This window comes from Legionella jamestowniensis (assembly GCF_001467745.1).
In the GTDB taxonomy this organism is placed as follows: Bacteria; Pseudomonadota; Gammaproteobacteria; order Legionellales; family Legionellaceae; genus Tatlockia; species Tatlockia jamestowniensis.
Genome location: NZ_LNYG01000013.1, coordinates 569,634 through 617,898 on the forward strand (window position 1 = coordinate 569,634; position 48,265 = coordinate 617,898).

Sequence of the window (48,265 nt, forward strand, 5' to 3'; positions counted from 1 at the left end):
TATTTTTATTTCAAATAATTTTTGGTCACTCTGCTTTTTGCAGACGCACCTTAGCGATTCTACGCTTGCCAACCTGAATAATATGGGTTTGACCAACAGGAAGAGTCATAAACGGATCTGTTACTCTTTCACCATCAAGCTTAACAGCACCTTGACCAGTTAATCTTATAGACTCTGATGTGCTTTTTGTCAAATCAAGTTGTTTAAGAAGTTGCGCGATTCCTACTGCCTCCGTACATATAATAGTTTGTTCCTCAATGTCTTCCGGAATTTCCCCTTTTTGAAAGCGCTCAATGAAAGCCATATGTGCCTTTTCAGCTTCCGTTTTATCGTGAAAACGTATAATCAATTCTTTAGCCAGTTCTATTTTGACATCTCTTGGATTTAATCCTTCTTCAACCGATTTCTTAATCGCCGCAATTTCATCGGTAGCCTTAAAGCTTAATAAATCGAGATATCGCCACATCAATTCATCAGAAATAGACATTATTTTTCCAAACATCATTTCTGCGGGTTCACTAATACCAATGTAATTATTTAAAGATTTGGACATTTTTTTAATGCCATCTAATCCTTCAATTAATGGGGTCATCATAATTACTTGAGGCTCTTGCCCATAATGCTTTTGTAATTCTCGGCCCATCAGCAAATTAAATTTTTGATCAGTACCCCCTAACTCCACATCAGCTTTTAAAAATACCGAATCATAGCCTTGTATAAGCGGATAAAGGAATTCATGGATGGCAATAGGTTGTCCTGACATGTAACGTTTATTAAAATCATCCCTTTCAAGCATTCTGGCAACAGTATGTGTCGCAGCCAAACGGATAAGATCCGCTGCATCCATACGACCTAACCACTCTGAATTAAACATAACGGTTGTTTTTTCTGGATCAAGAATTTTAAACACTTGTTGCTGATAAGTTTTCGCATTTTCAAGCACCGCGTCTTCACTAAGTGGCATGCGAGTTATATTTTTTCCAGTTGGGTCTCCAATTCTGGCTGTAAAATCACCAATTAAAAAAATAACCTTATGACCATATAACTGAAATTGGCGCAACTTATTTAAAAGCACTGTATGTCCTAAATGCAAATCAGGTGCCGTAGGGTCAAAGCCAGCCTTTATAATTAATGGCTGTGATTTCAATAATTTCTTTTCAAATTCCTGTTCAGGAAGAATTTCTTCACAACCTCGTTTTAATTCAGTGTATACTGCAAGTTTATTCATCATGACAACAAAACCTTACTTTTATGATTGACCTAACATCCTACAGCGGGTATCTTAGCCCGGTTATTCTATTCTCGCTAGAGGATAGTACTAGGATAAAATTAGAAGCGTTAAGCTTTTTAGTGGTAATGACTAGTTGCGGCTGATTCATCAATCTAAAAGATTGGGTTGAAGTACCTTAACTAAGGGGTCAGAACCAGAAGATGACTGTAATAAGTTTACTGTAGCATTTTAATAACAGCATTCTCCAGGATGACAATAGTAAAGGCGAAACATGGATCAACAACCCAATGTCTCATCACAAAATGCGAATAAGCCCTCTAAATTGATGGCACTGCTTGCTTTGGTAATTGCATTTGCATTGCCTTTCGTCTTGGTTAAGTTATTTCCACATAAGCATCGAGCACATTATTCTGATTCTCCTAAATCCCTGGCAGACATAGAAGACAAGCCAATCCCCCCTATACCTCCTTCTCCTGTACCCCAGGAAGAAAGAAATCCATCGTCCTCCGCTGGAGATACGATGCTGACAGTTATTAATAAAGTTTCAGGGGCTGTGCCTAAAAAAGTTACCAGGATTGAGAAAAAAAAGCCGATACCCGCTGAACCCTCTGCTAAACCACCCGTTACAACTGCCAATACCCAGCCTTCAGACAGAATTATCCAAACTAATGGCTGGAAAATTATTAAAGCGCAGCGGGGGGACTCCTTAGCAGTAATTTTTAAGCGTGTAGGTTTAAGTTCGCAAACACTGCAAACCATTATACATGATAATCCACGCACTAAAGCGTTTTCACAAATAAAACCAGATCAACAAGTAGAGTTCCTTATTCAGAAACAAATTCTAGAAAAAATGATTATGCCTGTTTCGAGTACACAAAACTTGGAAGTTTATCGAGAAGGGCATCATTATAAGAGCAAACTTAATTTTAAAAAAATGGATAGCCGTAATCGTATTGTTACAGCAACGGTGCGCGGATCATTGGCTAGTACTGCTAAACGATACAATATTCCCTATAAGCTCGTGCAGCAAATGACAGAAATATTCACTTGGGATATTAATTTCGCTAAAGAAATACGAGCAGGGGATCAATTTACCATTATTTATCAAGGGCTTTATGTTGGCAATAAACTGGTGGATGCGGGTGAGATATTAGCGGTTAGCTACCGCAATCGCGGAAGAACTTTCCAAGCAGTACGGCACACAGATAGAAGTGGCCATACCGATTACTACTCTCCCCAAGGGGCAAGTTTGAAAAAAGCCTTTGACAGGTACCCTCTTCGCTTTAGCCATATAAGTTCGACCTTTAGTTTATCTCGCTATCATCCTATCCTTCATTATCGTAGGGCACATAAGGGAGTTGATCTAGCGGCCCCTATTGGTACACCAATACGTGCAACCGGGGATGGACGCATTGAAATAATTGGCCGTCAAAGCGGTTATGGAAATATGATTAAAATTAGTCATAACAAAACTTACAGTACTATATATGGTCATATGCTGAAGTTTCAGAAAGGTATATCTCGTGGTACTTATGTTAAGCGAGGACAAGTCATCGGCTATGTTGGACAAACTGGCTTGGCCTCAGGACCACATTGTCATTACGAATTTCATATTAATCGACAACCAAGAAATCCAACTACAGTTGACTTACCACGCGGGTTTCCCATTTCTGGCAGGGAAATGGCAAGCTTTAGAGCTAAATCTGCTCCATTATTGGCACAATTAAAATCCGCTGAAACTGAGCAGCTTGCAAAACGTTAAAAAGCCATTGAAAAATTAAGTCGTCATACCATTAAGCAAATAAATAGCGACATACAACAACGCTTGCGATAATTCCCGCTAAATCAGCCAACAGTCCTGCAGGGATAGCATGTCTAGTTCGTTTTATCCCAACAGCCCCAAAATAAACAGCAATGACATAGAAAGTCGTTTCCGTACTTCCCATCATAGTAGCAGCCATCTTGGATACTAAAGCATCCCCGCCGTTTTGGTGGATGACTTCAGCCATGATACCCGTTGAAGCACTTCCGGAAAAAGGTCGAATAAATGCTAAAGGGAGCAATTCAGTAGGCATGCCTAAGGCTGATAGGATTGGGCCAAAAAAATGACTGAGAAGTTCAAAAAAACCTGAAGCTCGCAACATTCCTATTGCTACTAACATTGCAATTAAGTAAGGAACAATACTGATAACTATTTCAAATCCTTGTTTGGCACCTGTTGTAAACGCATCAAAAACATTAATTTTTTTAATGGCTCCGTATAAAGGGATACCTGCAATAAACGCAAGAAATAGTGAATTGGAAATGTGATTCGCAATATTACTCATTAATGATCTGCCCCTTTGAGCGATAGACTGGTAGTTTTGCTAATTGCTTAACTGCCACAATAGCTACTATCGTTGAAATCATTGTGGCTGCCAATGCGCTAACTATAATACTACTGGGTTGGGTGCTGCCATTCGCTGCAAGAAAAGCAATGGCAGTTGCAGGAATTAATTGTACGCTAGAGGTGTTTATTGCTAAAAAAGTACACATTGCATCACTAGCCTCGTGCGCATTTTTGTTGAGCTTTTCCAATTCTCTCATTGCTTGCAATCCAAATGGCGTTGCCGCATTCGCCAATCCCAACATATTGGCTGCAATGTTCAAAATTATTGCACCCATCGCCGGATGTTCAACAGGGACGTCAGGGAATAAAGGGCGCATTACAGGTTTTAGAAGTCTGGCGAAGCGATTTACTAAACCTGATTCCGAAGCAATACCCATAATGCCTAACCATAAGGTCATAACACCGGCCAAACCTAATGCTATTTCAAATCCCATTTTTGCAGAATCGGTAACAGAATGCACGACTTGGTCAAGGCGTCCTTGAACTACACCGACGATTACAGAAAGAAGAATCATTGATAACCATATGGCATTCAGCATTGTTGTACTCCCACTCCAGTCAGGTTAAAATGTGTCCTTTTTGTTAAATAGGAACTCTATGGACTCTTTTTTATTGGGTATAAAATTATTCCAGAGAATATCATTTTTTGTCTGTCTTATAGTGTTTTCTTTTAAAACGCCTGCGGCGGTTCATCCTAAACAGGAAGAAGCGAATAAAACCCTCAGCGAACTATATCACAATTTGAACAATTTACCGAAATCGGATATGGCAGCTCGTTTGGAGGCTATCAGTTCACAGTTTTTAGGTAAAGAATATCTTCTTGGTGCTCTGGGTGAGGGGATAAAAGGGCGCTTTGACCAAGCCCCGCGCTATCGAACAGATGCATTTGATTGCGATACCTATGTAACTACGGTGTTGGCAATTGCATTAGCCAATGATACCAATAATTTTAAACAGTGCCTATGTCGAATTCGCTATGAAAATGGTCATGTGGCCTATATAAGTCGCAATCATTTTACCTCTTTAGATTGGAATCTAAATAATCAACGTCAAGGGTTTGTCAAAGATATAACCAACACCTTTAAAGATGCCAATAACCAGCCTGTCGCACAAATGGCAAAAGCAGTGATTGATAAGCCTTCCTGGTATCAACATCTCACCACCAAGAATATTAGATTAAATTCGCAAAATAGCGAAAACGAACAGCTCAGGCGTTTGACGGATTTAAAAAACAGAGGCAGTACCCTTCCTAAAATTAACTCTGAGTTACCCTATATCCCACTAACTGCTTTATTTGATGCGCAAGGCTCAGCCAATCAATATTTATTTTCGCAAATCCCCAATGCAGCAATTATTGAAATTGTTCGCCCTAACTGGAATCTCAAAGAGGCTATTGGGACCCATTTAAATGTATCTCATTTAGGCTTTGCCTTTTGGAAAAATGGCACGCTTTATTTTAGAGAAGCCTCAACAGTTCATGGGCGAGTTATTGACGTGCCGTTAATTGACTATTTAAAAGAAGCGTTAAGCAGTCCGACCATTAAGGGAATTAACGTACAAGTCGTCGTCCCTCAAAATCCTTTTTCCAATGGCTGCACCTCAACAAATAATCTATAAGCCAGTATAATTGCTGGCTAAATGATGCAGTATGTACCAATAGCAATCGTTCTATTGTAAGGTAATTTATAAAACTCAATATTTAAATTGGCTGAATAATTACGGGTAAGAAAAGCAAACAGCTTTTCTTGCCAGTAAAACATTAAAGTTCGGTAAGATTTAGAAGCCATTACATTCGGGATTTCTACCAGGTAAGTCGCATTATCAACATTAAGCTCAAAGGACAATAATTTCTGTTTATTAAGCTGCATTAAGGCATCAGGGATAGAAATGGTGTCCATAAAACCATAGTGTAATGTTAACTGGCAAATTCTGGGCGCTAATTGATTGCACTCAAAGCGATGCTTCACACTAACATAAGGTTTATTCTGAACTTTGTAGTTAACAATAAGTATATTCTCTGGAACCGCTAAACTCAGCTTTAAAAAATGAAGAAAGCTGCCACCACTTTGATCATAGGTGTCCGTGATAAAAATACCTGTGACTCCAGGTAACTGATTAAGCGCTTTGTACCTTAGTTGCTTAAGGATTTTTGTAATGTCATCTTTTTGCATATAAAAATTCTTTTGCAAATGTTGCATGCCATTATTCCAGGTGAACATGACCACCGCCACCACAAAGGCAAATAAAACAGGCACCCAACCGCCTGTTAAAAATTTATGAGAATTAGCCCCCAGGAATGCTAAATCAATAAAAATAAAAATACTGAATATGGTAATTACCCACCCCCACGACCAATGCCAAACTTTCCTTGCGGCATAAGCCACCATTGCACTCACCAACAACATATCAAGGTTTACTGCAATACCGTAAGCATGGGCCATACCGCTAGAGTTCTTAAAAGTAAAAATAAGAATTAATGTCCCTATCAGCAAAAAGAAATTTACTTGAGGAATATAAATCTGCCCTGCATGCTCTTTAGAGGTTTGAATAATTGGTAACCTGGGGTAAAGTCCCAATAATACAGCTTGTCTAGTAATAGAAAACGTGGCTGAAATGACGGCCTGAGAAGCAATGACCGTAGCTGCGGTAGAAAGTATTAACAAGGGAATGAAAAACCAATCGGGTGCTAGCATATAGAAGGGATTTTCTATAGCTTCTGGATGAAGTAACAAATTAGCGCCCTGGCCGAAATAGTTGAGAAGCAACCCCGGCAAAGCGATAAAATACCAACTATAACGAATAGCATTTTTGCCAAAATGTCCAATATCAGCATAGAGCGCCTCGCCCCCCGTTATCGCCAGAAACACTCCTCCTAATAAAAAATAACCCTTCCATCCATTGGTCGTAAAAAAATGCCAGGCATAGGAGGGATCAACTGCTTGAAGTACGATGGGATTACGGATTATTTGTACCAATCCCAAAATACCAATGGTGGTAAACCACAACAGAATGATAGGGCCAAATGCTGCACCAATTTTTCCTGTTCCTTTAGACTGCAACACAAACAAAAAGATTAAAATAGTGCTTGCTAAAGGGATAATTAAATTATCAAATTTCGATGAGACTACCTTTAAACCCTCAATCGCCGAGGTAACTGAGATGGCTGGCGTCAGCATGCCATCACCCATAATCAAACCAGCACCAAAAATAGCGAGCAAATAAAATAAGTGTTCATGCTTTGTTTTTTTCTGCTTCAACAGAGCAAATAAAGCCAGAATTCCACCCTCTCCCTCATTATCAGCACGAAAAACAAAAATCAAATACTTTATCGAAATGACAAGCACTAAGGACCAAAAGATTAACGAAAGTATCCCCAACACATCGACAATGTTAATGGGCAGGCCACTTAGCGTTTCACGTACCGCATAGAGAGGACTGGTACCAATATCACCATAAACCACTCCTAATGCGCCAAGAGCCAGAGGAAATGAAAACCTTTTATTCGTCATATTAAACAATTATTTTTTACTTTTGATCCTCACTATAACAAACTATTGTTATTTCGTAGAGTTAAAACAATTTTCTAACGCATTTTGAGCTCAAATTAAAATCTAAGTTGCCGATTGCGAAATGAAAAGGGATCCTTAATAATGAAAAAAGTTATCAATCTAAGGAGTGGGAATGTTACACAAGCACGCTATGAAGTTTTTAGTCTTCATTAGCTTAATTTCATTTGTTTTAAGTAGTTGCTACAGGTATAACCCTCCTTATAACAATTTTAAACCGTATCGACGCGCTTATGTTACAACTCCCCCCGGTGTTATTGCTGGTACGGCAGCAATGGCGGCAGCCGGCGGTCCTGTTTTAGCGGGAACAGCGGTTGGTGCAGCAATGGGAGCAGGAATAGGGGCGCATAAAGATAGTAAACGAGAACTCATTAGACAAATTCAGCGTCATGAGATTCAGTACATTCAATATGGCGACACAGTCACATTTGTCGTCCCCACTGATCGCTATTTTTTATTTAATAGTCCTAGGCTAAATGAGCTTTGTTTCCCAGGGCTGGCTCTCCTTATCAAACTATTAAAAACATTTCCACCTTGCTGCCCTATCTACATCGCAGGTTTCACGAACGATGTTGGTTCGCGTTATCATAAAAATAAGTTGACACAAGCCCAAGCTGAGGCCATGCTGACATTTTTATGGGCTAATGACATTCCAGCTCAACGTTTAAATGCAGAAGGATATGGTGATAAACATCCTGTTTCGGATAACAAACTTGTCCATGGAAGTGCGCAAAATAGGCGTCTGGAAATTCAGGTGTTTTATAGTTGCGCAGCGCAAGCATCCCAACCTGTACCTTATGTAGGCTATATCAAGTAATTTATTGCTTTAACTGGTAGGTGTTTATGAAATCCAGATTTATTGGTGGCATTCTTTTAATTGTCGGTACGTCTATTGGTGGAGGAATGCTTGCATTACCTGTCGCAAATGCAGCTACTGGTTTTTGGCAATCATCACTTTTTTTATTGATTTGCTGGGCTGCTATGACCTTAGGTGCTTTATTTATTTTGGAAGCCAATCTTTATTTGCCCCCAGGTAAACACATGGTTTCGATGGCCGCTTCAACCCTTGGTGGACCGGGGCTTCTTATTGCTTGGCTAAGTTATCTTTTTTTACTTTATACGCTGTTGTCTGCCTACATTTCGGGGGGAGCAGACGTCTTTGGCAGTCTATTTACAGAGATTGGTCTGTCAATGAGTGAATGGCAAGACAGTTTAATATTTACAATGCTTTTTGGTCTTGTCGTTTACGGTGGCATTCGCCGTGTAGATTTACTAAATCGCGCCTTGATGTTTGGTAAGTTGGCCGCCTATCTCATTTTGATTGTATTAATAGCTCCCCATATCAATATTGCTAACATTCAAGGTGGCGATTACCGCTATATTACAGGAACTGTAATGATTCTTATTACTTCTTTTGGCTTTGCAATCATCGTCCCCAATCTGCGTGACTATTTTAATGATGATATTCAAGTGCTAAAAAAAGTAGTGATAATCGGATCTCTTATCCCACTGTTTTGTTATTTGGCATGGGATGCAGTAATAATGGGCAGTTTACCAACAGCGGGGCCAAATGGTTTGGCCGCACTCATGCAAGATCCGCATACAACCAGCACCTTGGCAAAGAATCTTTCAAATACTGTGAACAATACAGTAATTAGCTCACTGTTTAATTTCTTTACCTCCATTTGCATGCTGACCGCTTTTTTAGGGGTGTCACTATGTTTAATAAGCTTTTTAGCGGATGGTTTAAATATGGTGCAACAAGGCCGTCAAGGTCTTGGATTATTTATGATGACCTTCCTCCCGCCACTTCTCATTGTGGTTTATTATCCAGGGGCTTATATTCATGCGTTAAATTATGCTGGTATTTTTTGTGTTATTTTATTACTTCTATTACCTGCTTTAATGACAGTCAGCGGTAGAAAGAAATTCTCTCCCCGATACATCGTACCTGGGGGTAAATTTTCACAGTGGCTAGTGATTATTTTTTCGATCGCTTTACTTATTAATGCAGGTTGGCAATTGATTATCTAACTGTGTATGCTAGGAATTAGTTGAAAAGTATTGACATACAACAGAACATTAATTTATCATATTGATTGATTTTTTTACAAAATGGATGTAGCCGTGCCTAACTCAAAATTCATCGGTGGTATTTTATTAATTGTTGGGACCTCAATTGGCGGCGGGATGCTAGCATTGCCTGTGTCAACAGCAGAAGTAGGATTTACCAACTCCGTTTTTTTTCTGATGATGTGTTGGCTTATTATGACCGTGGGGGCTTTGTTAATTCTTGAAGTGAACTTACGTTTACCTTCAGGCAGCAATATGGTATCCATGGCAAAATCAACACTTGGCATGCCAGGACAAGTCATTGCCTGGATTACTTATCTTTTCCTTCTCTATACACTGCTAGCAGCTTATATTTCAGGAGGTAGTGATGTACTGGGAAGTATTTTGGTGAAAGCCCATATTGAATTGCCCAGTTGGCTTACTTCTTTTGTTTTTACTGCCCTCTTTAGTTGCGTTGTTTATGCTGGAATTCGTGCGGTGGATTATGTCAATCGTGGATTAATGTTCGGTAAACTCGGCGTTTATGTTTTATTAGTGATTATTATTAGTCCCCATGTCAACTTAACTACTTTAAATGGCGGTTCGTTAAAAGCAATCACCGGCAGTTTGATGATTTTGGTGACCTCCTTTGGCTTTGCTTCTATTGTACCTAGCTTGCGTGAGTATTTTAATGATGATGTTAAAGCTTTGCGCAAAGTTATTTTATTCGGTTCATTAATCCCTTTAACTTGCTACATTTTGTGGGACGCAGTCATTATGGGGGTTGTAGCGCGGGAAGGAAGTAATGGCCTAATGGCTTTAATGACCAATGAGCACGCCACAAGTGGTTTAACAAATGCTTTATCCAATGCAGTAAATAGTGAATGGATAACCGGGTTTTTTGGTTTTTTTACCTCAATTTGTATGGTAACGGCTTTTTTAGGGGTTTCCATCGGCTTGTTTGATTTTCTGGCAGATGGCTTGGCTTTAAAAAAATCAGGCCTTCAGGGCAAATGGACTTTGGCACTCACCTTCTTACCCCCCTTGGCCGTGGTCTTGGTCAATCCAGGTATATATCTTCACGCTTTAAGTTATGCCGGAATATGCTGTGTTATATTACTGCTATTATTACCTGCAATTATGACCTGGCGGGCACGTACAGTTGATCCTGAAGGTGGTATCCGGTTAGTTCCTGGCGGTAATATCAGTTTAGCACTAATCGCATTAATTGCCGTGGGTTTGCTAACGCTTGCCCTCTAGCACAGTTGTCAATGCAGATAACTGCATTGACTTGCGTTCATTTAAGCTAGCTCTTGCCATTTAAAATGAGCCATCATTTTTTTAGCAAAATTACCGTCTAACAAATGTTCGAAAGCAAAAGGATCCATCCAATAAGTCTGGAGAATTAATAAGGATTTATAACCTAACTCCAAATTGTTCGCTATTAACTGCTCACATATTTTTATAAATTTCTTGTCAGGACTTCGAGGAGATTGAGGCGCTATAGAACGCTCCTCCAGCATTTTTGCAAACATTTCGTTGAAATACTGCTGTACTAATCGCGGTACTGGTGAATTCCCATCAAAAATACGATGATCTGCACTTATTGATACAGGAAGCATATCTTGTGGTTCAAAAATTTGCGCTTCCTTATTCCAAACCGGCTTGCGCTCAATCTCAAGAATTGTATATTTCATCGCCTCATTATTGCGAAGCGGGGATTTTGTTCCTGTATAACCATAAAAACCAATATTGCTTAATGAAACCACCGCATTACCAGGGGTAGGATAGGCATAAAAACCATTACGATAATCGTAAAGTGCTTTATCGATGGTATTTTTTAAAAAAGGATGTTCTTTTTCCAACTCTTCCCGCTTTTTAAAACAATAAACCATCATCTGCAGAATTTTTCTAATATTTAAGGAAAGTTGTTGATTTGTCATCGTATGGCAGTTTTCAAAAACAATCGTTCCCATATGATCATCACAATCCGGTAATCTTACTATCAATCCGACATAGGCTTCTTTGCTTTGATACATCTTCCCATGACTTAAAAAAGAGCGCCATGAAACATTTTTATCCAAACCTTTACTAATAGTTTGCAGCATGAGTGTCGTTAGTGTTTCCGGGGGGAATTTCTTATTAAAAAAATCAAGACAACTTACATTAATACTGAACTCTCCCACCATGGTTGGATCACTTGGGTTTTCCCACTGGGTCATGAAAACTTTTCGAATAGGTGTCATCTCGACTTCATAACAATTTTGGGTGTAATTCTGAATTTTTGGGAAAATTTCTTCCCACATCTTCATTAGAAAAACCCAATCCTCGCTTGGCTCGATATTAATTTTGGCAAGCTGTTCTAAATGCTTGTCATGTAAATTACGAAGAAATTCAAGAACACCCTCCACACCTAAGAGCGTGGAAATAGAAAACATATATTTATATTGTAAAAAGATGTTGGTAATTAGTTGCTTTTCCAGAAATTCAAGCTTGCGCCGTACAAGCGCCATATCAGGTAAACCAATATCTTTGTATAGATCCGCCTCACAAACATGACGGTGTTCATCTTCAAGGATAGTTGAAAATACCTCCGGGGCAATATCTGCTTTATACAGACTTTTAAAAATCTCCTCAATCCATCCTTCACCAATTAAATTTAACAAAACCACGGCAATCTTGGGACAATCTTCATTGCGAATAAAATTGCACAAAATTTCTATCTCGTCATTGTAAGCAGGTGGTAGAGCATGAGGGGCACACAGTAAATAAACTATTTTGGTAAAGACAATGCCATGAAAAATTTCATCAAGCAATTGGGTTCGCATACGTTGTCGATGCTCTGCTAAAGACATTTTGGCTTCAAATTTTAGCGGAACCTGAATGGCTAAAACCTCTAATTGAGCCAGCATCGAAAACGCATAAATATAAAGGATTTTGTCGTGTTTTAATTCAAAGGGCAGACCATTCTTAAATAGCTTGTCTATACGACGTTTTATCAGCGCTTTTTCCTCTGCGGTAATCTGATTCCAACCCTCTAAAATCCATTGCTCAGAGCCCCAGGTAGGTCTAAGTAAATCATTAAGATCATCCACGCTACTAAATCCAACGTCTATTTTACTGTGTGTGCATCATAACCAGAGCAACCAGAGAGCGTCAACCTTAAATAATAATAGCCACAAAATCTATTTTACATCTGTTCATTTTGCAAATATTGGGTAATACTGCTGTCGTAATAATAAATGCTGCTTCTATGAATAAAACAAAACCTTTTTTGAAATGGGCAGGTAATAAATACCGCTGTATTGAAAAAATCCTTGGCTCCCTACCTCCTGCCAAGCGTCTTATAGAACCTTTTACCGGTTCCGGAGCTGTCTTTATTAACACAGACTATCCGTGTTATTTACTCGCGGAAGAAAACAAAGATTTAGTCATGCTGTACCAGTTTCTTCAACAAGAGGGTACTTCTTTCATAGACTATTGTGCTCAATTTTTTTCCAGCACTAATAATTGTGAAGATAAATACTATTCTTTTCGTGAAGAGTTTAATCGAAGTAATGACTTACGCTATAAAGCAGCTCTCTTTCTTTATTTAAACAGACACGGTTACAATGGACTGTGTCGCTACAATAATCAGGGAATTTATAATGTCCCTTTTGGTCGCTATGTTAAACCCTACTTTCCACGTCATGAAATGCAGCTTTTTTTTCAAAAATGCAATAAAGCAAAATTTTGTATAGGTGATTTCCGACAAACGTTTAAGCAAGCGGAAGCCGGGGATCTAATTTATTGCGACCCGCCTTATACTCCACTGTCTTCCAGCGCTAATTTTGCATCTTATACAAATAAAAAATTCAAAGAAGAAGATCATATCGATTTGGCACGGTTAGCCATGGAAAGTGCAGCACGCGGCATTACTGTAATCATCTCTAATCATGACACGGAATTTACCCGACATCATTATAGCCATAGTAAAATTATTTCATTCCCAGTAAGCCGCTTTATCAGTTGTAATCCCTTAAAACGACAACCGGCACAAGAGCTTGTAGCTATATTCAGTTAAGAAATAAGGTCGTTGATATATCCACATGGTATTTACGAAGAGATATTATATGACGTCAATATTCCCTACAAATAAGGTTCGGCTGAAAACCAAAACAAGTCTTTTAAATCTTTAAAAACTATCCCTACCCCTGTAAATCTTTGCTTCATGAATACGTCTTAATTGCTCAATTTTGTTGTAGAACAGAAAATTAGAGTTATTGAGTGACTTGTATAATTTTTCAGAAGATAGTGAGTTTAGAAAAATTTATCTAAGATACAATAAATCAACTATATCTGATATTCAGGATTATCAGACTTTAAAAAATCGTCTGGCGCGTGGATTCAACTCGCTAAAGTTCATAAAACTAATCACTTTTTAAATCCTACCCAATTCCATCTTTTATAGTAAGGTATCCCACATTTTGGAATTTCTTGTTTTATAATATTTAAAATGAATTTATGAGACGTTGTGGTTTTAGTCCTATCGCAATTGAAGAATTGAAAGGACATTGAAATTTTTAAAATTGCATCTATAATCCAGCACTTACTCTCAAGAAGTATCCAAAATAAGCCATGTTATCTATTTGGGAAAATAATTATGAGAATGTTTAAAGAAAAACCGATAACCCAAGAAGAGAACCCGATGACTCTAAAAAAAAGAGTCGAATTTTTAAATAATGTTATTTCTGTATTATCTCGTGATCCCTCAATGCGAGACGAAGAGAAGCAAAAGATCTTAGTTGGTTCATTGTTGTATACAGATTTAACTAAAGAGGTTGGCCTGACTAAAAATGACATAATAGAAATAATAGCAAAGCCTTAATGAATTTCTCTTATCGTCCTATGCTTGGTTTCAGAAGTAATCAGACTTAATGAGTGAATTTTAACCTTCCCTATCAGACAATTTCATTATTGGAAATTTAGTGATTTACCTGAATATTTGGTAGTCTCCATACCTATTACTAGATTAATTACGAGAAAATGCATGAATTTTAAAGCCCCTAGGATTTACTTTATTAATTCAACTTATTTTTAGCAAGTATTGTTCTTGGATTTCTTTTAGATCCAATAATGGGCATTTGGTTGGCCAAATTCTACTTTTTTATTATTGGTTCATTTTTTATATATCGATTCTTTAGAGAGTTCTATAAAACATAATTGTTATATAGAAAATTTTTATTTTATCTACAAAGTCTGAATCTAAAGGAGTGGGCTAAATTGATTATTAATTGATCATGGCTTATCCTATATGGCCTACTTTATATCAATATTTGCTATGATCAAGATAATTATACTAATTTTTGCTTTTTTTTATAACTTTACTCTTCATGCATCAGACAATGTTACTTGTCCATCCAATCTAACTTGTGATAATGATACACATACTTGCGATATGCCATCAGGATGGGTTTTAGATACACGTTCAGCCTTTGAGGATTTCTCTTATCAAAATACTATTTTAGCCAAAGTTATTAGCTACAAAACTGCTGATAAACAACCAACTATTGACCTAAGATGCTACTATTCTTACGGCGAATATTCAGTAATCTCTATTTACACATATGTAAAAGCATTAACAGGTGTTAACTGGGAATTTTCCAGTAGTGGTAAGAAAGCTGAATGTTCAGATTTAACAGATTCATCAACCTGCGCTGGTATTAACCAATTGAATAATACGATTGCTCATAAAACTCATTTACAAGAAATGTATGATGCTATAGCCTTAACAGAGTCATCCTCTTGCAATAATGCTTGCAAAAAAATGACTATCAAAGTCCGCGGAAATTCAGCTCACTTTTACTGTTTGCATAAACAAGATGCGCCATCGGGATGGGGCTGGGTAGAAGATGGAAATTCACAGCAAGCACTACCATTATGTGAATGTCATCCTGTGAGTCGTCCGGAAAAAAGATATTATGTGTATTGCGCATAAAATAAAAATTTGGTCATATCAACATTGGAAATTTAATAAAATTCAGGTTTTTTAGACCTTTATTCCCATGTCTATAAGCTTCTTATTGAACCTTTCAGTATATGGGATTAACCCTATTAATTTCACTTTTAAGCCATTACCTGTCTTCACTTATCAAATCTGGTTTTAGAATTAATCAGACTTTTGGTTATTTCCTTATTTCAAGTTTTTATAATTATCCTCTTAAATTTTTAATACTTAGCTCTTGTGGCAAAATTGGTCCTTCGTCTTTTATCAAACCATAAGTAGTTGGCCTAAAGAGAGCATTTAGAATGATATCTTGATTTTCTTTTACACAGCTACTTTCTGGCTCTTTCATCATTGCAAGATAGGTCTTTAACATTGCAATTCGCTCATGAGCATCTTGCGACATATGCATGTTGGCTATATAGATTTTTGAAAATAACCGAATCAGCCATAAGCTGACAAAGGAAATTAATAACAGCTTAGACATGATCCAAAGCGGAGTATAGGTATTTGGCAAAAATGGAATTTGAATAGAAGCTTCACTATTGAATAAATTAGAAAATTGAAAAAACAGTAAAATAAAACCAATAGTTGTAAAAACGGTTAAGCCTCCAAATAGCCACATGTTTCTTTTATGAGCTTTTTGCTTGTCTTTCCAATAGATTACGGGCGCTTCAAGTGAAAGCTTAGTTCTGTATATTTTCTCTAATTCTTTGGCTTGCTGTTTTGAACTTTCAATAACCTCTTTGAAAGCATCGATTTGAGTTGCTATCTCCTTTTCAATGTCCTCTTTACGTTGATGCAAACTCTTAATTATTTCTTGGTGGTCCTCTATGATCTCTTCAAATTGAATTTTATAACTTTTAAGAAATGTATCTATTATCCCTTTAGAAGCTTTTATTGTGCTTTTTGAGCCTCGTAAATAGTTCTGTGCCATTAAAAAGCCATCAAATACTTTCTTATTGAAAAGTGCAACTTTTAAATCGGCCAAATATGCAAATACAGCCACGGCTTCATCAGTAGAATTATCTTCCTTAGTTTGGTGAATAAAATTAATGTCTCCTTCTGTAAGATCTAATATTTTTGAGGACTTCTTTAATGTGTTGAAAGCATTGGATAGACTACTAGAATGGCTAATACCAAAACTTGGGTTGCCTAATGCTAAGTTTACATTAGATACAAATTGCTGAAAGGAAGAGTCATTCAAGATCATTTTAGCTTCGCTGCCATCTAGAAATGAAAATTTTTTTCTAAAAATATTTAACCATTCTCTCAGCTCTTCTTTGCTGTAAAATACTAAATCATTGAATTGAAAAAAAGCTGTCTTCACGTGTGAATCCTATATAACTTTAGGAGAAAGAAAAATAATAGAGTGAGGCGCAGAACTCTCGTATTAACTGAAAGATAAATTTTTCGTTTGATAAGTTTTTACTTCAACCATCATATGTATTCCATCCTGTTCTAAGGAATCTTGTAATGCCAATGCTATAAAATGCTCTGGAGAATAACCCAGAGTTTCTGCAAATTGCTTTGCCTTTTTTGCGCTGACAATTTTCCTATCGTGCTCTAAATCACATAAATACTGTTTAGAAACACCTAACCGTTGAGCAAAATTAATTTGATTTTCGTTTTCTCCTTGACGAATAGCACGAATGGCTTTTCCTAAAGACATGCGCCCTACTAACTTTTCTAGATGCTCTTTTGCATTAGTATTCATGCTTGTTTACCTCGATTACAGAAATTATTACTATGTCATTTTGCTCGTTTTCAACATAAATTGCTCTATAAGCTTTATTTAATCTTATTGAGCGTTGGCCTTGTCTATCCCCTTTTAAGGGTTCGTCATGAAAACCAGGTATGGTTCTAATCTTTTGAATTCCCATGCGCTCTACTGAGTCCACCCAAAGTAATAACTTCTCTTTAATATATACAGGAATTTTTATTAAATCCTTCTGTGCATTTATTGTTAATTCAATTTGACAAGGCTTCAATTTTGGTAATCTGTTTATCTTCTGTCTTAACAATACACCAAATTAGTGTACTATTATATAAATAAAACTCAAAAACAACAATTGGCTATGCTGACAAAAAATTTTCGCGAATTTAATCGACTATAGATGTCCAACTATAGATGTCAAAGATTTATTAATTCCTTTGTTTCATTTAAATTAAATTATTAGCTACTCTTTTCGAGACCAATATCAATGACAATTTTGCTATCTTTGCTCGCTCTTATTTTTTTGTTGGCCAAGATTGTTGATTCTAAGTCTCAGGTTTTTAGCGGATTTTTTGGTGATGTCCTAGTATTTGTCCTTGTAATTGTCATTTTATTTTTAATCTTTCTATTTATCGCAAGAGTAACTCGTTGGGTTGAAATCCTTAATAAGGAACCTCTTCCAACTCCAAAAATAAGAATTAAGGATCTTTTTAAAGATTTTAAAAATAATTGGAAAAGTGAAAAAGTAATAGGATTTTTTATAGGAGTTATTTTTTTAGCGATTTTATTAATTTTTGGAAATTTCGTTTGGAATATATATTTTCAAAAAACTTATGTATGCAAAGATGATGATGATAAAATTTATTTTTTAGTATTTGGAGCACATGGAGCTGCTCTTATTTACGATAATAATAAAAATTTAATTACATCTACTAAATATTACAACGTTGGAAAAAATAGATTTATCGGTGAAAACGGGTGGGAAGGATGGCCAGGAGTAGAAAAAAATAGCATGGTAGTTCGTTATAGAGATAAAAATGGAGTTTTAAACGAATTTTACTATGGTTGCTTATTAAAAAAGGGATTTTTTAAATAAAGATTCCCCCCAAACTTTTACAGAAACGCATTTGTATTAAGAACTAAATAACTCCTCAATTGTAAACTGCATTTCATCCTGACTTGGCTTGGCATAACGAAATATTTCCTTAATCGAGACATTGCCACTTAATTCCTGAGCAAAATGTACTCCATGCTTATCAGTCACTTTTTTCAAGAACGTATGTCTTAGCTTATGAAGCGTAAACTCAAATTGCTCATTCCCTGGCGCAAGTGCAGAGACTTGCTTTAAAACACGCTGACAAATGCGATAAATGTTACGGGTATTGATTCGATTTCCTGCTCTGTTTACAAATAGCGGTTCATTAGGCTCAGTAAGGCGAGTTTCTAAATACTGATCCAGATGTTCTCTGGCAAAGGTACTTTATTAGTAACACGCTTACTCTTATGGCGAACAACCGAATGAAGCCCTTTCGAGTGATATTGCTCCACATTCAAAGATACTAATTCCGATTCGCGTAAGCCTGTTCCTAATAACACATAAAAAATTAGCTGTTTCCAGTAAGGCGTTTTGATTTTTGCGGGTACAGATTTTTTTACGCTGTTCGCAAGCAGATTTTAATCGCATGAGCTGTTTGGAGGTAAGGCCATTCCATTCTGGCGCGTCTGTTTGTAAATCTTTAACACCTGATAAAGGGTCGCCTGCAATTAATGGCCTTTGGTGAAGCCATCGACCGGCATGACGAACAGTTGCCATAGTACGGTTAATTGAGGTGGCCTTGTAGGGTTTTCCAGTTTTTTCAGAAATAGTGCTACTTAAAGAACGTTGAAATTATTTACTGACCGCTGGTGTCCAATTGTCCACCTCGTCATGCCCTACTGCCCTATGAAAGAAATTTAAGAACTTATTCAAATCTTTTTGTTTGGCTTGTTCGGTTTTTAAAGGCGCCCCTCTGACATGAACTTGAAAATAAAATGACAACCAGGCCGATAAGGAATTGGTGTCAAAATGAACATCCAAGGGGTGAGAAATCTTATCTACCCCAAACTTTGAATTTTTGTCATTTCTTCCATTCAGTAAATTCAAGGCGCGCACTCCTTCATGATTTTTCCCATTATATCTTATTTGGGGTAGATAAGGTACGTTATCTAGCATCCATCCCCATGGTTTCAAGATCGATAATCGTCGCTACAAATAATTTAGGGTCTTGATAAGACTCTCGTTTAAATTGATTCGGAATTCGCTTGAGAATACGGTAATCAGGATGGTTTGAAAGACTATCTAATAATTGGTCGTTCATATCCTACATTCTTTATAAACTACTTTTTGTTATGGCTTCTTTAAAAGCCCCGAAAATCAATCGAAAATCCTTTGCCACTTTTAAAATTTTCAAAGGTAACATATGTAAGATCTATGTAGTAATAAAAGGAGATACAACAACGAATACCTCCATTTTTTTATTGTTCATTTCTCTACAAAATTTAATCTTTCCTTTTTTTCCACTTCATTTCTATTTCAAGCTCACATTCATTACTCTCTTCTTCGTACTCAAATTCAACAAAAACATCTACCGGAACATAAACACGTTTTTTGTCAACTTGTATTTGAAATCCTTTGTTTTGCTCAATGGCATCTGCTATTCGTCGTAATTTATTTGCCACTGCTGATGAACCATAGGTTTTTTCTAGCTCTATTACATCCTTGTCTGCCATAACCATCTCCGAAATAATTACTGTAAATATTTATAGTTAACCTCAAGAACCAACTTACTAAGTAAATTCAATATGTTGTTCTTGCATAGTTTTTAATTTTTACAGAAGAAACACTCCCTGTCTATGCAAAACATGAATGCGACTCGTAAATTTAACCGTGAAATTGGAAAATAATAAGAAAAGACAGCCATGGGAATTCCCCTTATTCACCAAGAGGATAAGGTGAAAAAAATTTTAATAATTTTTCAATAAAAATCTGGTACTTAGCTCAACGATCTAATTGACTATTTATGACCCATTTACAAGCAAATCATGTCTTTTATGATTTGATTAGTGTCACAATAATTATAACAATGAGGGCAGTATGAGTCGAGGCGGAAAAAGAGTCGGTGCAGGACGTCCCGCGGGCAGTAATATGGCGAAGCCACCAAAACCATTCGTGTTCCTATTTCACGTATTACTGAAATCAAGGACTACTTGTTAGAGCAACTACGAGCATTCCCTTTTATAGCTCCAAAGTTCGGGCAGGTTTTCCCTCCCCTGCTGATGATTATATCGAATCTTATCTCGATTTAAACGAACATATCGTTAAACGCCCTGCTTCTACCTTCTTTTTAATTACTGAAGGGGATTCCATGACTGATGCCGGAATTCAACCAGGTGACATGTTAAAGGAGCCCAGAGAAAAGAAAGATCAGTTTCTCTTCTATCAATTCACTACACCAGAAGCTCAAAGATTATAATCCAAACCTAGTGATTATTGATCACTTGCAGTACTGCTGCTTGATCAGAAAAAAAATAACGAAGGTTTCCAATTTGTTGGTAAGTCTCATGTCCTTTGCCCGAAATTAAGATAATATCATCTTTCTCGGCTAAACTTATCGCCTTGGTAATTGCTTGTTGCCGATCGACAATTTTCACAACTCGTGATGGATCAGCAACGCCAGCTTCAACGTCTTTAATAATAGTCATGGGATCTTCTGTGCGTGGATTATCACTGGTGATGATAGCTATATCACTATATTGTTCGGCAATTTTTCCCATGATGGGACGTTTGGTTTTATCCCTGTCCCCTCCACAACCAAAAACGACTAAAAGACGATTTTTTTTCATTTTGTTCAACGTCATTAGCACGTTTTTCAATGCATCCGGAGTGTGGGCATAATCAACAATAATATAAGGTTCTTGAGAGACAATTTCCATTCGACCATGAGCTGCTTGCAATTTACTCATAACAGAAGCAATTGTTTCGATCGAGTAATCATTGACTGCTAAACTCGAAAATATTGCCAGCGCATTATAAATATTAAAAAAACCTAACGCATCTATTTTTAACTGCAGTTGTCCCCAAGGAGATAAAATATCAAAGCTTGTTCCAGCTAAGCTGACTTCCCAATCCAAAGCTCTTACATCTGCTTCTTCTTTAATCCCATAACTGACAATTTGACACGATTTTGCTGTTATGGCCTCTCTCATTAACTGACAATACAAGTCATCCTGATTGATAATGGCTGATTTTAACGTAGGTTTGGCAAACAATAATGCTTTCGCGTTGGCATAAGCCTCCATAGTGCGGTGATAGTCTAGGTGCTCATGCGTAAGATTGGTAAAAATGGCTTGATGAAAATCAATGCCATCCACACGGTGCTGACACAGTGCATGTGACGACACTTCCATACATACCTGCTGAACAGCATTCTGTTGATAATCTGCTAAAAGATGCTGCAAACACAATGCGTCAGGCGTTGTATTCCCCAATTCTTTAAGCGCTGAAATTTTACCCTGCCCGAGAGTGCCAATATAAGCAGAATGTTGTCCTAACAACTCATAGGCTTGAGCCAATTGGTAAGCAATCGTTGTTTTTCCGTTCGTTCCAGTGACACCCGTTACTGTTAATTTTTTTGCAGGATAATTATAAAAATGACTGGCAATGTCGCCCAGTTTTTCAGCCAGATGGTTTAGGGGGATACAAATAACATCTTTAGGTAACTTATCCGTTGGCCAGTTAGCCGGTTCGTATACAATCGCAGAAGCACCTGCTGTAACTGCCTGCGGAATAAACAAACGACCATCGGTACTTGCCCCAGGATAAGCAAGAAATAAACAACCGGGTTTAATATGACGACTATCATTATGCAATCTTAAGATTTCGCAATCAGGAAAAGTGTGGTCTATCCAGGGACGCATTAATTCAGCCAGTTTCATTTTCAATCTCACATTGTTGTTTTATCAGGAGGAATCTCTAATATTCGTAATGCTCCAGACATCACCTGTGCAAAAAGAGGAGCCGCTACTGCTGCCCCATAATAACTGGTTTTTGTTGGTTCATGAATGACTACCACCACAACCAATTTTGGGTTTGACACAGGTGCGATACCAACAAAGCTTGCAATATGCCGATTTGCTTCGTAACCATTTTTCCCAGCTATACGCGCCGTACCAGTTTTACCTGCAACCCGATAACCTGGAATCCTTGCCTGCTTACCTGTCCCTTCATTACCCAGTACTGCTTCCATCATTGCTAAAATTTGCTCTGCTGTTTTTTCATTAACAACTTGCTCACCTGGTGTCGTTGGTTGATTATGGAGTAATGTGACAGGCAATGAACGCCCTTTATTTGCAAAAATAAGATAACCTTTGGCCATTTGTAGAGCGGTTACTGAAAGACCATAACCAAACCCCAAGGTTGCTAATACAAAAGGGTTGGCATCTTTTGCATTGACGATACTACCATCACTTTCTCCGGGATAACCACTCTCTGTACGTTGTCCAAACCCGCTTCGCTGCAATAAACCTATTAATTGTTCCGGTGGGCTTTGTAAAATCATCTTCGTAATACCCACATTACTGGAGTGCTGTAAAACCCCTGTAACATCCAACACACCATAATTATGAACATCCCGAACAGTGTGTCCATGTACTATCATCCAGCTAGGGCGGGTATCAATAATAGTATTTGGTGTAAACAAACCTGTACTAAGAGCACTCGCAATACTAAATGGTTTTATAACTGAACCAGGTTCAAATGTATCAGTGATAGCTTTATTGCGATAGCTGTCTCGGGTATAACGTTCACGGGCATTTGGATTAAAAGAGGGTGCATTAGCCGCTGCAAGAATTTCGCCATTTGTCGCATCTACTACTACAACCGATCCTGATTTTGCAGCAAATTTTTCCAGCGTATTTTGTAATTCGTGATAGGCTAAATATTGAATGCGATTATCAATACTTAATACTAGATCGTGGCCTGGGCGGGGTTCTTTTATCACGCCAAGCTCTTCAATAATTTGTCCCATTCTATCTTTTAAAACACGTTTTTTACCATTTATTCCCATAAGCCAATCTTGATAGGCAAGTTCTAAACCTTCAATTCCAATATCATCAATGTTAGTAAATCCCAATAATTGTGCAGTACTATCTACTGCCGGATAATAGCGCTTGAATTCTTGTTGAAAATTAACACCAGGGATTTTTAATTGCTCAATTTTTCTCGCAACCATAGGAGGTAATTGCCGGCGCAAATATAAAAACTCCCGAGTTCTAGCTTTCTGCACACGCTTTAACAAAATTTTTGTGGGAATATTCACTAAACGGGACAGCTCAGTTAACTGTTGTGCATTTGCCGAAAAAACCTGAGGATTTAACCAGACCGATTGTACGGGTGTACTCACAGCGAGAGGCGTTCCTTGACGATCGGTAATCATGCCACGATAGGCAGGAATCTCCACAATCCTCACACTGCGAGCATTACCCTGGACCTGAAGAAATTGCCGGTGCAAAATGGTCAAATCAACCATTCGCCACAGCAAAGCCATCAAGAGTACAATAAAAAAGAGTGACACAACCGAAAGGCGTGCCAAAACACCTTTGGCTTTCATTGGTTTTGCAACACATAGGTATTTTTATCTGCTGGCAGTTTCATTTGTAATTTTTCAACTGCTAGCGCTTCCACTCGTCCAGGAGTAGAAAGGCTTGCTTGTTCCAGCAAAAGTTGCCCCCACTGTAATTGCAATTGATGGGCATGCTGCTCCATACGTTGTAATTCACTAAAGACAATTCGATGTTCGTTGGTGACATAGACAACCGTTAATGCACTTACCAACACCGCAAGCAACAAAGTTAACATAAAACAAAGCTGTTTTGAGAGACGCATATCTAATAAGTGCCCATTGAAAAGATTGCTCTGATGAATCGCTCTAGCTGCTGCGTTCATGCTATTTTCTCCCCTATTCTTAAAACTGCACTGCGAGCTCTGACATTCGCTTTAATTTCGTCATCACTTGCTTTTATCGCCTTACCTATTTTTTTAAAATTCGTTTTAATATCTTCATTTCGTACAGGCACAGAAGCGGGTAATCTTAATCCCTGCGCCTTGTCTCGCATAAACTGTTTAACTATCCGGTCTTCCAAAGAATGAAAACTAATGACAACCAAACGACCCCCTATCGCCAATACATCAATTGCAGTTTCCAAGCATTTGGTTAAATCACTTAACTCTTGATTAACGTGAATCCGTATGGCTTGAAAAACACGCGTTGCTGGATGTTTGTGTTTTTCCCATTTTGGATTAGCCTGTTTCACAATTTCAGCGAGCTCTTCTGTCGTTGTAATTGGACCTTCGGCTCTTGCTGCCACAATTGCCCGAGCAATTCTTCCAGCAAACCGTTCCTCACCATATTCCCTAAAAATAGCTGCCATCTCATCAGCTTCTGCTTCATTAATAAATTGTGCTGCAGTTAGATTTTGCTCAAGATCCATGCGCATATCTAAAGGTCCTTGCTGCATGAAGCTAAAACCGCGAATCGGATTATCCAATTGTGGGGATGACACCCCCAAATCCAGCAAAACGCCATCAACTTTACCGTAGACATCTTCTTTTTTTGCAAAATCCGCAAGCTTGGCAAATGAACCTTGATAAATTTGAAAACGTTTATCTTCGGCAAAATGCTCTTTTGCATAGGCAATTGCCTCAGGATCCTTGTCAATAGCGAGCAATCTTCCTGACTCGGATAACTGCTGCAAAATGGCGCGACTGTGACCACCACGACCGAAGGTTCCATCAATATAGGTTCCTTCTGCCCTGATAGCCAAACCTTCTAATGCTTCATGCAACAAAACAGATTGATGCGCCATGATTTTGCTTTCCACTACAAAGAAAAAGTTTTCATTTCATCGGGCAACCCACCACCCTCACCAGATGCTTCGTCAGCTAGCCACTTCTCACGTCTGGATTGCCACAATGATTCATCCCATACTTCAAATTTATTACCTTGCCCTATCATGACTACCCGCTTATCGAGATGGGCATAATCTCTCAATAAGGGAGGCAGCAGCACGCGCCCGTTACTATCCAATTCCACATCTGTTGCATGCCCGATTAAAAGTCGTTGAATTCGCCGGGCAGCCGCATTAAAACTGGGAAGACTCTGCAACTTGTCTTCAATGATTTGCCACTCAGCCGCTGGATATAACAGCAAACAGGTTTCCTCAGTGTCTATTGTCACCACCAACAGTGCCTTCTCATGGCCACCTGCCAACGTGTCGCGATAGCGCGTTGGTACAGTTAGACGGCCTTTTCCGTCAATTGTGATGGCATTAATTCCGCGAAACATAGTCTTCTTTTTTGTGGTGGTTTTCAAATCCCCCCACAATTCTCCACTTTTTTGATATTTTAACCCACTTTTATACACTATAGAAACACTATTTCCCAAGCGTCAACCCCAAAAGTTATTTTTTTTAACAAAAAAAATCCAAGGGTAGTCCCCCAATAGAATATATGAATAAAATTAATTCATATTGTTATTTTTCAATACCAAAGGATTGATTTAGGTAACTAAAATGAATGCTTTGAATAAAATAGAGTTACAACTGATCTACAGTACTGGAGTTATTATTTAACTTGCGTCAATATCTGTCTTTATGCAGGCTCCAGTGAACCTGCTACTAACATTAGATTTACAATGCTTATATATTTAATCCCGCAGCCAATCGTATACCTTGTAATACCAAATCGGGGACAAGATAATCGTAAATATCTTGTTTATCAAATAAAGACGCAAACCCACCTGTTGCCAACACCAAAACCTCCTGGTTAGCAAATGCCTCTTCTTTAATCCGGGTAATTAATTCACGGCAAGCCCCTAAAGCCCCATAAAATACGCCGGATTGAATACTTTCAATCGTGGAGCGGCCTACCACTTGTTCAGTTTTAACAATTTCAACTGGCGGGAGTTTCGCAGTTTTGTTAGCTAACGCATCTACAGATAAACGCACCCCGGGCAGAATGGCGCCGCCTAAATACATTTTTTGCGCCGTAATAACACAAAACGTCGTAGCTGTACCAAAATCAATAACAACAATATTTTTCCCTGGATAAGCATGGGTTGCGGCAATCGCATTCGCGATTCTGTCAGCCCCCACCTCGACCGGATTTCGATATTTAATATTTAAGCCCGTTTTTACTCCCGCCTGGAGAAAAAACGGTTCTACCGAGAAATATTTAACACACGCTGAACGTAAGGAATAATCCAATTGCGGTACTACGGAACAAATAGCAATTTCATTAATAGCTTCGGGCGAGCACTGATTCTCACGTAAAACGGATTTAAGGAAAATACCTAATTCGTCTGAAGTACTTACCTGCGAAGTATGGCGAAATCGAAGACGAATCTCTTCTCCGGCAAATACACCGCCATAGATATGAGAATTACCAACATCAATACAAAGCATCATGAGCTTAAACTCAGCGACTAGAAAAGCGCGATCGTAAGTCTACTTGCGAGAATAAATCAAGAGAAAATGAAAAAAGTCGATCGATAAGCCGGGTTCTGTCTTGGACAATCATTCATCTAGGGCTTATGTCACCATAAACCTCGAGCGACCTACCCGAATCCCGTACGGGTCATACGTTCCGGCTTTACAGCAAGATGGATTCCTATTTGGTCTTGCTCCCAGTGGGGTTTACCCTGCCACGACTGTTGCCAATCGCGCGGTGCGCTCTTACCGCACCATTTCACCCTTACCTTACTGTCGCTAAGCTTTCAGTAAGGCGGTATATTTTCTGTGGCACTTTCCGTAGGCTCACGCCTCCCAGGCGTTACCTGGCACTTTACCCTGTGGAGCCCGGACTTTCCTCTTTTTACCGAAGTAAAAAGCGATTGCCTGATCGACTTTGTAATCAATACTAGCAGAGTGAATAGCAAAAAACCAGGAAATCCTGGTTTTTGCTATGGCTGAAAAGCTATTTATTAACCGCGCGTTCCAATAAACTCATCGTCAAAATAGCGCTTTAACTTCGTACGTAAAGTACCACGACTTACGCCAAGTACCCTGGCAGCCTTTGACTGGTTATAACGGGTAAGCTCCATTACTGTGCGAAACAAAGGAGCTTCAACCTCTTCAACAATTAATTGATACAGATTGAGGTTGCCATCTTTACTACCAACGTTATTCAAATAGCCTTTAACAGCACCAACAACTTGTTGGGTTAATGCTTCATTATATTGCTCAACTTGTTGCATAACTGCACTCATTATCCTCTCCACATCCAAAGTAAAATAACCTGATAAGTCATATAACGACCATCATGATCGATATACTATCAAATATCACAAAGTATGTAAACATTGTTTTAATGATATTCATTTCTTAAGGGAAGCTTAAGTAAAAATGAAGATTTTTTCAAGCAATTTTTGCACGAACGACCCATTTAGGAGACATTAGTAATATTTTTTTACAGTTTTTTTACTCAGGAATTTTAAAAAAGAAGAATAATGACTGCATTCCCATCCAGGAAGAGGAATTCTGAATTCTCCCCATGAGGGTTGGAGATTAGCAAGTAACATTTTCTTATCGGCCTATAAGACTGTCCCTGACTGCTCACAGTAAAGAATACTTTGACTTTCTTTACTTAATTTACCATTATGCTGGGTCTCTCTATAGAGAGATTTGGAAAATTATAATAAGGATTTGAAATGAAGGATTTAAAACACATTGCAATTGTTTTTTTATTATTAGGAACTGGATGCAACTATGCTGGTACCATGGGAACAATCTGTACTCCTGATAATGCTACGGTTCCCTGTAAGACAAGTGCCTGGGATTTTGGCATTGAGGCTTTGTATTTGAAATCACTCTACAACAACAATAATTTAAGTGCTTTCAATATAGGTAGCGCTAGTGGCACAAGAATTTATGATGAATTAGAGTATGATTTCGAATGGGGATTTCGCGTTGAAGGTTCTTATCATTTCGGTACAGGGAGTGATTTAAATCTTAATTGGACCCATTGGCGGGATGATAATCAACTTCGATTAGCGCCACCACCAGCCCGTGCTGCTATTGATTTAACTGCGCAATTGCGGACTACTTTATATGGCGATGCCAAACTGGATGCAATAAATTTAGAATGGGCACAACATGTCGACTTTGGCGAATATAAAAATATTCGTTTCCATGCCGGGTTTCAATATGCCGCATTAGAGGCCTCTCTTACAACCAATCAAACAATTTCAGGAGCGACGGGCGAACTGGCTGGGTCTAACGGAACAACCTCGGTTACTGAAAAATTTGAACAAGATGCTTTTGGGCCACGTGTAGGCGCAGATTTATCCTATGACTTTAACAACAAATTTGCCCTTTATGGGAATGTCGCCGCAGCACTTTTAGTGGGCAGAAATAAATACTCTAATAATGCTCCTTTTAGCGACTTTGATAGACCTGTTCACTCTGTATACACTAGTCTTGTTCCTGAATTGGAGGCCAAAGTAGGAGGCGAATATACTTGGAGTTTAACTCAAGGTATTCTCTCCGTTAATGCCGGTTATATGGTTGTTAACTACTTTAATGCCTTCCATCAAAGTAATTTGGATCTCGATACCATTCAAGAAATTAGGTACAACAGCGATTTTGGCCTACACGGACCTTATGCTGGCATCAAATGGATAGGTAACATCTAGTTCGAACTTATTCTAGTGAAGGTTTTTTACTTAAATAACCTTCACTATTAACAAAACAGAATGCGTTATATTTGCTTTGATAGATTAATCCTCTACCGTAAAACTTTCTCCACATCCACACTGGCCTTTTTGATTGGGGTTATCAAAAACAAATTTATAATTTAATCCCTGTCGAACATAATCGACCTTCATCCCTTTAAGGTAAGGGTAGCTTGATTTATCGATACAAACGACATAGTCCTCTGTTAAAAATTGCACGATGTCATTGTCTTGAGGGGATTGAACGTAATCTACCACATAGGATAACCCTGAACACCCGGTTTTTTTTACTGATAAGCGAATTCCTTTGCTTTCTTTTTGTTTGCTTAGATAAGACAAAATATGCTCTCTGGCAGCCTCGCTTAGGGTAACGCCAGATGCCAAATCACTTGTGTGCTGCATTACTTCAGACATTTATCATTCCCCTTTTAACTTTAATTTCATACGCTTTACTACTTCTTGATAACCATCCTCGATTTGCAATGCAACAGGATATCGAGTTCTAGGTATTTCTAACTGATTAACTAGCCACAAGTAATCAAATTGTGGGTGTTCTTGGATATTATTTCCCTCAAGCCGACGACAAACTAACTCTGCAGCAGCAACTAGATAAGGATTCCCATAAGCTTTAAATCGAGCTTTAAGTATTAATCCCTGCCTGTCACACTGCAAATAAAAGTCAAATACATCACCTCGTCCTGGCTCTCCACCGCGGTAATACACGCTTAAAGGTTCAGTTAAATCGATAACTCCAACATGTTGAGGCGAAAAAAAACAACCCTCTAAAAGATCATTATACATCATAGTGGTGATATTTCTTGCAAACGGCCAACCTGGCGACAAATTATTGTAATAGCCTGCTTTATCTGCTCTTCCGTAGTAAAGCGACCACAGGAAATACGTACTGAACTGAAAGCTGCCTCATCATCTAACCCCAATGCCCTCAATACGTAGGAAGGCTGTAAGCTAGCTGAAGCACAAGCTGATGTGGTGGAAATTGCTAATTCACGTAAGGCTAATAGCAATGAATCTCCCTCCACGCCTGCAAATGTTACATTTAAATTACCTGCTATTCGTTTATCTTCATGTCCATTCAAACGTAGGCCCGGAAGGTGCTTAATCCCTTCCCATAACTGTTGACGTAAATGCAATATACGCGCTTGCTCTTCAATCCTTGCAACATCTGCTAACACAAAAGCCTCAGCCATTCCAACAATTTGATGGGTAGCGAGCGTCCCAGAACGCAGTCCACCTTCATGTCTTCCCCCAAAAGATTGAGGTTGCAAACGTACTCTGGGCTTATGACGAACATACAAAGCTCCAACTCCTTTAGGGCCATAATTTTTATGAGCAGAAAAGGACATTAAATCCACTGCCATTTCATTTAAATTGATATCCAGCTTTCCTGCACTTTGTGCAGCATCGACGTGAAAAATTATACCTTTATCACGCAAAAACTCACCAATCATAGCAATATCTTGAATGACACCGATTTCATTATTGACATGCATAATAGACACTAAAATCGTATCTTCCCGTAGAGCCTGCTTTAGTTCATCAAAATTGAGTAGCCCATCAGGCTGTGGTTCCAAATAAGTAACATCGAATCCTTCTTTCTCCAGTTGATGAAAACTGTCAAGCACTGCTTTATGTTCCGTTTGCATTGTCACGGCGTGGCGACCCTTGCGTTGATAAAATTGGGCAGCGCCCAAAATTGCCAAATTATCCGCTTCGGTTGCGCCTGAGGTAAATACTATTTCCGCAGGTGAAGCATTAAAAATATCAGCGATTTGTTGACGGGCGTGTTCAACTGCTTCTGCAGCGCTTTTGCCATATATATGAGTGTTAGATGCAGGATTACCAAAAATGCCATCAGGACCTAAATAGTCCATCATTTTTTCGATCACACGAGGATCCACCGGTGTGGTTGCCATATAATCTAAATAAATCGGCAAATTGCCCATCTTTTAACTCCTATTGTTTGTAGCCATCCATGTTTTTTAGCTATCTATAATAACTATATGCTACGACTCACCAATAAATATAAAACGTTGTATTGCACATGAAAATAAGCGTCTTACTTGTTATTTAATGCCTTTTGAATATGACTCAAAATACCTCTCAAAATGGTGACTTCCATATATTCAAGTTTAGAACGATTAAATATTCGACGAATTCTTTGTAATAAACGTTTCGTAGGACGAGTTGGTTTTAAAAATTTGGTTGCCACCATCACTATTTTCAAATGTTCAAAAAACTGCTCGACTTCATCCGCAGTCGCCAAGCGGTCTGAACTCAGTCCTACTTCCGCCGCAGGGGATAACAGTTTCATGCGTAGTTCATATGCGATAATTTGCACAGCTTGGGATAAATTTAATGAACTGTATTCCGGATTACTCGGAATATTAATATGATAATGACTACGTAATAATTCTTCATTGGTTAATCCTGAATGCTCTCGACCAAAAAGGATGGCAATTTCAGTATTATCGGGTTGTCCTGCAACCATTGTGGAAAATTCAGAAGGCGTTAATCCAGGCAAAGCAATACCTCGGGGTCTTGCGCTCGTTGCAAAAATCAATTGGCAACCCTTTAAGGCTTCATCCAATGAATTTGTGACCACCACGTTATTCAATACATCATCTGCCCCAGCGGCCATTTCATAGGCTTTTTGGTGGGGAAAAGCTTTGGGCGAAACCAAATAAAGGTTACTAAATCCCATTGTTTTCATTGCTCTGGCTGTAGAACCAATATTGCCGGGATGGGAAGTGGCAATTAATACTATTCGTACTGTTGAAAAATTCATAAGGCAATCGACTTTTTAAGCGCCTTCAATTGTTATTTTGAAGCAAGGAGTACCTACAGGCATTAAGATGTTCAACATCATTAAAACAAAATTTTTGATGCGAATAATAACAATTTCAGGAATTTACTGTTAACAGGTGCAAACTATACATCAATGATTTCTCTCTGTACAAAAAAAAATGTGTTAGAATCGCTGATTTTGTGAAAACGAGCAAAATCCATGCAACCATTATTAAATATTGCTATTTCAGCTGCCCGCCTTGCCGGTGATATTATTATTCGTCATATGGAACAAATAGACAGGCTTAAAATAACTGCTAAAGACGGTGAGGAGTTCTTTAGTGAGGTCGATGTTAAAGCTGAGCAAGCGATAATAAATACCATTCATAAAGCATATCCTGACCATGGTATTATTGCTGAAGAAAGTGGTGTTTACAACGATGATGCAGAATCAGTATGGATAATTGATCCACTGGATGGGACAACCAATTATTTGCACGGCTTTCCATTTTTCTGTGTCTCGATTGCACTTCGGGTAAAAAACCGCATTGAACACGGCGTCGTTTACGACCCTTTACGTCATGAATGTTTTTCTGCCAGTCGCGGTCGGGGCGCCCAATTAAATGAACGTCGTATACGTGTTTCTAAAAAAACACAATTATCAGATGCCTTACTAGGGACTGGCTTCCCTTTCCGCAACTTAGCGATAGCTCGTCGTTATCTTCCTACTTTTGAAACCATGATTGGAAAATGCGCTGGCATTCGAAGAACGGGTTCTGCCGCCCTGGACCTTGCTTATGTCGCAAGTGGCCGTATTGATGGGTTCTGGGAATTTGGATTACGTCCCTGGGATATTGCTGCAGGTGCTTTATTGATAAAAGAAGCAGGAGGCTTAATTAGCAGTTTAGAAGGCGGTGAAGATTATATGAAACAAGGTGATGTTGCTGCAGGAACACCTAAGGTTTTCAAATCTTTACTGCAAACTTTAATGCCGGTTGTAAAGGCTTAAATAAGCTCAATGGTCCTGCGGACTAGCCGCAGGACGTAGGGATATTTGAGAGTAGCCTTGATGAAGCGACAGCATATCAAGGTTATTCTACTCCAGCACCCCTTGATGTAGCCCTAAAGCCAAAGGCAATCGTTCAGCCAAAGCGGTACCAAGATTTTTAGAAAATCGCTCCAGTACAGTTTGCTTATAAGTATAATCAATTACTTTTTCTAACTGCATTTTTTCGCGAACGATTTGACCGCTACTTGCAAAACCATCAATTAAACCTCGTGCTTTAGCTTGTTCCCCTGTCCAAAAAAGACCAGAGAAAGTCTCATCATCGATAAGAAGCCGCTCTCCCCGTCCAGCTTTTACCTTGGCTATAAATTGCTGATGAATATTATCCAACATTGTTTGCAATAATTGCACTTGCTGAGGTGTTTGCGGTGAAAATGGATCCATAAATCCTTTGTTTTTACCTGCTGTTTGCAAACGTCTGCTTATACCAAGTTTCTGCATAGCATCTACAAAACCAAATCCGTTGTACAATACGCCAATGGAACCAACAATACTGGATGGATTTGCATAAATTTCTTCAGCTCCGGCAGCAACATAGTAAGCGGCAGAGGCACACATATCGACACATACGGCATAAGTCTTAATATCTGGATATTTACTGCGGTAATATTGCAATGTGTTATACATGTAATCCGCTTGTACCGGACTTCCGCCTGGGCTATTAATGCGAATAATTAAAGCCTTTAGTCCAGTACTTTTATAAGCAGAATCCATTGCTTTGGCAAAATTCTCAGCCCCTGCCCCTTCGGTATCAAAGATAGTTCCGTTTAAATCAATTAACCCAACATGGGGTTTTAGCCGAACAGTCTTGTCTTCATCCCCATAACTGTAGACCTGATAAAATATAAAAAGCACAAACATAACAAACAAAATGCGCTTGATCCAACGCCAGTAACGTTGACGCCTCTGATCACGCATGTATTCAATAACTATTTGATTTAACAATACTTGTGAATCAGAATTAGAGGTTGGTGGAATATCATTCATTATAGTGGGTCACTTGATTTTTTATAAAGAACCCACATTTTACGGCAGGTAAGAAGTAATTTAAACATTCAATTAAGAGGGGTCATGTTATGCGGATGGATAAGCTCACCTCAAAATTTCAAATGGCTCTGGCTGATGCACAATCCTTAGCATTAGGTCGAGACAATAGTTTTATCGAACCTGAACATCTTATAAAAGCTTTACTTGATCAACAAGGAGGGAGCTTAAGACCCTTATTGACTAAAGCCGGCGTAAATTTGTCTCAATTACGCACTTCAATTGATCAAGCCTTGGATAAACTTCCCAAAGTTTCTGGAACTGGTGGAGAAATTCATATTTCTAATGCCTTGGGCCGTTTGCTGAATTTAACTGATAAATTAGCTCAACAGCGCAAGGATAGTTATATTTCCAGTGAATTATTTATTCTTGCTGCGATGGAAGAGAATGGAAGCCTTGCACGTCTATTAACACAGGCTGGTGCTAATAAACAAGCCCTAGAAAAAGCCATTAATGACATGCGTGGTGGTGAAACAGTTAATGATCCAAACGCTGAGGAACAACGCCAAGCCTTGGAAAAATATACCATTGATTTAACCGAGCGTGCCGAGCAAGGCAAACTCGATCCTGTTATAGGACGCGATGATGAAATTCGCCGTACTATTCAGGTTTTACAACGTCGGACTAAAAATAATCCTGTGCTCATTGGTGAGCCCGGGGTAGGTAAAACAGCAATCGTTGAAGGTCTGGCACAACGAATCGTTAATGGCGAAGTTCCAGAAGGCTTAAAAGACAAACGTTTATTATCGCTGGATATGGGAGCCCTAATCGCAGGCGCAAAATTTCGCGGTGAGTTTGAAGAGCGTTTAAAAGCCGTCTTGAATGATTTGGCAAAACAGGAAGGGCAAATTATTCTTTTTATTGACGAATTGCATACAATGGTCGGTGCTGGTAAAGCAGAAGGGGCGATGGATGCTGGCAATATGTTAAAACCATCCTTAGCGCGCGGAGAATTACATTGCATCGGAGCAACAACCCTGGATGAATATCGCCAATACATTGAAAAAGATGCAGCCCTCGAGCGCCGCTTCCAAAAAGTTTTTGTCGCTGAACCCAGCGTAGAAGATACCATTGCTATCTTGCGAGGCTTAAATGAGCGTTACGAAGTGCATCATGGTGTAGACATTACTGATCCTGCTATTGTTGCAGCAGCCACGTTATCCCATCGCTATATTAGCGATAGGCAACTTCCTGATAAAGCCATTGATTTGATTGATGAAGCAGCCAGCCAAATTCGCATGGAAATTGACTCCAAACCAGAAAGTTTAGATAAATTGGAAAGACGTCTAATTCAACTGAAAATTGAAAGGGAAGCACTCAAAAAAGAAAGCGATGAAGCCTCTAAAAAACGCTTGGAAGATTTGCAGCAACTTATTGATGAGCTGGAAAAAAATTACTCTGATTTGGAAGAGGTTTGGAAAGCCGAGAAAGCTACTTTACAAGGTGCCACCCACATTAAAGAAGCATTGGAGCAAGCTAAAATTGAATTGGAAACGGCAAGACGCGCTGGTGATTTAACCCGTATGTCAGAGCTGCAATATGGGCGAATTCCCGAGCTTGAAAAACAACTTTCTCAAGTGGCAGCAACAGAAACAAGTGAAACCAAACTCGTGCGAAACAAGGTGACAGAGGAGGAAATTGCCGAAGTAGTTTCCAAATGGACCGGTATTCCAGTAGCCAAAATGCTCGAGGGTGAAAAAGAAAAACTATTGCATATGGAAAAAGCCTTACATAAACGGGTAATTGGGCAAAATGAAGCGGTAGACGCCGTAGCGAACGCTATACGCCGCTCACGTGCCGGTCTTTCTGATCCGAAACGTCCAATTGGTTCGTTTCTATTTCTTGGGCCTACAGGAGTGGGTAAAACAGAACTTTGCAAAGCTTTGGCGACCTTTTTATTTGATACAGAAGAGGCCATGGTACGGATTGACATGTCTGAATTTATGGAGAAACATTCCGTTGCCAGACTGATAGGCGCGCCTCCTGGCTATGTCGGTTATGAGGAAGGGGGATATCTAACAGAAGCGATACGCCGTCGCCCTTACTCCGTTATTTTATTGGATGAAATTGAAAAAGCCCACAGCGATGTTTTTAATATTTTGTTACAAGTTTTAGACGATGGTCGTCTTACAGATGGGCAAGGCCGTACGGTCGATTTTCGTAATACTGTTATTGTCATGACCTCCAATTTAGGCTCTTCCCTTATTCATGATATGGGAAGCAAACTAGACTATGAGCAAATTAAAACGGCGGTCATGGATATTGTTAGCCAACATTTTAGGCCAGAATTCATTAACCGTATCGATGACACAGTGGTCTTCCATCCATTGGGCAAAGAACAAATAGCAGCAATTGCCTCTATTCAAATTGATTTGCTGCGTCAGCGTCTGGAACAGCAAAATATTACATTAGAACTAACGCCTGAAGCGCTGACTCATTTGGCTGAAGCAGGATTTGATCCAGTTTACGGTGCAAGACCTTTAAAACGAACGATTCAGCAAAAACTTGAAAACCCTTTGGCACAGGCGTTATTAACGGGTCAATTTAAATCTGGAGACGAAATTAAAGTCTCTTGGAAAGAGGACCGGCTACACTTCAAAGCCAAGTAGGTAGACGTAGATAAAAAGAAAGCGTTATGTTACATGACGCTTTCTTTTTAAAATCTAGTTCTCTTCTAAAAAATGGTCGGTACTACTTCTTCTTCCTCTTGAACATGCGACAATCTATTTAATTGCTGTTCTAATTCCCTATCCATATGTTCATAGCCAGTATCAGGATGCCAGCATTTATAATTAATAGGAGATATACCTGGAATAGTGACATAATTGTGAAAAGCAGTTAATCCCCATCGCTTGGTGTCAACATCTAACTGATTAAAACCTTGGGCAGCAATAGCATGATTAAGAGCATCTTTTAATTCACGTGCTTTTGTTTTGCAACACGATAATGCCAATACATATGCCCCTAATACAGCATACTGACCATTCATGATCAAAGCCTCTTCTACATATTGTTGAAAACTTATATATTTTTCTTCAGTCCTGATTGGCGATGAATTTGGAATTATCACTTTAGTAAAAACTCCCTGAGCACTAACGCTTTGAGGTAGCCCTAATTTTAAAATTTCTTTAGTCGTTTCATTAAGTGCAGGGTGCATACTATTAAGTAATTCAGTTAATTCTTCACTTGTCAGCCTCTTATCCAATTTTTTTGTTAATTTGGTAGACACTAATGTGGTAAATTTTGGTAAAACATCCAAAGCCGTATTATCCATTTCCCTTAGTGACGCTGCTGCCGATTGCACAAAGCTAATAATTTGCAATTGAGCGATTACTTCTCTGGCGTTTTCTCGAGCCTCATTGATTATTTTACCCAGCTTTTTATAGAAACCTTTATCATCCTGAATGTAAGGAAATTGATCACCTACTTTTTGTTTTTCGCCAGTAGCACTTACTAATTCTTGCTCAAGATAGGCTTTATACGCTTCACAGCAAGTGGCAATAGTTGCATCATCAAGTTTTCTTTTTTTAAATTCAAAATCTTCTTCCAAAATCTGATAAATAGTGCAGTTATCATCAGGAGTATAACCAAACATAGAGTATAAACCCCAACCATCACCATATGACTTTTTGATGCGTAAATAACGATAGATAACAGCACCTAACAATATTCTCTGCATATTGTTAATTTTTGGTACTTCCCCTTCTAGTTGCAATTTGGAAAGCAATTGATAAATACAAGCGACCTGATCGCGTCTTAACTCTGGTGTTGTACTTACCAATAGCCCTGATTTTTTGCGAATTTTACTGTTGTATTTAGTCTCCAAAGAACTTATTTTTTGACGCATTTGCTCATAGCTTGGGGGAATATAGCGATTTATCAATTTATTGAAATAGTCATGGAGCATATTCGTATTGGTATGTAAATCCCGATAACCTGGAGGTTTGTAGCCCATATAATCTCCTTAGAATAGGCTTTTAATTCCTATTTTTGTCATTAATCCCGAAAATAAATTGTCCCAAGATAAACTCGCGGTAACCTGTTCTTTTTGGATATGAAGATTCCCTTGCATATTTGAGGGAAAAGCTTGAAATAATTGATGTGTTTGTTGGTATTGATTACTTTTTTCATAAACCCAATTGCAAAAATCATCTAACTCCTCAAGACAGGACTTATAAAATTCTGGTTCGAGTTGACTCAAAGAACTGAGTCCAAGATGCTGCTGGAATAATTTCAATAAAGGTTTATTTAAATAGCTTTGCAAAAGATTATCATATTGATACCACACATAAAGATAAATACCGACTAAAACATGATACCTGATACGAGGTGTAATTTCTTTTCCTGAACAAGTTACGCCTGTGTAAAAATCAAGGCATTCTGCTGTTTGGCGGATTAAATCAGCATCATTAAATAACTGTTGATTGGTAATAGAAGGGAAACAAGTACAAAATAAGCCACCGTAGGACACTCGCTCGACTAATGCATGAGTTAACGATACCGCTAAATTTTTTGCCTTAAATTGCAAATCCTCATACACTGGCATGGTTTTCTCCTTGCAAGCCCTTCGCCCGCACTTAATACAGCGAGCCTGCTACCCAAAGCCCTCCTTGGGAACCTTCTTTTTTTATAACAATCTGCCAAAGAATTTGCAACAATTGAATGATAAATCTTCATTTGACAAATTTTAAATCAATTTGTCGCACTAAATTTTGATGAATATTATCAAACCCACGGTTACTCATGACCAATACAGCATCACCCGGGCGAATTTTTTCAACTACCGCATTAATAATACTCTCAGTGTCCGGTAAAATCTGGTAAGAACACTGCCAATCGTGAACAGTCTTATCAAGACTAAAATGCTCGGGGCTCAAGACATAGGCATGATCAACAGCCGATAAAGCTTGCGCCATTGCTCCCGCGTGTACCCCAGTTTTCATGGTATAAGAGGCAAACTCTAAAACTGCCAATATACGCTGATGGCGACCACTCTGTTTTAACGCCTGTACGGTTTTTGTTATTGCCGTAGGGTGATGGGCAAAATCATCATAAACAGTAATACCATGCCGCTCGGACTTAACTTCGAGCCTTCTTTTAACAGGTTTGAACTCTGCCAATGCTCGAGCTGCGGTCTCAATATTTACTCCTGCATGATAACTCGCAGCAATGGCTGCTAAACCATTCTCAATGTTAAATTGACCAATTAAAGGCCAGTTAACGTCGGCCACTGGTTTGCCTTTATGCCAAATACGAAAGACTTTTCCACTCTCTTCAAGTAGTTCAGCGCGCCAAGTTGCATCCCCTGTAAAAGCCAAGTCTTCCACTGATGAAAAAACTCCTTGTGCTAGCACTTGATTAAGGGCAGCATCATCTCTAGGTTTTATAACGATGCCTTTTCCTGGTATAGTTTTCAGGTAGTAGTTAAATTGTTGTTGAATTGCTTCCAGATTGGCATAAATATCCGCATGATCAAATTCAAGATTATTAAGAATGGCCACTTCGGGTCGATAATGCATTAATTTAGGCCTTTTATCAAAAAAAGCACTATCATACTCATCAGCTTCGATGACAAACCACTCGCCCTGACCTAAACAAGCACTGGTATTAAAATTTGGAGCAACCCCTCCGATAAGAAATGCAGGATTAAGACCAGCCTGTTGAAGAATAAATGCCAACATTGAAGTAGTGGTAGTCTTTCCATGAGTACCGGCAACAGCTAACACACGGTAACGAGACAAGATATTTTCCGCCAGCCATTGAGGCCCCGAGGTATAATTTTTTCCGGCATTAAGTACTGCTTCCAGTACTGGCATCCCTCTTTTAATCGCATTACCTATAATGACCGTATCGGCCTTTAAAGCTTGTGCCGTATCTTCATAGCCTTCTGTCCATTCAATCCCTTTCGCTTTTAACAAATCACTGATTGGGGGATAGCAATTTGCATCGCAACCAGTGACTGTATAACCTGCTTCACGCGCAAGAATTGCCAAAGCGCTCATAAAAGTTCCACTAATTCCTAGGATATGTAAATGCATGCTTTTTCTCATCGCCAAAATGAAACCGTTAAAATATTACAGGCTAATAATCCAAAACTTGCCAAGACAGCAGTTAGATTATCTACCTCCAATGTCAGCTTATAAACATGGACAGTCACTAAAAACTGCCATACAGTTAACACCAACGTTAAAACCAAATAGATTAAACCTAATATTAATGCTAAACCATGACTTACCTTTGCTGCAGCCAAAGCCGGAGCAACGATTAATAAAGGTAACGCAAATATATGCACTATCAAATGGCTAGCCAGCAGTGAAGTAAGGGATTGAACCAGCCGACTCACTTTATCGTTAACTTTCAATAATACAAAAGTAAAAATAAAATAAACAAGAATTAAACAAACGCCCGCAGCGATGGCGCTTAGCAATTCAAACTGCTGCTTAATATCAGCCATATACCACTGAAGTATAATCAGGGTAGAAAACAAAAAAGCGATAAAAACTAACAAAGGTACTGAATAAGGTGTGTTGGCAGGACTTTCCTTAAAGGTAGCCACTAGCCAATAACGTTTTAAAATTGCCTCCCACATGGCCAATCCTATAATCTTTTTTAACTATTTGATTTTCTTATAATTTTCACCTGCTGCACAACCGGTTGCCGCCAAGGACCTGAAATTTTGTAGGTATAGCCACTTATTTTTTGCATCCCATGGTTAATTAACTTACTGGCTACCCACGTTGCAATCCCCGCAATAGGCCCTCCTGCAATCGTTGCTACGACCGGAAGACTTGCCGTTATATGTGGATTAACTTTTAAATTAAGATCATAGTATTGTTTGGCGATATCCAAATTTCCTTTCATGCTTGCATAGGCAACAGGACCATCAATGTAGCTATCCTTGGTTGTCATTACTCCCTTATCAATGACAAAGCTACCATTAAACTCATCGAAACTATAACCGTCTTCCGATAAATCGCTAAAATCTAGCTTAAGCCTACGGGGAATGGTCTGTAAACTGAGAATACTGAGCAATTTTCCCAACCCTAGTTTTTCTTCAGTTTCCGGGCTTAGGTTGGTAATGCGCCCATCTTTAAAACGCATTGCCATTTGTCCATGAAGCCTGGTTAAGGAAAATTCATAGATTGCACCGGGCCAACCCCCTCTAAATTGAACATTCCCTTTATCCGCTTCAACAACTGGACTTATTTTCCATTCTTCCAAGCTTTTGGCCAGATTAGTGATATGCAAATCCGCCTGGAGTTGTGTTGCATTAATTTTGTCTTTCTCGATCCAAGTGCCTGTGGCTGCAAACTCATAAAACGGCGACTTGATCTTACAGGAATTAAGTTCCCATCGATGTTTAAACGCTTTTGTTTTTAATGAAACATCCCCTAGATTTAAATCTTTCACCTGAAATGAAGCAACCCTTAAATCAAGGTTAGGTAAATCAGCAGGCTTTAATTTTGAAACTGCATGTAAGTTAACCGGATCATCAAGATCTAAATGCAGCCTTTCAATCAAACCCGTTACTGTATTACTAGAAGGCTGATAACGAAGATTTGCAGCAATTTTCTCTTGGTTCAGATGAATTGACCAACTGCCTTTCTCATATTTTTGCGCTTTTATAGAAAGATTTTTATAACGTTGACTGAAGACTTTAGCGAGCCCCAATTTGACATCAATTAAATTTATCGCATTGGGTACTTCCTGTTGATTATCCGTGGTTATCCTCTCTCTTATGCGAAGCCATTGTTGCAAATCAAACTCCGGTAAAGTTCCTAAAATTTGTAATCCATGTTGTTGCTCTTTGTTTACTATATTCTGGTTTCCTAAAATAATTTTTCCCTGTTGCAAAGAAAAACCATCTTTATTTCCTAAGAATAATAAATCACTGCTGAGACGATCAGCATAGTTAAAATGTAGTCGTACTGCCTTTTGCGGATTAAAATCAACATCAATTCTTAAGGGCATCCTGCTTTCCTTTACTTTCCCTAAAGGCGTGGGTAAATCAATAGCTACACCTTGGAGCGAAGTTTGAATACGCAAATGATCCAAATCACTGGGTTCATCGGTAATGGTTAACAAACTTTCTAACCATAAAGAACCGTGCATGAGTGAAAAAACAGGCAATTTAAATTTATCACGCAACACCGATATGTTGGTTTGACCTTTAACCCTAACTTCGGTTGAAGGTGTAGACCCTTTGATTGATTTAAGAAGAATAGAAACAGGATTACCCAAGAGTAAGGCTCGCAGATTACTATCCAGGACGCTACTCTGATCAAATTGCAGGGTTCCTGACAAACCTTTTAACTCGATATCATCGAGAGCATGATGTACTTTCAAGTGATTGTTATTAAAAGCAATATCTCCCAAAGCCAGGATATCGTCATTTTCAGGATAAAGAGGGGCTTCTAATTGTAAATCCAACGTTAATGGCCCTTTTATATCCAGTATATTTAGAGCAGATAACTTTTTCTTAAGCGGCGAAGAACGCACGTAAGATAAAGCTTTCCTTGCATTTGTTTCTGTTTTCGTATGAATTAACAAGGTTTCACGATCTAAACCTAAGTCATTAACACGCAGGTTACCTTTCTCAACCTCTATTCCTTGAAGATTGGCATGGATAATGTCTGCTTCAAGAGTACGTTTATTAACGTTTAAATACGCCTCAATATCCCGAGTCACAGGCCAATTATGCGCAAAAACCAGATCTACACCGGATAAATAGCTCTTGATCGAGAACTCACCTGGCGTTGTGTCGAAAGGAAAATCATTCATATTACCATTGATTACCAACTCTCCCGTGGCTTTTGCAATACGTTTAATGTCGTTTTTAAGCCAGGCATCCAACTTGGCTTTTAAATGTCTGGAAGGTAAATAGGTCATCCATTCCTCGGCATGATCTGCAGAAAACTCTGCCTTCAAACGCACCGCGCCTAACGAATCGTTCGTCACTTCATCAGCTACTCCCTGGGCACTTAACAAAAGATGCGGATGGCTAACAACAAATCGCTCCATACTTACGCGTAAACCTTGTTCTAACCTTTTCCAATCAAAGGCAGCATTTAACATGGAAAATGTGACAGGCGGTTGCTCTTGAGGGGCAACAATTATGTTTTTACTATCGAATTCCAGACGCCCTTCATCAGGCTGCCAGTGAATTACACCCGATAAATTCTCAAGGCCAGGATAGTTATGCTTCGGTAACCAGCCAACGTTTACAAAACGTGAGAGAATATAATTAACCTTTTTTTGATCAATCTGTAGCTGTGTATCATGCAATTCACCAAATGGTTTTATTGATAGAATAGTATTCATTGATTCAGGCCAGGCAATCGAGGTGGAGAAAAGAGAGTGCAACAGGATATTTTTAATGTATACGAAATAATTTTGCGTGTCTGGTTCATAACGGATTAAAAATGAATTTTCTGGCCAGGACGCACCACCCAAACGCAAACCAATGTGATCACCTGCAAGTTGCCATCCCCCCTTTTTTTTCAACTCCCACGCTAAATTTGCATGTAATGATTGTATTAATTGATCTTTTTCGGTTTGGGTATCCGCCCAAGCCAAATGATCAAAACTCAACCTTGCCTGGGCATTAGCAAACTTTCCTTTACTGACATCAGCCCACAATTGAATATCACCTTTTCCCGCCACAAAACGAAAACGTGCCTGAGGAATTAATTGTTGCCATTGTGCGGGTAATAGTTCATTCGCAGCAAAGAAAACATGTCCTGAGGTCTTATTTAATGCATCCGCATCTAAATACAAATCAGCCAATAGTGCAAAATGAGTTGCTGTGGATTGTCCTAAATGTGCGTTACCTTTAATACGATAACGACCTGAATGATTGGCAATGCTTAAATCAAAATCATCAAAAGGAATCAGGGAGCCATTTTTAAGATAAAGATTGGCCGAGACATCTTTTAAAATAATTTTTTGTTGCGCTAAAATCCATTGCAAAATTGGCTTTAGGGTTTCAAAATCAAAAACCATATCTTGTTTATTGGTAATGCCTTCTATTTCCCACCCATTGTCCGTTTCGTGCAAATTTAAATGCAAATCATCGATATACAAAACACCGGGTTGAATTTGCCAATGCCACAGTGAACTAAAGAGATTAATGCCAACAAATAATTTTTTGAGTTTAAGAACAGTTTTGGAACCCTCTAGTACTTTAACCTGATTTAATTTAATAACCGGTTCAAACCAATACCATCCAGTCTCCATAGCATTAATGGTTACAGGCTCGCCTAGTAAGGCAGACAAATGATATTCCACGTCAGACTTGTATTGTGTTGCCCATGGAGTTAAGGCACGGAACAGGCTGGAAATAACCGCGGCAGCAATAATTAGGATAGCTAATAATATCCAACATCGTTTGATTAATTTATTCACCGCGTTTTACATTAAAGTTAATCATTGAACCTTTACTATACCACTGCTTTTGTGCGTACTCATCACTTTCTTTCTGTTCCATTCGTTCCTGTTTTAAATGTTGCTGCTCTTCCAAACGTTCAATTATACGTTTTACAGCATCCTGCTCAGATTTCGCCTTGATGCAAACAGCCTCATAATGCGACCGTTGTTTTGCAAGCTGTGCCAGATGTTGATTCATATGCCCCAATGCCGTATCAAGTTGCGCAATAAAATCAATTCGATTCCGTAGACGTCCTACCCTGCACCCTGCATCACCCAAATTATGAAGTTGTTGGATATAATCTTGACGGTATTCCAATAATTGATTGTGACGGGATTTATCTGATAAAAATTGCTCACGTGCACGAACCAAATTTTCAATAGCTACCTTGGTAGCGCGCTCCTTTATGGCCAATAACTTTAACAAACGTTCTTTCCGAGAACTCATGCTATACCTTCTTCATCCAATAAAGCTGCCAGATTGGCAAGCAACTGCAAGCTAATTGCAAAATCTACTTTCTCATCCATATTCTGAACAATATATTCATTAATTTTATCACGAAATTTGATTGCTTTGTCTAATTGTTTATCATTTCCTTTTGAATAGGCACCTAATAAGATGAGATCTTTATTTTTTTCGTAAATTGATAAATATTTTTTTACTAGAAGCATCTGTTTTATTTGCGTTTCTGTAGCAACATTAGGCATTACTCTACTAATCGATGCTTCAAGGTTAATAGCAGGAAATTGTCCTGCCTCAGCAAGTTCTCTATCTAATACGATATGACCATCAAGAATGGCTCGTGCTGCATCCGCAATTGGATCTTGCTGATCGTCTCCTTCGGTCAATACCGTATAGAAGGCAGTAATAGACCCGCTACCAGGTTTACCGTTACCCGCACGCTCTACTAACTGTGGTAATTTAGCAAATACTGAAGGAGGATAACCTTTCGTTGCTGGAGGTTCTCCAATCGACAAAGCGATTTCACGTTGTGCTTGGGCAAAACGGGTGAGAGAATCCATCAGTAGTAAAACATGCTTTCCCTGGTCACGAAAATATTCAGCAATACTCGTCGCCACCATTGCCCCATGCAATCTCATCAAGGGGCTTTCATCTGCTGGGGCCGCTACGACCACTGAACGACGAAGCCCCTCCTCCCCAAGATTATTTTCAATAAACTCTTTGACTTCTCGTCCACGCTCACCAATTAGCCCTACAATAACAAGATCAGCCGCTGTAAAACGCGTCATCATACTAAGGAGTACAGATTTTCCTACTCCACTACCTGCAAAAAGACCGATCCGCTGACCGCGTCCTATTGTAAGTAGTCCATTAATAGCTCTCACCCCGACGTCCATAGGAGTATCAATTGCCGCTCGTTTTAAAGGATTAAAAGGTTGACTAGTTAGTGGGTAGTTTTCATAGGTTTCAATTGCTTCTTTATCATCAATTGGCAACCCGGCACCATTGAGCACCCTTCCTAATAAATTATATCCCACACCCACTTGCGCTACTTTACCACTGGGAATAATGAGCATCCCTGGCCCGATACCCTGAGTATGTCCAATAGACATCAAATAGGCGTTTTCATTGTCAAATCCAACGACTTCAGCTTCAACCTGTTCTGTTTTATTAATTTTTACCCAACATCTTGCCCCGACTGTCTGATGAAAACCACGAGCCTCCAAGGTAAGTCCAACAGCCCTACTTACCCGACCACAATGGAGCAAACCCGAGGTAGGTGTTAAGCGCAAGTTTTTTAATGTGTTTATTAACTGTGATTCATAACTAACCATTGTGAGAATCTTCGTCTTGAGGATTTGCTACTTCAGCGAGTTGTTTTTTAAATAGTTGCTGCAGGCGGGTTTTTAAACGTCCATCTAACTCGCTATAGTTACTTTTTAGGTAAAAATCACCCCGTTCCAATTTTTCATCAACCACAAGAATATTGCTTAATTCAACAATCTCCTGTTCATTAAGAATATTATGCAGCAATTCTACATCAACTGGATTCATGAAAAGCTGTTTATCGCCTTGAAGAGAAGGCAACTCTTTTTTTATTTCTTCAAGTAGTATCAATAACTTCTCAGGATGAAACGATATTTCAACACCAATACAAACTTCACACACCCAAGCAATTGTCTGGATTAACTCATAGCTAAGTTGTTTATCAAGAAGTGCTACAGGTTTTTTTAAAAAATTAATCCAACCAAATAACTCCTGCTTTTTTGTTTCTAGTTCGAGGGCGGCCTTTTGCATGCCTTCCTGATAACCTTGCAATTTCGCTTCCTCGCGTAATTTTTCACACTCCTTGGCAAATTCTTCCTGAGGATCAATTTCGATAACGGGTTCAGGAGCAGACACTTTAAGTTCCCAAATATTAAAATCCTCTTTATTTTTCTCTTGATAGAGCGGTTGAAACTCATTGTCCACGTGTAGCCTCTTAAAATGTTAGATTCTTACTTATTGACTGGATCGCGGAATCCATAGGTTCAAACGCCGAGTAGGAATGATTAAATCATCTCATCACCACCTTTAGTACCTAGGGCAATTTTTCCTTCCTCAGCCAAACTGCGTGCAATTGCCAGTATGTCTCGCTGCGCTTTCTCCACCTCGCTTACTTTTACAGGCCCTTGCATTTCCAAATCATCTCTTAATAAATCAGCTGCTCGTTTTGACATATTGCCAAAAATTTTTTCCTTTACAGGTTCTGTGGTGCCCTTTAGCGCTAGCATAAGTTGTTCCGTTGAAATGTCACGTAGCAAAGTTTGAACGCTACGATTATCCATATCAACCAAGTTTTCAAAAACAAACATTTTGTCTTTAATTTTTTCACAAAGCTCAGTATCCCACTCCTGAATCCTATCCAGAACATCCGTCTCCACAGAGCCATCTAGAAAGTTAATGACATCAGCGACGCTTTTAATTCCTCCTGCTGAAGCCGTTTTTCCTACTTTTTGTCCACTTAACTGTCGTTCAATAACATGACCAAGCTCTGAAATAGCCTCTGGCTTTACGGTATCAATGGTACACATGCGCAATAAAACTTCTGCCCGTTTTTCGGAGGAGAAGTAACTGACAACTTCTGCGGATTGCTCACTGTCTAAATGAATTAAAATAGTTGCAATAATCTGCGGATGCTCGTTACGAATAACATCAGCAATTAAACGTGCGTCCAGCCATTTAAGACGATTAAGGCCACTGTCCTTATCAGAAACAAGAATTCGATCGATAAATGGGATTGCATTCTCTTCGCCCAAGGCATTAATTAAGATAGTCCTAAGGTAGTTTTCGGCATCCACTGTCAAACTGGTTTGATCTTCAATGGCATTTAAAAACTCGCCAAGAACACCTTGCATCTTAGCTTTACTCACACTACTCATGGTAGAAATGGCCATTCCCACTTTTTGTACTTGTCTTGGTTCAAGATGCTTTAATACTTCGGCAGCATTTTTCTCGCCCATGCCCAAAAGTAAAATTGCAGCCCGTTCTATTCCATCCATGTTTATCCCCGTTCAACCCAGGTCTTTACTACTTGCGCTACCCGCTTGGGTTCTTTGTCCACCACCTGGCGCAGTAATGCCAGTTGTGACTCATAATCATTCGCGTGAGGTAACAAATTTTGTTGTTGTGCCTGATAAGTGAGTTCAGGCTGCTCAGGTTCTTCCTCTTCTTTACGCTGTCCAACTAACGATTTAAATAAAGGTCTAAACAGTCCAAAAACCAGCGCCAATAGAAAGAGAGCAGCCCCAATTTGTTTTATTATTGACCAAAATGAATCTTTTTGCCAAAAATGTGGTTCAGGAATAGCCTCTATAGGCTCTGGTTTGACAAAATGACTATTCACTACATTAATGCTGTCCCCTCGCTTGGGATTAATACCAATTGCATTAGCCACCAGGATTTTAATTTGATCAATTTCAGCCGGCGTAAGCGGTTTTGCTTCCATTTGTTTCGTTTTTGGATTCAAGATCGCTCGATCATCCACCAAAACGGCCACCGTTAGTCGTTTAACTGTTCCTGGTTGATTTTTTGTATGACTAATTGTTTTATCCAATTCAAAGTTTTTTGTCGTTTGTGTTCGAAAATCATTGCCCTGCGCTGTATCTGTATTGTTGGTTATTTGATTATTATTTTTATTATCATTGTTGTTATTATTTGGCTGTAACGCGGCATTGGCGGGGGGCGTATTGGATAAAGCACCAGGGACTCCACTCGGGG

At 38.8% G+C, this 48,265-nt stretch carries 47 protein-coding genes, 1 other RNA gene and 1 pseudogene; 13 read left to right on the forward strand and 36 right to left on the reverse strand.

Translation table 11 applies throughout. From position 1 onward, the window contains the following. Positions 1-25 precede the first annotated feature (25 nt). The gene (gene tyrS / locus Ljam_RS06900; RefSeq protein ID WP_058449387.1) at positions 26-1,231 is read right to left on the reverse strand and encodes a tyrosine--tRNA ligase; all 1,206 of its coding nucleotides are present in this window, start codon (positions 1,229-1,231) and stop codon (positions 26-28) included. Positions 1,232-1,502: 271 nt separating this feature from the next. Here tyrS and Ljam_RS06905 point away from each other — a divergent pair, with 271 nt between their 5' ends. After that, positions 1,503-2,993 carry a peptidoglycan DD-metalloendopeptidase family protein gene (locus Ljam_RS06905; protein ID WP_058449388.1) on the forward strand — a complete coding sequence of 497 codons (1,491 nt, stop codon included), beginning with the start codon at positions 1,503-1,505 and terminating at the stop codon, positions 2,991-2,993. A gap of 31 nt (positions 2,994-3,024) precedes the next feature. On the opposite strand, the gene Ljam_RS06910 is transcribed toward Ljam_RS06905, so the two are convergent. Further along, positions 3,025-3,558, reverse strand: a complete 534-nt coding sequence (locus tag Ljam_RS06910; RefSeq protein ID WP_058449389.1) for a spore maturation protein — start codon at positions 3,556-3,558, stop codon at positions 3,025-3,027. Beyond that, positions 3,551-4,159, reverse strand: coding sequence for a nucleoside recognition domain-containing protein (locus Ljam_RS06915; protein ID WP_058449390.1), 609 nt, complete (start codon positions 4,157-4,159; stop codon positions 3,551-3,553). The genes Ljam_RS06910 and Ljam_RS06915 overlap by 8 nt, the downstream gene beginning before the upstream one ends. Positions 4,160-4,217: 58 nt before the next feature. Here Ljam_RS06915 and Ljam_RS06920 point away from each other — a divergent pair, with 58 nt between their 5' ends. Next, the gene (locus Ljam_RS06920; protein WP_058449391.1) at positions 4,218-5,237 is read left to right on the forward strand and encodes an N-acetylmuramoyl-L-alanine amidase-like domain-containing protein; all 1,020 of its coding nucleotides are present in this window, start codon (positions 4,218-4,220) and stop codon (positions 5,235-5,237) included. 17 nt (positions 5,238-5,254) lie between these two features. On the opposite strand, the gene Ljam_RS06925 is transcribed toward Ljam_RS06920, so the two are convergent. Then, a complete protein-coding gene (locus Ljam_RS06925; RefSeq protein WP_058449392.1) occupies positions 5,255-7,129 on the reverse strand; it encodes a potassium transporter Kup in 1,875 nt (624 codons plus the stop codon). 172 nt (positions 7,130-7,301) lie between these two features. Between Ljam_RS06925 and cmpA the strand changes: the two genes are divergently transcribed. From cmpA to Ljam_RS06940, 3 genes are all read left to right on the forward strand, one after another. Then, positions 7,302-8,003, forward strand: coding sequence for a C-OmpA-like family protein CmpA (cmpA, locus tag Ljam_RS06930; RefSeq protein WP_058449393.1), 702 nt, complete (start codon positions 7,302-7,304; stop codon positions 8,001-8,003). A gap of 26 nt (positions 8,004-8,029) precedes the next feature. Next, complete coding sequence (locus tag Ljam_RS06935; protein ID WP_058449394.1) at positions 8,030-9,220, forward strand: amino acid permease; 1,191 nt, start codon at positions 8,030-8,032, stop codon at positions 9,218-9,220. A 93-nt stretch (positions 9,221-9,313) separates the two neighbouring features. After that, on the forward strand, positions 9,314-10,498 hold the full coding sequence (locus Ljam_RS06940; RefSeq protein ID WP_058449395.1) for an amino acid permease: 1,185 nt from the start codon (positions 9,314-9,316) through the stop codon (positions 10,496-10,498). A gap of 41 nt (positions 10,499-10,539) precedes the next feature. Here the strand turns inward: Ljam_RS06940 and Ljam_RS06945 are convergent, their stop codons facing one another. After that, entirely contained in the window at positions 10,540-12,333 is a 1,794-nt protein-coding gene (locus tag Ljam_RS06945; protein WP_058449396.1) for a 2-oxo acid dehydrogenase subunit E2, read from the reverse strand. 158 nt (positions 12,334-12,491) lie between these two features. On the opposite strand from Ljam_RS06945, the gene Ljam_RS06950 reads away from it, so the two are divergent. The 3 genes from Ljam_RS06950 (at position 12,492) to Ljam_RS06960 (ending at position 15,215) form a co-directional block, all read left to right on the forward strand. Continuing rightward, on the forward strand, positions 12,492-13,301 hold the full coding sequence (locus Ljam_RS06950) for a Dam family site-specific DNA-(adenine-N6)-methyltransferase (RefSeq protein ID WP_058449397.1): 810 nt from the start codon (positions 12,492-12,494) through the stop codon (positions 13,299-13,301). Positions 13,302-13,880: 579 nt separating this feature from the next. Further along, positions 13,881-14,105, forward strand: a complete 225-nt coding sequence (locus tag Ljam_RS06955) for a hypothetical protein (RefSeq protein ID WP_058449398.1) — start codon at positions 13,881-13,883, stop codon at positions 14,103-14,105. Positions 14,106-14,531: 426 nt separating this feature from the next. Continuing rightward, a complete protein-coding gene (locus Ljam_RS06960; protein WP_058449399.1) occupies positions 14,532-15,215 on the forward strand; it encodes a hypothetical protein in 684 nt (227 codons plus the stop codon). Positions 15,216-15,429: 214 nt separating this feature from the next. Here Ljam_RS06960 and Ljam_RS06965 read toward each other — a convergent pair whose 3' ends face one another. The 3 genes from Ljam_RS06965 to Ljam_RS06975 form a co-directional block, all read right to left on the reverse strand. Next, a complete protein-coding gene (locus Ljam_RS06965) occupies positions 15,430-16,551 on the reverse strand; it encodes a DUF6161 domain-containing protein (RefSeq protein ID WP_058449400.1) in 1,122 nt (373 codons plus the stop codon). A 63-nt stretch (positions 16,552-16,614) separates the two neighbouring features. Continuing rightward, entirely contained in the window at positions 16,615-16,938 is a 324-nt protein-coding gene (locus tag Ljam_RS06970) for a helix-turn-helix domain-containing protein (RefSeq protein WP_058449401.1), read from the reverse strand. Beyond that, on the reverse strand, positions 16,928-17,212 hold the full coding sequence (locus tag Ljam_RS06975; protein ID WP_058450755.1) for a type II toxin-antitoxin system mRNA interferase toxin, RelE/StbE family: 285 nt from the start codon (positions 17,210-17,212) through the stop codon (positions 16,928-16,930). The genes Ljam_RS06970 and Ljam_RS06975 overlap by 11 nt, the downstream gene beginning before the upstream one ends. Positions 17,213-17,425: 213 nt before the next feature. On the opposite strand from Ljam_RS06975, the gene Ljam_RS06980 reads away from it, so the two are divergent. Continuing rightward, a complete protein-coding gene (locus Ljam_RS06980; RefSeq protein ID WP_058449402.1) occupies positions 17,426-18,034 on the forward strand; it encodes a hypothetical protein in 609 nt (202 codons plus the stop codon). 36 nt (positions 18,035-18,070) lie between these two features. On the opposite strand, the gene Ljam_RS15505 is transcribed toward Ljam_RS06980, so the two are convergent. The 5 genes from Ljam_RS15505 to Ljam_RS06990 all read right to left on the reverse strand — a co-directional run bounded on the left by Ljam_RS15505 (position 18,071) and on the right by Ljam_RS06990 (position 19,707). Then, positions 18,071-18,397, reverse strand: coding sequence for a tyrosine-type recombinase/integrase (locus Ljam_RS15505; protein WP_238583744.1), 327 nt, complete (start codon positions 18,395-18,397; stop codon positions 18,071-18,073). Positions 18,398-18,439: 42 nt separating this feature from the next. After that, a complete protein-coding gene (locus Ljam_RS15510; RefSeq protein WP_238583705.1) occupies positions 18,440-18,751 on the reverse strand; it encodes a hypothetical protein in 312 nt (103 codons plus the stop codon). A gap of 75 nt (positions 18,752-18,826) precedes the next feature. Beyond that, the gene (locus Ljam_RS15515) at positions 18,827-19,150 is read right to left on the reverse strand and encodes a B9 domain-containing protein (protein WP_082651594.1); all 324 of its coding nucleotides are present in this window, start codon (positions 19,148-19,150) and stop codon (positions 18,827-18,829) included. Then, positions 19,140-19,295: a hypothetical protein gene (locus tag Ljam_RS15170; protein ID WP_156411919.1), complete on the reverse strand. Its 156-nt coding sequence runs from the start codon at positions 19,293-19,295 to the stop codon at positions 19,140-19,142. The genes Ljam_RS15515 and Ljam_RS15170 overlap by 11 nt, the downstream gene beginning before the upstream one ends. Before the next feature lie 181 nt (positions 19,296-19,476). Next, on the reverse strand, positions 19,477-19,707 hold the full coding sequence (locus Ljam_RS06990; protein ID WP_058449403.1) for an amphi-Trp domain-containing protein: 231 nt from the start codon (positions 19,705-19,707) through the stop codon (positions 19,477-19,479). 554 nt (positions 19,708-20,261) lie between these two features. On the opposite strand from Ljam_RS06990, the pseudogene Ljam_RS15695 reads away from it, so the two are divergent. Further along, positions 20,262-20,318, forward strand: a pseudogene (locus Ljam_RS15695) (hypothetical protein); the annotation flags it as partial. A 139-nt stretch (positions 20,319-20,457) separates the two neighbouring features. On the opposite strand, the gene Ljam_RS06995 reads toward Ljam_RS15695, so the two are convergent. The 8 genes from Ljam_RS06995 to Ljam_RS07025 all read right to left on the reverse strand — a co-directional run bounded on the left by Ljam_RS06995 (position 20,458) and on the right by Ljam_RS07025 (position 27,239). Then, complete coding sequence (locus tag Ljam_RS06995; protein WP_058449404.1) at positions 20,458-21,912, reverse strand: UDP-N-acetylmuramoyl-L-alanyl-D-glutamate--2,6-diaminopimelate ligase; 1,455 nt, start codon at positions 21,910-21,912, stop codon at positions 20,458-20,460. A gap of 8 nt (positions 21,913-21,920) precedes the next feature. Continuing rightward, positions 21,921-23,585, reverse strand: coding sequence for a peptidoglycan D,D-transpeptidase FtsI family protein (locus Ljam_RS07000; protein WP_058449405.1), 1,665 nt, complete (start codon positions 23,583-23,585; stop codon positions 21,921-21,923). Then, the gene (gene ftsL / locus Ljam_RS07005) at positions 23,582-23,920 is read right to left on the reverse strand and encodes a cell division protein FtsL (protein WP_058449406.1); all 339 of its coding nucleotides are present in this window, start codon (positions 23,918-23,920) and stop codon (positions 23,582-23,584) included. The genes Ljam_RS07000 and ftsL overlap by 4 nt, the downstream gene beginning before the upstream one ends. Beyond that, positions 23,917-24,843, reverse strand: a complete 927-nt coding sequence (gene rsmH / locus Ljam_RS07010; protein ID WP_131762383.1) for a 16S rRNA (cytosine(1402)-N(4))-methyltransferase RsmH — start codon at positions 24,841-24,843, stop codon at positions 23,917-23,919. Before rsmH ends, ftsL begins: the two co-directional genes overlap by 4 nt. An 11-nt stretch (positions 24,844-24,854) precedes the next feature. Next, a complete protein-coding gene (gene mraZ, locus Ljam_RS07015) occupies positions 24,855-25,319 on the reverse strand; it encodes a division/cell wall cluster transcriptional repressor MraZ (RefSeq protein WP_058450756.1) in 465 nt (154 codons plus the stop codon). A 352-nt stretch (positions 25,320-25,671) separates the two neighbouring features. Further along, positions 25,672-26,439, reverse strand: coding sequence for a type III pantothenate kinase (locus Ljam_RS07020; RefSeq protein WP_058449408.1), 768 nt, complete (start codon positions 26,437-26,439; stop codon positions 25,672-25,674). Between the two features lie 68 nt (positions 26,440-26,507). Then, positions 26,508-26,880: RNase P RNA component class A (rnpB, locus tag Ljam_RS14740), an RNA gene on the reverse strand. Positions 26,881-26,954: 74 nt separating this feature from the next. After that, on the reverse strand, positions 26,955-27,239 hold the full coding sequence (locus tag Ljam_RS07025; protein WP_058449409.1) for a helix-turn-helix domain-containing protein: 285 nt from the start codon (positions 27,237-27,239) through the stop codon (positions 26,955-26,957). Positions 27,240-27,680: 441 nt separating this feature from the next. Here Ljam_RS07025 and Ljam_RS07030 point away from each other — a divergent pair, with 441 nt between their 5' ends. Continuing rightward, on the forward strand, positions 27,681-28,664 hold the full coding sequence (locus tag Ljam_RS07030) for an Lpg1974 family pore-forming outer membrane protein (protein WP_058449410.1): 984 nt from the start codon (positions 27,681-27,683) through the stop codon (positions 28,662-28,664). An 84-nt stretch (positions 28,665-28,748) separates the two neighbouring features. On the opposite strand, the gene Ljam_RS07035 is transcribed toward Ljam_RS07030, so the two are convergent. The 4 genes from Ljam_RS07035 to Ljam_RS07050 form a co-directional block, all read right to left on the reverse strand. Then, a complete protein-coding gene (locus Ljam_RS07035; RefSeq protein ID WP_058449411.1) occupies positions 28,749-29,117 on the reverse strand; it encodes a HesB/IscA family protein in 369 nt (122 codons plus the stop codon). A gap of 3 nt (positions 29,118-29,120) precedes the next feature. After that, positions 29,121-29,507, reverse strand: a complete 387-nt coding sequence (locus Ljam_RS07040; protein ID WP_082651596.1) for an iron-sulfur cluster assembly scaffold protein — start codon at positions 29,505-29,507, stop codon at positions 29,121-29,123. Next, positions 29,504-30,667, reverse strand: a complete 1,164-nt coding sequence (locus tag Ljam_RS07045; RefSeq protein ID WP_058449413.1) for an IscS subfamily cysteine desulfurase — start codon at positions 30,665-30,667, stop codon at positions 29,504-29,506. Before Ljam_RS07045 ends, Ljam_RS07040 begins: the two co-directional genes overlap by 4 nt. Positions 30,668-30,780: 113 nt before the next feature. Further along, positions 30,781-31,509, reverse strand: a complete 729-nt coding sequence (locus Ljam_RS07050; protein WP_058449414.1) for an RNA methyltransferase — start codon at positions 31,507-31,509, stop codon at positions 30,781-30,783. Between the two features lie 219 nt (positions 31,510-31,728). On the opposite strand from Ljam_RS07050, the gene Ljam_RS07055 reads away from it, so the two are divergent. Further along, the gene (locus Ljam_RS07055) at positions 31,729-32,517 is read left to right on the forward strand and encodes an inositol monophosphatase family protein (RefSeq protein ID WP_058449415.1); all 789 of its coding nucleotides are present in this window, start codon (positions 31,729-31,731) and stop codon (positions 32,515-32,517) included. 87 nt (positions 32,518-32,604) lie between these two features. Here Ljam_RS07055 and Ljam_RS07060 read toward each other — a convergent pair whose 3' ends face one another. After that, positions 32,605-33,564 carry a S49 family peptidase gene (locus Ljam_RS07060; protein WP_058449416.1) on the reverse strand — a complete coding sequence of 320 codons (960 nt, stop codon included), beginning with the start codon at positions 33,562-33,564 and terminating at the stop codon, positions 32,605-32,607. Positions 33,565-33,650: 86 nt separating this feature from the next. Between Ljam_RS07060 and clpB the strand changes: the two genes are divergently transcribed. Further along, a complete protein-coding gene (clpB, locus tag Ljam_RS07065) occupies positions 33,651-36,227 on the forward strand; it encodes an ATP-dependent chaperone ClpB (RefSeq protein WP_058449417.1) in 2,577 nt (858 codons plus the stop codon). Positions 36,228-36,292: 65 nt separating this feature from the next. Here the strand turns inward: clpB and Ljam_RS07070 are convergent, their stop codons facing one another. The 10 genes from Ljam_RS07070 to Ljam_RS07115 all read right to left on the reverse strand — a co-directional run. After that, positions 36,293-37,573: a hypothetical protein gene (locus tag Ljam_RS07070; protein WP_058449418.1), complete on the reverse strand. Its 1,281-nt coding sequence runs from the start codon at positions 37,571-37,573 to the stop codon at positions 36,293-36,295. Positions 37,574-37,582: 9 nt separating this feature from the next. After that, on the reverse strand, positions 37,583-38,164 hold the full coding sequence (locus tag Ljam_RS07075; protein ID WP_058449419.1) for a hypothetical protein: 582 nt from the start codon (positions 38,162-38,164) through the stop codon (positions 37,583-37,585). Between the two features lie 127 nt (positions 38,165-38,291). Then, on the reverse strand, positions 38,292-39,656 hold the full coding sequence (gene mpl, locus Ljam_RS07080) for a UDP-N-acetylmuramate:L-alanyl-gamma-D-glutamyl-meso-diaminopimelate ligase (RefSeq protein WP_058449420.1): 1,365 nt from the start codon (positions 39,654-39,656) through the stop codon (positions 38,292-38,294). Between the two features lie 8 nt (positions 39,657-39,664). Then, complete coding sequence (locus Ljam_RS07085; protein WP_058449421.1) at positions 39,665-40,207, reverse strand: hypothetical protein; 543 nt, start codon at positions 40,205-40,207, stop codon at positions 39,665-39,667. Between the two features lie 20 nt (positions 40,208-40,227). Beyond that, entirely contained in the window at positions 40,228-44,022 is a 3,795-nt protein-coding gene (locus Ljam_RS07090; RefSeq protein WP_065235529.1) for a YhdP family protein, read from the reverse strand. Continuing rightward, positions 44,015-44,491 carry a flagellar export protein FliJ gene (locus Ljam_RS07095; RefSeq protein WP_058449422.1) on the reverse strand — a complete coding sequence of 159 codons (477 nt, stop codon included), beginning with the start codon at positions 44,489-44,491 and terminating at the stop codon, positions 44,015-44,017. The genes Ljam_RS07090 and Ljam_RS07095 overlap by 8 nt, the downstream gene beginning before the upstream one ends. Further along, entirely contained in the window at positions 44,488-45,840 is a 1,353-nt protein-coding gene (gene fliI, locus Ljam_RS07100) for a flagellar protein export ATPase FliI (protein WP_058449423.1), read from the reverse strand. Before fliI ends, Ljam_RS07095 begins: the two co-directional genes overlap by 4 nt. Beyond that, on the reverse strand, positions 45,833-46,477 hold the full coding sequence (locus Ljam_RS07105; RefSeq protein ID WP_058449424.1) for a FliH/SctL family protein: 645 nt from the start codon (positions 46,475-46,477) through the stop codon (positions 45,833-45,835). Before Ljam_RS07105 ends, fliI begins: the two co-directional genes overlap by 8 nt. 80 nt (positions 46,478-46,557) lie before the next feature. Then, entirely contained in the window at positions 46,558-47,547 is a 990-nt protein-coding gene (gene fliG / locus Ljam_RS07110) for a flagellar motor switch protein FliG (RefSeq protein WP_058449425.1), read from the reverse strand. A gap of 2 nt (positions 47,548-47,549) precedes the next feature. After that, positions 47,550-48,265 (reverse strand): flagellar M-ring protein FliF C-terminal domain-containing protein (locus Ljam_RS07115; RefSeq protein ID WP_274519492.1); only part of this gene is annotated, 716 nt, incomplete at its 5' end.

Coding starts and splice junctions, on each gene's coding strand:
- tyrS (WP_058449387.1), bottom strand. CDS start 1,231: ATGATGAATAAACTTGCAGTATACACTGAATTAAAACGAGGTTGTGAA.
- fliG (WP_058449425.1), bottom strand. CDS start 47,547: ATGGATGGAATAGAACGGGCTGCAATTTTACTTTTGGGCATGGGCGAG.
- Ljam_RS06910 (WP_058449389.1), bottom strand. CDS start 3,558: ATGAGTAATATTGCGAATCACATTTCCAATTCACTATTTCTTGCGTTT.
- Ljam_RS06955 (WP_058449398.1), top strand. CDS start 13,881: ATGAGAATGTTTAAAGAAAAACCGATAACCCAAGAAGAGAACCCGATG.
- Ljam_RS15510 (WP_238583705.1), bottom strand. CDS start 18,751: ATGGCAACTGTTCGTCATGCCGGTCGATGGCTTCACCAAAGGCCATTA.
- Ljam_RS07095 (WP_058449422.1), bottom strand. CDS start 44,491: ATGAGTTCTCGGAAAGAACGTTTGTTAAAGTTATTGGCCATAAAGGAG.
- Ljam_RS07070 (WP_058449418.1), bottom strand. CDS start 37,573: ATGGGCTACAAACCTCCAGGTTATCGGGATTTACATACCAATACGAAT.
- Ljam_RS06905 (WP_058449388.1), top strand. CDS start 1,503: ATGGATCAACAACCCAATGTCTCATCACAAAATGCGAATAAGCCCTCT.
- mpl (WP_058449420.1), bottom strand. CDS start 39,656: ATGCATTTACATATCCTAGGAATTAGTGGAACTTTTATGAGCGCTTTG.
- Ljam_RS07075 (WP_058449419.1), bottom strand. CDS start 38,164: ATGCCAGTGTATGAGGATTTGCAATTTAAGGCAAAAAATTTAGCGGTA.
- ftsL (WP_058449406.1), bottom strand. CDS start 23,920: ATGAACGCAGCAGCTAGAGCGATTCATCAGAGCAATCTTTTCAATGGG.
- Ljam_RS07025 (WP_058449409.1), bottom strand. CDS start 27,239: ATGAGTGCAGTTATGCAACAAGTTGAGCAATATAATGAAGCATTAACC.
- cmpA (WP_058449393.1), top strand. CDS start 7,302: ATGTTACACAAGCACGCTATGAAGTTTTTAGTCTTCATTAGCTTAATT.
- Ljam_RS06925 (WP_058449392.1), bottom strand. CDS start 7,129: ATGACGAATAAAAGGTTTTCATTTCCTCTGGCTCTTGGCGCATTAGGA.
- Ljam_RS06995 (WP_058449404.1), bottom strand. CDS start 21,912: ATGAAACTGGCTGAATTAATGCGTCCCTGGATAGACCACACTTTTCCT.
- Ljam_RS07000 (WP_058449405.1), bottom strand. CDS start 23,585: ATGAAAGCCAAAGGTGTTTTGGCACGCCTTTCGGTTGTGTCACTCTTT.
- clpB (WP_058449417.1), top strand. CDS start 33,651: ATGCGGATGGATAAGCTCACCTCAAAATTTCAAATGGCTCTGGCTGAT.
- Ljam_RS15515 (WP_082651594.1), bottom strand. CDS start 19,150: ATGCTAGATAACGTACCTTATCTACCCCAAATAAGATATAATGGGAAA.
- Ljam_RS06970 (WP_058449401.1), bottom strand. CDS start 16,938: ATGAATACTAATGCAAAAGAGCATCTAGAAAAGTTAGTAGGGCGCATG.
- Ljam_RS07040 (WP_082651596.1), bottom strand. CDS start 29,507: ATGATGTATAATGATCTTTTAGAGGGTTGTTTTTTTTCGCCTCAACAT.
- Ljam_RS06980 (WP_058449402.1), top strand. CDS start 17,426: ATGACAATTTTGCTATCTTTGCTCGCTCTTATTTTTTTGTTGGCCAAG.
- Ljam_RS06950 (WP_058449397.1), top strand. CDS start 12,492: ATGAATAAAACAAAACCTTTTTTGAAATGGGCAGGTAATAAATACCGC.
- Ljam_RS07085 (WP_058449421.1), bottom strand. CDS start 40,207: ATGTGGGAGGCAATTTTAAAACGTTATTGGCTAGTGGCTACCTTTAAG.
- Ljam_RS07030 (WP_058449410.1), top strand. CDS start 27,681: ATGAAGGATTTAAAACACATTGCAATTGTTTTTTTATTATTAGGAACT.
- Ljam_RS07020 (WP_058449408.1), bottom strand. CDS start 26,439: ATGATGCTTTGTATTGATGTTGGTAATTCTCATATCTATGGCGGTGTA.
- fliI (WP_058449423.1), bottom strand. CDS start 45,840: ATGGTTAGTTATGAATCACAGTTAATAAACACATTAAAAAACTTGCGC.
- Ljam_RS15170 (WP_156411919.1), bottom strand. CDS start 19,295: ATGAACGACCAATTATTAGATAGTCTTTCAAACCATCCTGATTACCGT.
- Ljam_RS07035 (WP_058449411.1), bottom strand. CDS start 29,117: ATGTCTGAAGTAATGCAGCACACAAGTGATTTGGCATCTGGCGTTACC.
- Ljam_RS06915 (WP_058449390.1), bottom strand. CDS start 4,159: ATGCTGAATGCCATATGGTTATCAATGATTCTTCTTTCTGTAATCGTC.
- Ljam_RS07045 (WP_058449413.1), bottom strand. CDS start 30,667: ATGGGCAATTTGCCGATTTATTTAGATTATATGGCAACCACACCGGTG.
- Ljam_RS06920 (WP_058449391.1), top strand. CDS start 4,218: ATGGACTCTTTTTTATTGGGTATAAAATTATTCCAGAGAATATCATTT.
- mraZ (WP_058450756.1), bottom strand. CDS start 25,319: ATGTTTCGCGGAATTAATGCCATCACAATTGACGGAAAAGGCCGTCTA.
- Ljam_RS07050 (WP_058449414.1), bottom strand. CDS start 31,509: ATGAATTTTTCAACAGTACGAATAGTATTAATTGCCACTTCCCATCCC.
- Ljam_RS06990 (WP_058449403.1), bottom strand. CDS start 19,707: ATGGCAGACAAGGATGTAATAGAGCTAGAAAAAACCTATGGTTCATCA.
- Ljam_RS06935 (WP_058449394.1), top strand. CDS start 8,030: ATGAAATCCAGATTTATTGGTGGCATTCTTTTAATTGTCGGTACGTCT.
- Ljam_RS06960 (WP_058449399.1), top strand. CDS start 14,532: ATGGCCTACTTTATATCAATATTTGCTATGATCAAGATAATTATACTA.
- Ljam_RS07055 (WP_058449415.1), top strand. CDS start 31,729: ATGCAACCATTATTAAATATTGCTATTTCAGCTGCCCGCCTTGCCGGT.